Origin of the sequence: Agromyces litoreus, from assembly GCF_040496015.1 — a bacterium.
GTDB lineage: Bacteria > Actinomycetota > Actinomycetes > Actinomycetales > Microbacteriaceae > Agromyces > Agromyces litoreus.
Genome location: NZ_JBEPKA010000024.1, coordinates 1 through 45,722 on the forward strand (window position 1 = coordinate 1; position 45,722 = coordinate 45,722).

Sequence of the window (45,722 nt, forward strand, 5' to 3'; positions counted from 1 at the left end):
CCTGGATGACCCGGACCGGATCGAGTCGATCACGATCCACACCTCGCATCACACGCATTACGTGATCGGGTCGGGGGCGAACGACCCGCAGAAGTACGATCCGGACGCGTCGCGGGAGACGTTGGATCACTCGATCCCGTACATCTTCACGGTCGCGTTGCAGGACGGGGTGTGGCATCACGCGGATTCGTATCGTCCGGAGCGGGCGCATCGGGCGGACACGGTCGCGTTGTGGCGGAAGGTGTCCACGGTCGAGGATCCGGAGTGGACGCGCCGGTACCACTCGTCCGATATCGGGGAGAAGGCGTTCGGGGGTCGGGTCGTGATCCGCCTGGCCGACGGGGGCGAGATCGTGGACGAGATCGCGGTCGCGGACGCGCACCCGCTCGGGGCGCGCCCGTTCGGGCGGGAGCAGTACGTGGCCAAGTTCCGCACCCTGGCCGCGGACGTGCTCGAGGAGGACGAGATCGACCGGTTCCTCGACCTCGCGCAACGCCTGCCCGAGCTCGGCGCGGACGAACTCGGCCAGCTGACCATCACCGCCGCCCCCGGCGTCCTCGCCCACACCGAAACCCCCACCGGCATCTTCTAGGAGGACCCATGCTGTACGCCCAGACCACCCCGGCCGACAAGCGGGCCGCATTCCGCGAGCGTCTCGCGAGTGGGGAACTGCTCCGCTTCCCCGGCGCCTTCAACCCGCTGTCCGCGCGACTCATCGAGCGCAAGGGCTTCGACGGCGTCTACATCTCCGGCGCGGTCCTGTCCGCGGACCTCGGACTGCCGGACATCGGGCTGACGACGCTCACCGAGGTCGCGGGCCGGGCCAAGCAGATCGCACGGATGACGGAGCTGCCGGCGATCGTGGACGCCGACACGGGCTTCGGCGAGCCGATGAACGTCGCGAGAACCGTGCAGGAGATGGAGGACGCCGGTCTCGCGGGCCTGCACATCGAGGACCAGATCAACCCCAAGCGGTGCGGTCACCTCGACGGCAAGCAGGTCGTCGACGAGCACACCGCGCTGCAGCGCATCCGCGCCGCCGTCGACGCCCGCCGCGATCCGAACTTCCTGGTCATGGCCCGCACCGACATCGCGGCGGTGGACGGACTGGACGCGGCGATCGCCCGCGCCAAGGCGCTCGTGGATGCGGGGGCCGACGCGATCTTCCCCGAGGCGATGCGCTCGCTCGAGGAGTTCGCGGCCATGCGCGCCGCGGTCGACGTGCCGCTGCTCGCCAACATGACCGAGTTCGGCAAGAGCGAGCTGTTCACGGTGCAGCAGCTGGCCGACGTCGGGATGAACCTCGTGATCTGGCCCGTCTCGCTCCTGCGCCTGGCGATGGGCGCCGCCGAGCGCGGCCTCGACGAGCTCTCCGAGGCGGGCGCCCTCACCGGGCTGCTCCCGCAGATGCAGCACCGGGCGGAGCTGTACGACCTCATCGACTACGAGGGCTACAACCGCTTCGACACGTCCATCTTCAACTTCACCGTCGCCCGCTGAACGGGCGTCGGGCTGGCGGCAGGTGACGAGCGGCCGCCGGCCCGACGCGTCCGTCAGTCGAAGACGGTCTCGATGAAGCGGTATTCGACCGCCGACGGCCGGTCGTCGTCCGGTGCGTCGAACTCGAGGCCGGCAGCACGGGAATAGACGTAGCGCTTGCCGCCGTCGCCGGAGAAGTCGATCCTCGGCTTCGGGTCGCCGGTGTCCAGGAACCCGGTCGAGACCGTCTTCCCCTCGAGCGGCCCGTCGACGAGCTTCGCAGTGTAGGTGCCCGATGACGTGTCCATGGCGACATTGTCCACCCGTCCTCCGCAGTCGCAAGGGCCGGACGTCCTTGACGGCCGATGTCCGAGGTCGGCATGCTCACGGCCGGTATGTGTATGGTGTGGCTTGTCGGCGGTCACCCAGCCGACCGATAGGCACACCGCTCGGGGGCGCGGCGAGGTTGTGCGTTTCTCGTTCCCGAAATCAAGCAAGAGGAGTCCGGTGTCTGGCGCGAAGAAGCTCGTGATCGTGGAGTCGCCGACGAAGATGAAGTCGATCGCCCAGTACCTCGGCGACGGCTACGAGGTGCTCTCGTCGGTCGGGCACATCCGCGACCTCGTGGAGCCGAAGAACCTTCCGGCCGAACTGAAGAAGGGCTCGCTCGGCAAGTTCTCGGTCGACGTCGAGAACGGCTTCGAGCCCTACTACGTCGTCTCCGACGCGAAGAAGAAGACGGTCGCCGAACTCAAGCGCGCCCTGAAGGACGCCGACGAACTCCTGCTGGCGACGGATGAGGACCGCGAGGGCGAGGCCATCGCCTGGCACCTGCTGCAGGAGCTCAAGCCGAAGGTCCCGGTGCACCGCATGGTCTTCCACGAGATCACGAAGGACGCCATCCTCAAGGCGAAGGACCAGACCCGCGAACTCGACACCGCCCTGGTCGACGCGCAGGAGACCCGACGCATCCTCGACCGCCTCTACGGCTACGAGGTCTCGCCGGTGCTCTGGCGGAAGGTCGGCCCCGGCCTGTCGGCCGGGCGCGTCCAGTCCGCAGCCACCCGGCTCGTCGTCGATCGCGAGCGCGAGCGGCTCGCGTTCGTCGCGGCCTCGTACTGGGACCTCGTCGGGCGGTTCACGAAGGACGCCGCGTCGTTCGAGGCGAAGCTCGTGCGCGTGGGCGGCGATCGGATCGCGACGGGGCGCGACTTCGACGACGCCGGGCGCCTGACCGGCAAGGCGGTCGTGCTCGACGAGCCGACCGCCCGGGCGCTGACGGCCGCGCTGCACGACGACGCGGTGCCGCGCCGCGTGTCGCGCGTGGAGTCGAAGCCGTACTCGCGTCGCCCGGCCGCGCCCTTCACGACGTCGACGCTCCAGCAGGAGTCGGCTCGCAAGCTTCGGCTCTCGGCCCGCGACACCATGCGCGTGGCGCAGTCGCTCTACGAGAACGGCTACATCACCTACATGCGCACCGACTCGGTCTCGCTCTCGCAGCAGGCCGTGCAGGCGGCGCGGACGCAGGCCGTGAAGCTGTACGGGGCCGAGAGCATTCCCGAGAAGCCCCGCGCGTACGCGGGCAAGTCGAAGAACGCCCAGGAGGCCCACGAGGCGATCCGGCCGTCCGGAGAGGTCTTCCGCACCCCGTCGGAGCTCCAGAGCGTGCTCCGCGGCACCGAGTTCAAGCTCTACGACCTCATCTGGAAGCGTACGGTCGCCTCCCAGATGGCCGACGCGAAGGGGCAGACGGCGACGGTCACGATCGAGGTGGGTCCGACCGCCACCGACGCCGCGGCTCCGGAATCGCCGACCACCCCCGTCGCCGGCACGACCGCTGAGTTCACCGCGAGCGGCACCGTCATCACGTTCCGCGGCTTCCTCGCCGCGTACGAGGAGAGCCGCGACGAGGAGCGCAACGCCGACGACGCACCCGGTGAGGCGAAGCTCCCGCAGCTCGCGGAGGGCGAGGTCGTCGGCCTCGCGGAGCTCGAGGCCAAGGGCCACGAGACCAGCCCGCCGCCGCGCTACACCGAGGCGAGCCTCGTGAAGCGCCTCGAGGAACTCGGCATCGGCCGCCCGTCGACGTTCGCCTCGATCATCTCGACCATCCTCGACCGCGGCTACGTCACGCAGCGCGGCCAGGCGCTCGTGCCGAGCTGGGTCGCGTTCTCGGTGGTCCGCCTGCTCGAGGAGCACTTCGGCGACCTCGTCGAGTACGACTTCACGGCGGAGATGGAGGACGACCTCGACCGCATCGCATCCGGCGAGGCCGACCGCGTCGACTGGCTGAACGAGTTCTACTTCGGCAGCGACCGGCACAAGGGCCTGCGCCAGGTCGTCGACAACCTCGGCGACATCGACGCCCGCGAGATCAATTCCATTCCGATCGCCGAGGGCGTCACCCTCCGGATCGGCCGCTACGGACCGTACCTGGAGGTCGTCGAGCCGGACGCCGCGACCGATGCGACGCCGCGTCGCGTCAACCTCCCAGACGGGCTCGCACCCGACGAGCTCACGCGCGAGAAGGCGCAGGAGCTCATCGATGCACCCGTGCAGAGCGATCGGGTGCTGGGTCTGAACCCCGAGAACGGCAAGCAGATCGTGGTGAAGGACGGCCGGTTCGGTCCGTACGTCACGGAGCTCGAGCCGGAGCCCGAGCCCTCGGTCGACGCGGCGACCGGCGAGGTCGTTGAAGCGAAGCCCAAGCGCGGCACCAAGAAGGCCGCGGCTCCGAAGCCGCGCACGGCGTCGCTCTTCAAGAGCATGCAGCCCGAGGAGGTCGACCTCGAGACGGCGCTGAAGCTGCTCGACCTTCCGCGTGTGGTCGGCCTCGACCCGGAATCGGGTGAGGAGGTCACCGCGCAGAACGGGCGGTACGGCCCCTACCTGAAGAAGGGCACCGACACGCGCACGCTTCCGAGCGAGGACGCCATCTTCGACATCGACCTCGCCGGCGCGGAGGAGCTCTTCGCCCAGCCCAAGTACGGCGCGCGCCGGGCATCGAGTGCGCTGAAGGAGTTCGCCGAGGACCCGGTCAGCGGCAAGCCGGTCAAGGTCAAGGACGGCCGCTTCGGCCCGTACGTGACCGACGGCACGACCAACGCGACCATCCCGCGGAGCGAGTCCGTGGAGGACATCACGTTCGAGCGGGCGATCGAGCTGCTGCAGATCAAGCGCGACAAGGGCCCGGCGGCACCGCGCGCCAAGCGGGGCACCGCGAAGTCGGGCGGGTCCGGCGCGAAGCGCACCACGACCCGCTCGACCAAGAAGAACTCGTGAGCCGCGGCCTGTTCGTCACGCTCGAGGGCGGGGACGGATCCGGCAAGTCCACGCAGGCCGAGCTCCTCGAGGAGTGGCTGCAGGCCGACGGGCGCACCGTCGTGCGCACGCGCGAGCCCGGCGGCACCGAGGTCGGGGTCGAGGTGCGGGAGATCGTGCTGCACCACCGCGGCCACGTGGCTCCCCGGGCGGAGGCCCTGCTGTACGCCGCCGACCGCGCCCACCACGTGGCGACGGTCGTACGCCCCGCGCTCGCGCGCGGCGAGGTCGTGGTACAGGACCGCTACGTCGACTCGTCGGTCGCCTACCAGGGCGCGGGCCGCGTGCTCGACGCCGACGAGGTCCGCACGATCTCGGAGTGGGCGACCGAGGGTCTCGCTCCCGACCTGACGATCCTGCTCGACCTTCCGTGGGACGTCGCCCGGCTCCGGCTCGACGGCGCGCGCACGAGGTACGACCGGCTCGAGGCCGAGGCGGGGGAGTTCCACGAGCGCGTCCGCGATGCCTACCTCGCGATCGCCCGTGCCGAGCCCGACCGCGTGATGGTCGTCGATGCGACGCTCCCGGTCGAGGAGATCGCCGCCCGGATCCGCGATCGGGTCCGGGCGATCGGATGAGCGATCCGTCCCTGCGGGGTCGTCGACTCACAGCCGACGTGTCCTCGGCCGAAGGTAGCGTGGAACCGTGAGCGTGTGGAGCGACCTGACCGGGCAGGATGCGGCGATCGACGTCCTGCGCTCGGCCGCGGCGGCCGCGGTCGCCCGTCACGGGCGCACGGCGTCCGACATGACGCACTCCTGGCTGATCACCGGTCCGCCCGGCTCCGGACGATCGAACCTGGCGTACGCGTTCGCCGAGTCGCTCCTCTCGGGCGACCCGGACGGCGATCCGGCGGTGCGCGTCCAGGTCGAGGCGCGCAGCCACCCCGACCTGCACGTCCTCGCGACCGAGGGCGTCATCATCAAGGTCGCCGACGTGCGCAAGATCGTCGAGCGCTCGCACTACGCTCCGTCGGTCGGACACCACCGGGTCGTCGTCGTCGAGGACGCCGACCGGATGACCGAGCAGACGTCGAACGTACTGCTGAAGGAACTCGAGGAGCCGCCTGAGCGGACCGTCTGGATCCTCTGCGCCCCGAGCGAGGCCGACCTGATCCCCACCATCCGCTCCCGCGTGCGCTCGCTGCGACTCCAGGTGCCGGATGTCGCGGCCGTCGCCGACCTCCTCGTGCGACGCGACGGCGTCGAGCGAGCGCTCGCCGAACGCGCCGCCCGCGAGGCCCAGAGCCACATCGGGATGGCGCACCGCCTGGCCACCAGCGCCGAATCCAGGCAGCGTCGCGAGGAGACGCTCCGCCTCGTCCTCCAGGTCCGCTCGACGCCGGGCGCCGTCCTCACCGCGGCGCGCCTGCTCGAGATCGCCGGCGAGGACGCGAAGGCGATCACCGAGCTCCGCGACGCCGAGGAGCGCGAGCACACGCTCCGCTCGCTCGGGGTCGCACCGGGGCAGTCGGTCCCGGCGGCCCTGCGGTCGCAGCTGCGCGCCCTGGAAGAGGACCAGAAGCGGCGCGCGACGCGGAGCCTGCGCGATGGGATCGACCGCATCCTGGTCGACCTCGCGTCGCTGTTCCGCGACATCCTCGTCAGCCAGCTCGGCGCCGGCGTCGAGCTCGTCAACCTCGAGATCGCCGCCGATGTCGCCAGCGCGGCGGCCGCGGCCGAGCCCGCGCAGACGCTGGCCACGCTCGACGCCATCCAGGAGGCCCGCATCCGCATCGACGGCAACGTCCAGCCCGCCCTCGCACTCGAGGCGATGCTCGTCTCGGCGATCCGACGCCCCGACCTCGCGCGAGGAGTCCGCTCGTGACCTCCGGGCGCCGCCTGCTGCGTGCGCTCGCCGTGATCGTCGCGGGCGCCGCCGTCCTGACCGGTTGCGCCATGCCGTCGCTGTTCGGCGCCCCGGTTGAGCGCTCGTCGCCGACGGGGGAGTCCGTCGCCGCCGAGCTCGAGCCGTTCTACTCGCAGGTGCTGGAGTGGGAACGGTGCGACGACCTCCAGTGCGCGACGGCACGCGCGCCGCTCGACTGGAGCGATCCGGCGGCCGGCGAGATCGACCTCTCCCTCGTCCGCCAGCCGGCCACGGGAGAACGCATCGGCTCGCTGCTCGTGAACCCCGGTGGTCCGGGCGGCTCCGGCGTGGAGTTCATCTCCGAGTCGCTCGACTACGCGGTCGGTCCGGCGCTGCAGGAGCGCTTCGACGTCGTCGGATTCGACCCGCGTGGAGTGGGTCGCTCCACTGCGGTGCGATGCGTGGACGACGCCCGGATGGACGAGTTCCTGTACGGCATCGTGCCGGGCGAGCGCGGGAGCGACGAATGGATCGCCGAGGTCACGGCGTCGAGTCGCGAGTTCGGGGAGGCGTGCGGCGACGAGACGGGCGAGCTGCTCGCCAACGTCGACACCGTCAGTGCCGCGCGCGACCTCGACCTGCTGCGCGCCGTGCTGGGCGACGAGGAACTCAACTACCTCGGGTACTCCTACGGCACGTTCCTCGGCGCGACCTATGCCGGCCTGTATCCGCAGAAGGTGGGGCGTCTCGTGCTCGACGGTGCGATCGATCCGGCCGCGAGCAACCAGGAGGTCAACGTCGCGCAGGCCGTCGGGTTCGAGGAGGCGCTCCGCGCCTACCTCGCCGACTGCCTTGCAGGAGACGACTGCCCGTTCTCGGGATCGGTCGACGACGCCGCCGACGAGGTGTCGCGCCTGATCGAGTCCGTCGAGCGCAGCCCGCTGCGAGGGAGCGATGGCCGCTCGGTGGGCGCCGACACGCTCGTGACCGCGATCATCTTCCCGCTGTACAGCGCCGACAGCTGGACGTACCTCTCGGACATGTTCGAGTCGGTGATGTTCGGCGAGGCCGACATCGCGCTCGCGTTCGCCGACCTCTACAACGGTCGCGAGGCCGACGGGACGTACCGCGACAACTCGACCGAGGCGTTCCGAGCGATCAACTGCCTCGACTACCAGTACGACGATGACGTCGCCGCGATGCGCGAACGCGCCGCCGAGCTCGAGGCGTCCGCCCCGATCATCGGCCGCTACTTCGGCTACGGCGACATCGGGTGCGCGCAGTGGCCGGCCGGTGAGCAGGCGGCACGGGCGCCGATCACGGCCGACGGCGCTGCGCCCATCCTCGTCGTCGGCACGACCGGCGACCCGGCGACCCCGTACCAGTGGGCCGTGGCGCTCGCCGACCAGCTCGACTCCGGGGTGCTCGTCAGCTACGACGGCGAGGGGCACACGGCGTACCGCAAGTCGAACGCCTGCGTCGACGATGCCGTCGAGGCCTACCTGCTCGACGGAGTGGTGCCCGTGTCCGATCCGCAGTGCTGACCCACGGCCCGGCCCGTGGTCATGAGCGCTCCGAAAACCCGCTAACATGGTCTCTCGTGCCGTTCGGTGCGAATCGCATCGAGTGCCACGCCGCCTTAGCTCAGTCGGCAGAGCGATTCACTCGTAATGAATAGGTCGTGGGTTCGATTCCCACAGGCGGCTCCATCGGAAGGCCCCCTCCAGTGCGGAGGGGGCCTTCCGCGTCTGCACTGCCGTTCCGCCAGCGCGCCCACGGCGGGAACGCCGGCCGGTCACTCTGCTGAGGGGACGCCCTGCCACGATGCGGTCGGCCCCCACGGCACCCCGCCTCCCACGGCCCTCACCGCCAGGTCGGACCGGTCGGTGCCGTCCGCCGCGATGGTGAACCAGGATCGGTCGTCATGGGCGACCAGGAACCGGCCGTCCGGCGACCACGAGTCGGCGGCGGCGTTCTCGGCGATCCGGAGCGCGTCGGCTCCGTCGAGATCTGCGACCCAGATGTCGGTCAGGATCTCGCCGTCGCCGTTGACTTCGTAGCCGGTGTGATACGCGAGGCGTCGGCCGTCGGGCGAGGCCATCGGGTTCGCTCCGTCGGCGATGACGGTGCGGCGATGTCCCTCGGGGACGGCGATCGCATCGATCGTCGCGGGCTGCCAAGATTCGCCCGGGCCGGGTCCGAAGATCATGCCCGCGTTGAGCAGGACCTCGGATGAGTCCGCCGCCCAGTCGATGCTCATCGCCCACGACGGGGACTCGGCCAAGACGATCCATCCGGCGCGCTCCTCAGGATCGGTGAAGGAGGACTCGTCGAGGTGTCCGGCGGGAACGACCACCAACGATCGACCGGACACTCCCTGCGCATCGGTGAACGCGAGCCACCGCCCGTCGGGCGACCAGCCCAGGACGGAGATCTCCGGCGGGACCTCGACGGTGCGGGCGTGCTCCACATCCACGAGCACGGACCCGACGGAGGCGAGACCGCCGCATCCGCCGATGCCGCACCAGCCCCGGTCGACGATGAGCGACCTGCCGTCCGGTGCCCAGACGATGGAGCTCGGGACCATCGAGTCTCGGAAGCCCTCCTCCCGGATCTGGAGCGGGTGCGCGATGCCGATCGAGAACACCGCGGCGGCCGACGTCCCGTCGACCACGACGAGATCGCACACCTCGAGACACGCCGCCGCATTCGCGAACCGGCCCCGGCGCTCGGGGTCGGGAGGATCCGACCGGATGAACGCGAGCAGGGTGCCGTCCGGCGACCACGACGGCGCGTACTCGTCCAGGTCCGGTGTCGACGTCAGCTGGGCCGGCACCGTGCTGCCGGATGCGAGGAGGTAGATGTCGCTGCGATCGCCCGCGACGGTCGTGCCCACCGTGGCCAGGGTCCCGTTTCCCCAGATCGGTGTCGCCGCGGCGGCGGGTCGTCCGCTCAGGTCGATGGGGCGCTCCGATCCGCCGGAGAGCACCGTCGGGCGGACGAATCCGACCGCGAGCGCGATCGCGCCGATCGACGCGGCCGTCCACACCACCGCGATCAGGATGCGACGGTGCCCGGTACGGCGCCACGCCTCTTCGATCAGGGCACGCGCTCGACTCGCGGGCGAAGGACGCACCGTTCGCGGGTGCGATGCAGCCCCGCGTTCGCTCGGGGGAGGATCGGCGTCGGAGGTCTGCGCTTCGACGTCCGGCGGGTGGGGTGGTGCGGTGATCGACATGTGCGCCTCCTTGGTCGATGATGGCGCTAATGCGATTAGCATCATCGTACTCCTCGCGAACGATGTTCGGAAGCCGCAGACGACGCCCGGCGGGTGCGTGCCGGTGCGGCAGGACGGCCCTCGGCGCACGACGGGGCATCGGCGACGACCCGGCCCGCGGGATCGGCTGGTCAGCCGGAGCGCTCGCCCGGGCGCACCAGCCCGGACTCGTAGGCGAGGATCGCGATCTGGACGCGATCGTGCGCTCCGAGCTTGGCGAGCAGGCGCGACACGTACGTCTTCACCGTCGACTCGCTGAGGAAGAGCGTTGCCCCGATCTCGGCGTTCGACCTGCCCCGGGCGACCAGGCGGACGATCTCGACCTCGCGGTCGGTGAGGTCGAGATCTCGGGGGAGCGCGGTCTCGGGGGACGGGGCCTCCGCGAACCGTTCGAGCAGGCGGGCCGTCGGCGCCGGCGCCAGCATCGCGTCGCCGCGTGCCACGACGCCCACCGCGTGCACGAGGTCGGCGGGCGGCACGTCCTTGAGGAGGAACCCGGACGCCCCTGCGCGGACCGCGGCGAACACGATCTCGTCGAGGTCGAACGTGGTCAGTGCGAGCACGCGGCGGGAGGCATCGGCGTCGAGGATGCGACGGGTCGCCTCGATGCCGTCCATGACTGGCATCCGGATGTCCATCAGGACGACGTCCGGAGCGAGGTCGGATGCCGCGACCACGCCGGCGGCTCCGTCACCGGCCTCCCCCACGACCTGCAGCCCCGCGCGCTCGAGGATGAGCCGGAACCCGACGCGGACGAGCGCCTGGTCGTCGACGAGCAGCACCCTGGTCGGTGCGGCCGCGGTCACGAGCCGGCTCCGGTCGGTAGGGACGCGTGGACGCGCCATCCATGAGGTCCCGGGCCGGCGTCGAGCGCGCCTCCGTACAGCGCGACCCGTTCCCGCATGCCGAGGAGCCCGTGTCCGTCCGGCCGCGACGGGCGGTCGGCGCCGCCTTCGTCGGTCACGGTGATGTCCACGCGGTCTCCGGCACGGTCGATCGCCACCGTGGCCGATTTCGCCTGCGCGTGCCGGCGGACGTTCGTGAGCGCCTCCTGCACGACCCGGTACACCGCGAGCTGGCGGCCCGCCGACAGGTCGCTCGTGTCGTCGGCTCGGAAGTGCACGACGAGCCCCGAGGCGCGGGCCTGGTCCACCAGCTCGGGGAGGCGGGCGATCCCGGGCTGCGGAGCGAGCCCGTCCAGCTCGTCGTCCCGGAGCAACGCGACCACCCGACGCACGTCGGCGAGCGCGTCGCTGCCGGTCGACCGGATGACCTCCAGCGCGCGACGCGCGGAGGCGGGGTCGTCGTCCACGACCTCGGCCGCGGCGCCGGCCTGGACGACCATCACGCTCACCGAGTGGCCGAGGATGTCGTGCAGCTCGCGGGCGATCCTGGCGCGCTCCTCGGACACGGCGCGGACGGCGGCCTCGCGTGCCTCGGCCTCGGCGGCCGCCGCGCGCACTGCGGCATCCACGGCTCGTCGTTCGGAGACGCGCATGCCGATGCCGATGAGGAAGACGGTCAGGAGCACGCCCCAGTGGAAGAATTGCTCGCTGGGCCCCTGCAGTTCCGGAACGAAGAGGTCGGCCAGGATGACGGCGGCGAACACCGAGCCGCAGACCGCCGCCGACGTGGCGACGCTGCCATGCCGCGCGCCGGTGTAGAGCGCGAGCAGGATCGGGAGGAAGCCGCCGAAGAAGAGGACCAGCATCTCACCGGAGGTCGCGATGAAGGCCGCGACCCAGATCAGCGGCACGCCGACCAGCAGGAGCGGGACCCTTCGGCGCATGGCGAGCAGGCCTGCGCAGAGCACGATCGCGATCGACCCGAGCACCGGCGACCCCGAGCCCTGGACGGAGTCGAACGGCACCCAGACCTCGCCGAGCCCGAGCGCCGCGACGAGGGCGGCGACGGCGACGTCCTGCGCGATGTGCCATCGTGTGCGGCGGTCCACGACCGCAGGCTAGCGCTCCGCGAGGCACGGGCGGAATCACCAGGGGGTGATCGGCGCGTCGACCCGGGGTGATCGGGCCGGGCCCGCCGGCCGATGCCCGCGACGTTGCGCCGCGCATAGCGTCGAGCCGATGGCCGCGGGTGAGTCGTGGCCCGACCGGAGAGGAACCGTCCATGTCCACGTCTCGCGCCCTTCCGTCCGTCCGACGCGTGCTCGTCGCCGTCTCGCTCGCCGCGGCGATCGTCCTCGCCGTCGTGGGGATCCTGATGCAGCCGGAGTTCCCCGACGACCCGGGCGAGTACGTCGACCTGCTCGCAAGCTCGGCCACCGCCGCGATCGGCTTGCAGGTGTTCCTGTGGTCGCAGGTGTTCTGGGCGATCGGCCTGGTCGGGCTGGCGCACGCGGCGAGCCACCGCTCGCCCGTGCTCGGCACGCTCGGCGCGGTGCTCAGCGGGCTCGGCGCCTTCGGGCACGTCGCCTACGGCGGAGCGAGCCTCGTGACGCTCGGCATGGCACGCTACGCCGCGAAGTCGGGCGACCTCGACGCGGCGGAGGCCGCGTTCGCCACGACGCAGGGCGGCGCCTTCGTCCCGGTCCTGCTCGCGGGCCTGGCCGGCACCGTGCTCGGCGTAATCCTCGTCGCGGTCGCGATCCTGCGCTCCGCGATCGCGCCGCGCTGGGTGGCGATCGCCCTGCTCGCGTGGACCGTCGTCGAGTTCGTCCTGCCGAACGTCCTCTCCGGTGCGTGGGTGACGTGGACGTCGCTCGTGCTGGGCGTGGTCGCGTTCATCGGCGCGGCGGTGGCGGTGCTGCGCGGCGGGTCGGGCGCCTGGACCACGGCGCTCGAGGCCGGGGCGGCGGAGCGCGGGGAGCCGACGTCGGTCCGCGCCGCGGCGGCAGGCTGACCACTCGGACTCCCGGTGCGACCCGCCCCGATCGGCGCCGGGCCGGGAACGCGGAGGGCCCGGACGGGAGTCCGGGCCCTCCGCGTCGTGTCGCGAGCTCAGGGCAGCGGCACGGCTCGGATGGCGGCCGCGTAGGCGACGTATCCGCTCGGGTTCGGGTGGAATGCGGAGGTGAAGTTCAGCAGCACGTAGTCGGTGATCCACGGGCTGGAGCTGCCGATGCCGTGGCCGGCGAAGTCGTCCTCGACATCGACGAACACCGCTCCGCTGGACTCGGCGGCCGCCTGGATCACGTCGTTGAGTACGACCGTCTCGTCGTTGACCTCGTCGGCGTACGCGTACTTCGGGTTCACCCCGGAACTGTTCTCCCAGAACAGGAGCGGGTAGCCCGTGACGATGACCGTGGCTCCCGGCGCTTGCGCCCGCAGCGTCTCGACGACCGACACGATGCTTTGCGTGAACCCGGGTGATGCGGCGATCGCCGCCCCGGCATCGATCGAGGCTTGGCACGACGTGTTCCTCAAGACGAAGCAGTCCTGCATCACGTCGGCGAAGCCGACGTCGTTTCCGCCGACCGTGACCGTGATGAGCTTCGCCGTGGCCGGAACCGCCGCCGCCTGGGCGATCACGTCCGACGTGTCCGCGCCGGAGCACGCGGGGAAGGCGACGAGGGACTTGTCGGCATCGCCGTCGAGGAGCATCGGGTAGCTCTTCGAGCTGCGGTCGCACGTCGTGTCGAGGTAGCTCCCCCCGCCGGCGCCGGCGGCGAACGAATCGCCGACCGCGGCGTACTGGAGCGCGGTCGTGCCGCCGCCGTTGCCGCCGCCCTTACCGCCGCCCTTGCCCCCGCCGTTGCCGCCGCCCCCACCGCCGGGCTTGTCGGGCTTGGCGGCCGGGACGGCCGCGCTCGCGGCATCCGTCGGACCGACCAGTGACGAGCCCAGGATGAGCGCGAGGGCCGCGAGGAGGGCGGCGAACAGCAGCGCGACGCGGGGGCTCGGGTCGCGGACGCCGCTCGCGGATGAATCGACCCCGTCAGCTCGGAACATGACGTTGCCGTGCCCTACCGCGCCGCGTCGACGACCTGGGCATAGACCGACTGCCCGAAGGCGGTCGGGTGCAGGAACGTCAGCGTGTTCGTCGGATCCTGACCCAGCCACGGGTCGGCCGAGAAGGCTCCGTGTCCGAGGAAGGCGGGAACGACGCTCGCCAGGCCGACGTCGACGCCTGCGCCGGCGGCCGTGCCGACCGCCGAGGCGATCTGCGCGTCCAGCTCCAAGGTGGCCGCATCGATCGTCGCCAGCAGCGGATCCGGGTCGGGCGAGAGCTCGAACGGGATCGGGTAGTCCGTCACGACGATCCGCGCATTGGGCGCTCGTTCAGCGATGGCCAGCAGCAGGTCGACCAGGTCGGCCTCGATCACCTGGGATGCCAGGAGCGACTGCGCCTCGCCGACCGCCAGGGCGCAGGCGACCGAGGTCGGGTCGGGCGCGCAGACGGCGAAGACCGCGCCGGCGCCCAGGTCGTTGCCGCCGACCGTGAGGGTGACGAGCGTCGTCCCGCGGTTCACCTGCGAGAGTTGCGTCGCCATGACATCGTCGATCGTCGCGCCGCTGCAGGCGGCCTGCCGCAGGAGGTTGACGCGTGGCACCGCGTCGAGGAGCACCGGGTAGGCCGCCTCGGATCGCAGGCACTGGTCGAGTGGGGCGGCGGCGCCCTGCCCGGCGGCGTACGAGTCGCCGAGCGAGACGTACTTCGCGACCGGGTCGGAGGGGACGGCGATGGCGGATGGTGCGGCGCCGAAGAGCACGGCGACGAGGGCGACGATGGCCCCGGCGGTCGAGCCGACGATGCGGCTCCTTCGGTTCGAACGTGCCGACATGGCCGAAAGATAGCGGGAAGCGGTCGGCGCCGCAGCGCCCCGAACGGGTCACATCTGGACAGCGTCGTCCGGATCGTGGTGGCAACCGGCCCGCACCGTCCGGAGCGCAAGTGTCGGGCCGCCGCGCGGAGGAGTCCGGTCCCCACTAGGCTGGCGCGCATGACGGCACGACTGCGGTGGGGCATCCTCGCCACGGGCGGCATCGCCCGCCAGTTCACCTCCGACCTGCTGCGCAACGGCTTCGACGTGCGGGCCGTGGGCTCGCGCTCGGACGAGTCGGCGCAGGCGTTCGCCGAGCAGTTCGACCTCGCGACCGCGCACGGCAGCTACGAGGCGCTCTTCGACGACCCCGAGGTCGACGTCATCTACATCGCGACGCCGCATCCGTGGCACGCGGGTGCGGCGCTCGCCGCGCTCGCCGCCGGCAAGCACGTGCTCATCGAGAAGCCGTTCACCCTGAACCAAGCCGAGGCGCGGGTGGTGGCCGACGCGGCGCGCGACCACGGCCGCCTCGCGCTCGAGGCCATGTGGACGCGGTACCTGCCGCACATGGTCCGGATCCGCGAGATCATCGACGCCGGGACCCTCGGAGACCTGCGCGCGCTGGTCGCCGACCACACGCAGAAGCTCTCGGACGACCCCGGCCACCGCCTGAACGCGCTCGAGCTCGGCGGCGGTGCCCTGCTCGACCTCGGCATCTACCCGATCTCGTTCGCCTGGGACCTCTTCGGCGAGCCGGTGGTCATCCAGTCGACGGCCGTGTTCAAGGAGACCGGTGCCGACGCCGAGATCGCGGTGCAACTCGGCTACGCCGATGGGCGCATGGCCTCGACCTTCTCGGCGAGCGACGCGCGCGGCCCGAACCGCGCCCTCGTGCTCGGCACCGACGCGCGGATCGAGATCGACGGCGTCTGGTATACGCCGACGAGCTTCCGGGTGGTCGGACCCGACGAGGAGGTGCTCGAGGAGTTCCACTCGGAGGTCGACGGCCGGGGCATGCACTTCCAGGCGGAGGCGCTCGAGCGGCTCGTCGCCGACGGGCGACTCGACGGGGGCGACGTCCTCTCGACCGAGCAGTCGGTCGCGATCATGGGCACGCTCGACCGCATCCGCCGCGAGATCGGGCTGCGCTACCCCGGCGAGGACTGAGCCGGACGACCGCGGATGGCGGCGGAGACCCCGGTCGTGACGCTCGCGCGCCGGCTGGTGGCGGTGGACGCGACCAACCCGTCGCTGGTGCCGGGCGGAGCGGGGGAGCGCGAGATCGCCGGGGTCGTCGCCGACTGGCTCGCGTCCCGCGGACTCGAGGTGCGCATCGTCGGTGCGGACCCCGCGAGGCCCAGCGTCCTCGCGCGGCGTCCCGGCGCCGGCGGTGGCCGGACCCTGCTCCTGGCCGGACACCTCGACACGGTCGGCGGCCCCGGCATGGCGCCCGTCGCGCCGACGGGTGGCGACCCGCAGGCGCCCGAGCCGATCGAGGGGCGCGGTGCGTACGACATGGCCGGCGGGCTGGCCGCGGCGATGGTCGCCGTCACGCGAGCACCCGCCGGACTCGCGGGCGATGTCGTCCTCGCGTTCGCGGCCGACGAGGAGTTCGGCTCGATCGGGATGGAGGAACTGCTGGTCGAGCTCGACCGGGACGGCGTCCGCCCGCACGGCGCCGTCGTGCTCGAGCCGACCGACCTGCAGGTCACGCTCGCCCATCGCGGCTTCGCCTGGTTCCGTGTCGAGTACGACGGCCTCGCCGCGCACGGCTCGCAGCCGGAGCTCGGCGTCGATGCGATCGCCCGCGCCATCGACGGCCTCCTCGCCCTGCGCTCGCTCGGCGAGCGGCTCGAGTCCGGGCCCCGGCATCCGCTGCTCGGCACCGGCAGCGTGCGGGTGGCGACCATCGAGGGCGGGTCGGATGCCGCGACCGTCGCGGACCGCTGCGTGCTCGTCGTCGAGCGCCGCACCCTTCCCGGCGAGGTCGACCCCGGCGCCGAGCTCGCGCGGGTGCTGGCCCCGTCGGGACCCGCGCGGATCGTCCCGCTCGTGACGCGTCCGGCGATGGAGTCGGGAGCGGACGCCTTGGTGGCCGATGCCGTCGTCGCGGCGGTGGAGGAGGTGACCGGCGAGCCCGCCGTGGTGCGAGGGGACCCGTGGTGGACCGACGCCGGCCTGATCGCGGGCGCGGGCATCCCGGCCGTCCTCGTCGGTCCGCGCGGTGGCGGGGCGCACGCGGACCACGAATGGGTGGACGCCGGATCGCTCGAGACGCTCACCGCGGTCATCGGCCGGGTCATCCGGGACGTCTGCGGCCCCGCGCGCGGCGGAGGCACGGCGTCCTGAGCCGACCCGACCTGCCGGCGGCACCGGTGCCCGGGCGCCGTCCGGCTCCCCTTCGTACAATGCCCCGGTGAGCGATGAGACGGATGACGGGGCCGCGGCACGCGAGGCCGCACAGCTCGCGCCCTCCGCCGACCCGTCCGGCACCGGGCCGCGCGAGCGTCGCGGCATCCGCGTCCTGATCGCGGAGCACCGGGTGCTCGCCGCCGTCGCGGGCGTCGTCGCCGTGGCGGTGCTCGGCTCCGCGGTCGCGTTCGCCGCCACCTCGACCGGCGCGACTCCGGCCCCGACGACGCCCGCCGCCGCGCCGACCCCGACGCCGAGCCCGACACCGACGCCGACCCCGACGCCGACCCCGACGCCGGAGCCGATCGCGAAGGAGCGGACGTGCGCGGTCGGCGCCGCCGCCGCCGACCCGCGCCTGGCGAACCTGCAGGCGCAGGTGATGAACGCCGCGACGGGGGAGATCCTCTACGACCGCGGCGGGCTGACCGCCTCCCGCACGGCGAGCGTCATGAAGGTGCTCACGGCGGCGGCCGCGCTCGCGGTCTTCGAGCCCGACGACCGCTTCGCCACGACGGTCGTGCGCGGTGCCGAGCCGGGCACGGTCGTGCTCGTCGGCGGGGGCGACCTCACGCTCTCCCGGACCCCGAGCGGCAGCGAGACCGTGTACCCGGGCGCCGCGCACCTCGACGACCTGGCCCGCCAGGTCCGCGACGCATGGAACGCCGACCCGTCGAACCCGCCGCTGACCCGCCTGGTCCTCGACGCGTCGTACTTCGGCGGCGAGGATTGGCACGCGAGCTGGGCGCCCACCGAGCGCGACCTCGGCTACATGCCGGAGATCACGGCGCTCATGGTCGACGGCGACCGCGCCGACCCGTATGCCAACACCTCCGCCAGGGGGTACGACGCCGTCGGGCGCGCTGGCGAGGCCTTCGCGGCCGAGCTCGGCGGCATCGCGGTCATCGAGCGCGGGACGGCGCCGGCCGGCGCGGCCGAGCTCGGCCGCGTCTGGTCGCCGACCGTGGCCCAGCTGATCGACAAGGCGCTCATCGTGTCGGACAACACGGTGGCCGAGATGCTCGCCCGCCAGGTCGCCGTCGCGGTCGGCACGGGCAACGACTTCGCCGCGATCGACCCCGCCATCCGGAAGGCCCTCGCGTCGTACGGCATCGCGCGGGGCGGCATCCGCGTCATCGACGGGTCGGGACTCTCACCCGACAACGCGGTGCCGCCGGCGTACCTCACTCGACTGTTCGCGAAGGTCGAGGCGCGCGAGGGCCACCTCGGCGTCATCCTCGACGGCCTGCCCGTCGCGGGCGCGCGCGGTTCGCTCTCGTACGCCGATCGCTTCGCCGGCGACAACGCCGCCGCCGCAGGTGCGGTGTTCGCGAAGACCGGATGGATCGACACCGGCTACACGCTCGCGGGCATCATCCACGCCCAGGACGGCACGACGCTCACGTTCGCCGTGTACGCGCTCGGACAGGTCACCGAGGGAGCGAAGCAGGCGATCGACACGCTCACCACGGCGTTCTACCGCTGCGGCGACGACCTCTCGAACGAATGACGGAGGGCCCGCCCGCCGGGTCCGGATCCGCGACAGAATGGGTGGCGGCGCCCGGTGACGGCGCGCCGCAGACCCGAGAGCGAAGGAGCCGGTCATGAGTCGGGCCCTGTTCATCATCGACGTGCAGAACGACTTCACCGAGGGCGGTGCGCTCGGCGTCGAGGGCGGCGCGGCGGTGGCCGCGGGCATCACCGCGTACCTCGCGGAGCACGCCGACCGCTACGACCTCGTCGTGGCCTCGCGCGACTGGCACAACGCCGACGACGACAACGGCGGGCACTTCGCCACCGACGCCGAGCCCGACTTCGCCACGACCTGGCCGCAGCACTGCATGGCCGGCACGGCCGGGGCCGAGTACCATCCCGCGCTCGACACCGCGCACGTCGACGTGCACATCCGGAAAGGCCAGGGCGTGCCGGCGTACTCGATCTTCGAGGGCACGGATGACGCGGGCGACCCGGTCGCCGAGGTGCTCGACCGCCACGGCGTCACCGAGGTCGACGTGGTGGGCATCGCCACGGACTACTGCGTGCGCGCGAGCGCGCTCGACGCCATCGAGCACGGCCGACACGTCCGGGTGCTCGAGGACCTCGTGGCGGGGGTCGCTCCCGAGAGCTCCGAGGCGGCGATCGCCGAACTGGGCCACGCGGGCGCGTCGATCGTCGACTCGTCGGAGCTGCCGCCCGGCGAGGTCGTCGACTCCGGGGCGGGGGCCGCTGACGCCGCCGCCTCCGATGACGCCGCCGACCGGTCGGGTCGCGCGTGATCCCCGCGGAGTCGCCGGCGCCGGTCCTGCACGCCGAAGCACCCGACGGCGTCCTCATCGCCTACCGCGTGCACGGCGACGACGCCGAGCCCGGGCGTCCGCCGGTCCTGCTCGTGCACGGATTCGCGTCGGACTCGACGGTCACCTGGGAGGGCACCGGATGGGTGCGTGCCCTCGTCGACTCCGGTCGTCGGGTCGTCACGGTCGACCTGCGCGGTCACGGTGACAGCGACAAGCCGGTCGAGCCGGACGCGTACGCGCCCGACCGGCTCGGGGCCGACCTCGTCGCCGTGCTCGATTCGGCCGGAGCCGCCCGATGCGATGCGGTGGGCTACTCGATGGGCAATCGCGTCATCTCGGCGCTGTGCGAGGTCGCGCCCGGCCGGGTCCGCCGCGTGGTCGTCGGCGGCGCCGGACCGACCGAGCTCTTCGCGACGTGGGAACTTGACGAGGTGCGTGCCTACCTCGTCGACGACGTGCCGCCGACGAACCCCGTCATCGCCCAGGTGCTCGGGCCGGCGCTTCGCGCGGGCGCCGATCGCGAGGCGCTCCTCGCGGTGGTCGGCGGCGTCTCGGGAGCCCCGCTCGCGATCCCGGGCGGCGTTCCGGTGCTGTTCGTGGCGGGCGAGCAGGACCCGGTGCCGGTCGGCGTGCAGCAGCTCGCGCTCGACTGGGGGAGCGACCTCGTCACGATCCCGGGGCGCGACCACGTGTCGACGCTCACGTCGCGGACGTTCAAGGACGCGGCGATCGACTTCCTCCTCTGACCGCGCTGCGGTCACGACCGGCGGTCGTCACGGCGTGGCGGACCGCGACCGCAACGCCGATGGCGCCTCGAGCGTGACCATGCCTCGCCGTGCGGGCACCGACGCCGCCGCGGGCGGCGGCCGGCGGACCGCATCCACGAGATAATGAGGCATGACCTCCTCCGTCGAAGTCCGCTCGAATCCGGCGGCGTGGGCCGCATTCTGGATCGCCCTGGCCGGCCTGCTGCTCATGCCCATCCCCCTGTTCATCGGGTTGATCCTCGGCGGCGGCCTCTCGGTCATCGCCGCGATCCTCGCCGTGATCGCGCTCTTCAAGGGCCTCGCGCGCAGCGGCAAGGGCATCGCGCCCGTCGTCTTCGCCGCGATCTTCATCGCGCTCACCTGGGGCGGGATCTCGATCGGCGGCGGCACCATCTGGTAGGTGCCGGCGGGATGTCGAGACCGATCGACCCATCGAGCCCGAACCCGCCGCGCGTGGTCTTCATGTGCGGGCCCGCGGGCGCCGGGAAGACGACCGTGGCCCGACGGCTCGAACGAGGCGGGATGGTGCGCCTCTCGTTCGACGAGGTGGCGCGGGCCAGGGGAATCCGCTCCATGCCGCTGCCGGATGAGGTGCGCGCCGACATCGAACGGGAACTCCGAGCGCGGCTGCTCCGGCTCGTGACCGGCGGGACGGACGTCGTGCTCGACTTCTCGTTCTGGTCGCGTCGTATGCGAGGGGAGTACCGGGCCCTGTTGAGGCCGTTCGGGATCGAGCCTGAGACGATCTACCTGGCCACGCCGAGGGAGACGGCCCTGGCCCGGGTGCGTGCCCGCCGGCTCGAGCACGGCGACGACTTCACCCTGTCGGAGGAGGACGCAGTCGCGTACTTCGACCACTTCGAGCGGCCGACCGCCGACGAGGGACCGCTCGAGGTCATCGCGTCCGACGCGGTCGACGAGGGGCCCTTCTACCACGGCACGAAGGCGGACCTCGCGGTCGGGGACCTCCTCACGGCGGGATTCCGCTCAAACTATCGCCCCGAGGTGGTGATGAACCACGTCTACTTCACCGCCCTGCAGGACGGCGCGGGCCTCAGCGCCGAACTCGCTCCGGGCGACGCGGAGCCGCGCGTGTACGTCGTCGAGCCGACCGGCTCGTTCGAGGACGACCCGAATGTCACGGACAAGAAGTTCCCGGGGAACCCGACCCGCTCCTACCGGAGCGCCGACCCGTTGCGGATCGTCGGCGAGGTCGCGGACTGGACGCGTCTCGCGCCCGAGGCGCTGCAGGAGTGGCGCGACCGGCTCGCGGCGATCCTCGCCGACGAACGGGGCGAGATCATCAACTGACCCGCGAGCCCGGACGCGGTGCAGCGCCTCCGCTCAGACCGCGGCCGCAGCCGACGCGTCGATGCAGACCACCCCCGTGTTGCCGTCCTGGTCGGCGATCACGGTCAGCGACGGTGCCTCGCCGTCGTCGACGACCGTCCCGCCCGCGGCCACCGCCGCGGCGATCCGTCGCTCGGCCGCCTCGGGCGCCACGTACACCTCGACGTGGAAGCGCTGGCTCGCACGGGCGGGTTCGTCGGCCTCCCCGAACCACAGGTTCGGCACCCGGCCCGTGGCATCCCGGATCTCGTCGCTGGGGGAGCCGTGTCCCTGGGACTCGGTGTTCCCCGTCAGCAGGGCGGCCCAGACCGGGGCGATCGTCGCGGAGCCCGCAGTGTCGAGTCCCAACTCGATGACGCTCACCGAACCGGGGTCGGGCTCGAGCCCGTGCTCGGCGGCGATCTCGGTGATCCGTCTCGCGAGGTCGACGTCCTGCCGGGTCACCCACTCGACGCGGTGCTCGGTGCCCTCGTCGTCGCGGTAGATCGCGTCGGCGCTGATGAGCTTGAGGTCGACGTGCCGGTCGCCCATCGAGACGCTCGGATGGTGCCCGAGGGCATCCCCGGCCTCGCCCACGGCGGTGAGGAACCGAACGCCGTCGGCGAAGCCGTCGACGAGGTACCGGGCGTGCAGTCCCTGCGCGAGCTTCCGCCAGTCGGCCAGGCGGGCCTCGGCGATCTCGTGGCCGCGGAGCATGTCCATGTTCATCCCTCGAACGACTGCCCGTCGGCCTGCGCGAAGTCCCGCTCCGCCGGTGCTCGGCCGGCGTCGCACCCGAACCGCACCTCGACCTCGCCGGCAGCCTGATCGTTCACCATGACCTCCTCGTCAGCGGACGGCTACGCGTAGTGTCCCACCGCGTCGTGCCGGTCGCCAGAGCCACTCGACGACGACTGCGCCGCCGGTCGAGCATTCGCCCGGACGCACGACGCCGCCCGGCACGGAATCCGTGCCGGGCGGCGAACGGCCTCCCCCGAGGCCGTGGACGGGTCCGCGCGAGCGGACCCGGTGGGACCGGTCAGACCCTGCGGCTGCCCGTCAGCATCCGGACGAGCCAGACGATGACCGCGATGACCAGCAGGATGATGCCGACCCAGAGCAGGAAGTTGAGCGACTCCACGAAGCCGCCCGTGAAGAGCAGGATGATGGCGATGATGCCGACGATGATGAGCAGGATGTTCACGGAGATGCCTTTCTGATCGGCCACGACGCCGTGGGTACACGACGCCTCGGGAACGTTCGGGCCCCGGAGGGCGTGAACCCCCCGGGGACTGTCCCCCCGGTCGTGATCGCCCGCGAAGCGGTCGTTCCCTGTTCCGCGATCACGTACCAAGCATCCCGGCCCGCGGCGATCCGCGCCAGCCATTCCGGTCGCGCCCCGGATGGGCTATTGTTCGCGTGCGCTCGTGCGCACCTGCACAGCCGTCGGCGCAGATGCAGGCGCCGACGACGTGCGTCCGGGCGGGTCAGAGCTGGTGGCCGAGCTTGTACTCGCCCTGCTTCCAGGTCGGCATCTCCTCGTCCTCGTCCTTGCGCGTGTACGAGAACCCGTCGGCGCCGATCGTGACCGCCATCTCGGAGTCGTCGGTGCGCGCGACGACCGGCCGCGGGTTGCCGTCGAGGTCGAGCACGAGCGAGGCCTCGGTGTACCACGACGGCACGACCGGGTTGCCCCACCAGTCGCGGCGCTGGTTGTCGTGCACGTCCCAGGTGACGACCGGGTTGTCGGGGTCGCCGGTGTAGTAGTCCTGCGTGTAGATCTCGACGCGGTGGCCGTCGGGGTCGCGCAGGTAGAGGTAGAACGCGTTCGAGACGCCGTGACGGCCCGGCCCGCGCTCGATGCGGTCCGACATGCGGAGCGCTCCGAGCTTGTCGCAGATGGCGAGGATGTTGTGCTTCTCGTGCGTGGCGAAGGCGACGTGGTGCATGCGCGGGCCGTCCCCACCGGTCATGGCGGTGTCGTGCACGGTCGGCTTGCGGCGCATCCAGGCGGCGTACACGGTTCCGGCGTCGTCCTGGATGTCCTCGGTGACGCGGAAGCCCAGGTCCTGCATGAACTTCACCGCGCGAGGCACGTCGGGCGTGACCTGGTTGAAGTGGTCGAGTCGCACGAGCGCACCGGGCGTGTAGAGGTCGTAGCGCCAGGCGAGGCGCTCGACGTGCTCGACCTCGTGGAAGAACTCGTACGGGAACCCGAGCGGGTCCTCGACGCGAACCGACTCGCCGATGCCCTTCGTCCAGCCCTCGGCGCGGCGCTCGACGCGGCATCCGAGCTCGGAGTAGAAGGCGACCGCCTTGTCCAGGTCCCCGGGCGTGCGCACCCGGTACGAGAACGCGGCGACCGCCGCGACGTCGCCCTTGCGCAGCACGAGGTTGTGGTGGATGAACTCCTCCATCGAACGCAGGTAGACCGTCTCGTCGTCCTCCTCGGTGACGACGAGGTCGAGCACGTCGACGTAGAACTTGCGCGAGGCCTCGAGGTCGGTGACGACGAGTTCCATGTAGGCGCAGCGCAGGATGTCGGGCGGCGCGGCCGCCGGCGTCGCGATCGGGTTCGCGGCGTGGATCGGGGCCTCCTGCGAGACGTGGAAGCCCGATGAGGTGAGGGTCTTGTCGTCGTGGGTCATGTCAGCGTCCTTGCGTGAGATGGGTCGGTGGGATGGCGCGGTCAGCGCGGGTCCGGGTCGTCGAGGTCGGTCTCGTCGTGGTGCTCCTGCTTGCCGAACGTGGGGTTGTGCACGGCGCCGAGCGTGATGTGCACCGCCTGCTGGTCGGTGTAGAAGTCGATCGAGCGGTAGCCGCCCTCGTGGCCGAGGCCCGAGGCCTTCACGCCGCCGAACGGGGTGCGGAGGTCGCGCACGTTGTTCGAGTTGAGCCACACCATGCCGGCCTCGACGCCCTGCGCGAAGGTGTGGGCCCGCTTCAGGTCGTTGGTCCAGATGTAGGCGGCCAGGCCGTACTTCACGCCGTTCGCGAGCTCGAGCGCCTCCGCCTCGCCGTCGAACGGGGTGATCGCCACGACCGGACCGAAGATCTCCTCCTGGAAGATCCGCGCGTCCTTCGGCACGTCGGCGAAGACGGTGGGCGCGACGTAGTTGCCGGTCGGGAAGCCCTCCGGGCGTCCGCCGCCGGCGACGAGCCGGCCTTCGTCCTTCCCGAGCTCGACGTACGACATGACCTTGTCGTAGTGCTCGGGGTGCACGAGCGCGCCGACCTCGGTCGCCGGGTCGTGCGGGTCGCCGACGACGACGCGCTTCGCCTGCGCGGCGTACTTCTCGACGAACTCGTCGTAGACGGCGCGCTCGACGAGGATGCGGCTGCCGGCGGTGCAGCGCTCGCCGTTCAGCGAGAAGACGCCGAAGATCGTCGCGTCGACCGCGGCATCGAGGTCGGCGTCGGCGAAGACCACGGCCGGGCTCTTGCCGCCCAGCTCCATCGAGAGGCCCTTGAGGAAGGGCGCGGCGTTGCCGAAGATGATCTGCCCGGTACGGCTCTCGCCGGTGAAGGAGATGAGCGGGACGTCGGGGTGCTTCACGAGTGCGTCGCCCGCCTCCTCGCCGAGCCCGTTGACGAGGTTGAACACGCCCTGCGGCAGCCCGGCCTCCTCGAAGATCTCGGCCCAGAGGCTCGCCGAGAGCGGCGTGAACTCGGCCGGCTTCAGCACCACGGTGTTGCCCGTCGCGATCGCGGGGGCGAGCTTCCACGACTCGAGCATGAACGGCGTGTTCCACGGGGTGATGAGCCCGGCGACGCCGATCGGCTTGCGGTTGACGTAGTTCACCTGGCGACCGGGCACCTTGTACGTGTCGTCGGCCTGCGCGACGATCAGGTCGGCGAAGAACCGGAAGTTCTCGGCTGCGCGACGCGCCTGGCCGAGCGCCTGGGTGATCGGCAGGCCGGTGTCGAAGGTCTCGAGCTCCGCCAGGCGCGCGTCGCGCGACTCGACGAGGTCGGCGATGCGGTGCAGCACGCGCGAGCGCTCGCGCGGCAGCATCCGCGGCCACGGGCCCTCCGTGAACGCGCGGCGCGCGGCGGCGACCGCACGATCGATGTCGGCCTGCTGGCCGGCGGCCGCCTGCACGTACGTCTCGTTCGAGACCGGATCGAGCACGTCGAAGGTCTCCCCGCCGACCGAGTCGACGAACTCCCCGTCGATGTAGTGGCGGATGCGGTCGGGCAGGCCCTCGGGGATGTGGTGGGTCATGGCGGAGATCCTTCCGGTGGTCGTGGGCGGGCGGCGCGTCGGCGGTCGCCTCGGTCAGGTGGTCTGGGCGGATGCCGGTGCGGCGGACTTCTGCGTCGCCTGGTAGGCGAGGACCGCGTCGAGCGTCGCGGTGCGGTGGCTGCGGGCCGCGAGCTCGAGCTCGCGCGCGTCGGCGCCCTGCTCGATCAGGTCGACGAGGCGCTCGTGCTCCTCGACCGAGGCCCTGGCGCGGCCGGGCACGAAGCTGAACGACGAGTCGCGGAGGACGCGCATGCGGTTCCAGCCGCGGTGGACGAGGTCGAGCACGTGCGGATTGGGGCACCCCTCGAACAGCACCGAATGGAACTCGAGGTTCAGCTCGGTGAAGCGGTGCGGGTCGAAGTCGTCGAGCGTGCGGCGCATCTCGGCGTTGACGGCCCGGGCCCGCTCGAGGTGCTCTGGAGTCAGGTGGGGCGCGGTGATCGCCGTCGCGAACCCCTCGACGAGCGCGAGCGTCTGCATGGTGTGCAGGTACTCGGTCTCCTTGATGAGCGCGACCTGCGCACCGACGTTGCGTTCGAACGTGACGAAGCCCTCGGCCTCGAGTCGGCGGATCGCCTCGCGGACCGGCACGACGGAGACGTCGAGCTCGGCGGCGATCTGCGCGAGCACGAGCCGGTAGCCGGGCACGTAGCGCCCGTCGTCGATGCGCTCGCGGATGAAGCGATAGGCGCGCTCCGACTTGCTCTCGGCGCTCATTCCTCCTCCTCCTCGGCGTCGTCCTCGACGCCGGCGACCGCGTCGTCGTCCGCATCGCCGGTCGCCGCCCGCTCGCGCTCGTACCGCTCGCGCCGAACGCGATCCATCGGGAAGAGGCCGTCGACCGGCTCGCCCTCGGCGACGCGCTCGGCGACCCAGGCGTCCGCGGCATCCTGCGCGGCCGCCTCGGCGACCACCTCGGCGACGAGGTGCGGCGGGATCACGATCACGCCATCGCCGTCGCCGACGATCACGTCGCCCGGCTGCACGGCGGCACCGCCGCAGGCGATCGTGACGTCCGTCTCCCACGGCACGTGCCGACGTCCGAGCACGCTGGGGTGCGGGCCCTGCGAGAACACGGGGATGCCGATCTCGGCGACCGCGTCGAAGTCGCGGACGCCGCCGTCGGTCACGATGCCGGCGGCGCCCCGCACCTTCGCGCGGAGCGCGAGGACATCGCCCACCGTGCCGGTGCCGCGCTCGCCGCGGGCGTCGACGACGAGCACCTCGCCCGCGCCGACCGTGTCGAAGGCGCGCTTCTGGGCGTTGTAGCCGCCGCCGTGCGCGGCGAAGAGGTCGGGCCGGGCCGGGATGAACCGGAGGGTGCGGGCGCGCCCGACGATGCGGTCGCCCGGGTGGTTCGCGAAGACGCCCTCGATGAAGACGTCGTGGTAGCCCCGCTTGCGGAGCGCCACCGAGAGCGTCGCCACGGCGACCGAGGAGAGCTCCGCGCGGAGGTCGTCGGTGAGTTCGAAGGGCCGCTCCGCGGGATCCGCGCCCGCGCCGTCGAGCGGAGTCGCCCGGCCCGCGGCCACCGCGGCGGCGTGCGCCTCCTCGGACCCCCAGGCCTCGATCCGCTGGACGTCGTCGACGACGGGTCGGGAGCCGAAATCGCCGAACTCGAACTCGCCCTGCGTGACGGTGGTCACGAGGCGCCCGGTCGAGGGGGCGCCGGGTGCGCTCGGAGCGTCGACCTCGACCTCGATCACGTCACCCGGCACGACGACGGTCGACCCGGCGGGCGTGCCCGTGAGGATCACGTCGCCCGTGTCGAGCGTGACGTGCTGCGAGAGGTCGGCGACGAGCCGGCCGAAGTCGAAGAGGAGCGTGTCCGAGGTGTCCTCCTGCACGAGTTCGCCGTTCACCCAGGTGCGCACGCGCCAGTCGCCCTGGCCCACGCCGTCGACCGGGATCGCGACGGGGCCGAGCGGGGTGTAGCCGTCGCCGCCCTTGGATCGCAGGTTCGAGCCCTTGTCGGCCTTCCGCAGGTCGTAGAGGCCGAGGTCGTTCGCCGCGGTCACCGCGGCGACGTGCGCCCACCCGTCGGCGGGGGAGACGTGCCGGGCCGGCTCTCCGATGATCAGCGCGATCTCGCCCTCGAAGGCGAGCAGCTCGGTTCCGGCCGGCCGCTCGACGGTGCCGCCCGTCTCGCCGATCGAGCTGCCCGCCTTCAGGAAGTAGCTCGGCTGCGCCGGGGTGCGGCCCCGCTCGGCGGCGCGCGACGGGTAGTTGAGGTGCACGGCGATGATCTTGCCGGGCGTGGCGATGGCGGTCATGGACTCCCTCGTCTCAGTATCTGAAATCATATACGATCATGCGATGGTCGACAAGGCCGGCGCTCGGCGCCCCGAGCCGAGGCTCAGTAGCTCGACCGCTCCGGGCCGTTCGGAGCGGCCGTCCCCGTGTCCGCGGCGCCCGACGGCCCGATGAACCGGTCGGCGAGGGCCTCCGATGCGCGCGCGAGGAGGGCGACGTCCGCCCCGACCGCGACGAACGAGGCGCCGGCGTCGAGGTAGCGCTCCGCATCGGCGGGCACGAACGCGTTCACGCCCACGGGCACGCCGGCCGCGACGCCGGCTCGGATGGCGGTGAGCACCGCCTCGACCACGTCGGGATGCGACTGCTGCCCCAGGTGCCCCATCGAGGCGGCGAGGTCCGCCGGCCCGACGAACAGGGCGTCCACGCCCGGCGTCGCGGCGATCGCCTCGACCGCGTCGATCGCCGCCGCCGACTCGATCTGCACGATGAGGCTGATCGTCGACGAGGCGTCGGCGAGGTAGTCCTCCACGCGGTTCCAGCGCGACGCCCGGGCCAGGGACGACCCGACGCCGCGGATCCCGGCAGGCGGGTACCGCACGGCCCGTACCAGCTCGGCGGCCTGCTCGGCCGAGTCGACCATCGGCACGAGGAGGTTCTGGACGCCGAGGTCGAGCACCTGCTTGATGACGACCGGGTCGCCGAACGGCACCCGGACCACCGGGGACACGGGGTGCGCCGCCAGGACCTGGAGCTGGGCGAGGATCGATTCGAGGCCGTTCGGCGAGTGCTCCCCGTCGATCAGCACCCAGTCGAGGCCGCTGCCGGCCGCGATCTCGGCGATGAGCGCGCTGCCCGAGCACACCCACATCCCGACCTGCGGGCGGTCGGCCTCGTCGATCCGGGCGGCGAAGGTCGGCGGCAGGGTCAGGCGAACCGGCATGAGATGCTCCCGAGGTCGTGGTAGTCGGCGTGGACGGTGTCGCCGCGCTCGACCCACATGGGCCGCGTGAAGCTGCCGGCGAGGATGATCTCCCCGGCCCCGAGGGACTGGCCGTGCTGCGCGAGTTTGTTCGCGAGCCATGCGACGCCCATCGCGGGGTGGCCGAGCACCGCGCCGGCGACGCCGGACTCCTCGATGGTCTCGTTGCGCGAGAGCAGTGCGCCGACCCAGCGCAGGTCGACGGCGTCGACCTTCACGGGCCGGCCGCCGATGACCATCGCCCCCATCGCGGCGTTGTCGCTGATGGTGTCGACGATCGTGCGGCCCTCGAGCTCGATGTGGGAGTTCAGCACCTCGAGCGCCGGCACCACGTAGTCGGTCGCGCGCAGCACGTCGAAGATCGTGACCCCCGGGCCCTCGAGGGGCGCGCCCAGCACGAACGCGAGCTCGACCTCGATCCGGACGTTCGAGAACCGGTCGAACTCGATCGTCGAGCCGGACTCGTAGACCATGTCGTCGAGGATGACGCCGTAGTCGGGCTCGCTGATGCCCGTGGCGACCTGCATGACCTTGGAGGTCAGGCCGATCTTGCGGCCGACGAGCTTCGCCCCGGCGGCGAGGCGCCGCTCCGTCCACTCGTGCTGCACCGCGTAGGCGTCCTCCACGGTCAGGTCGGGTTCCCGGGCGGTCAGGAGCGGGACCGTGGTGCGGTCGCGGTCGGCGGCGACGAGCTCGTCGGCGATCTCGCGGATGCGTGACTGGTCTGGCACTGGGCCTCCACTTCGTCGTGAGCGTCCTCCGTGATCGTACCGGGACGCGGAGCGCTGTCGTATCCGCGATCATATACGATCGGACCCGGCAGGGCGGGGCGATCAGTCGATCGCCGGCGAGTTCACGCGCAGGATCTCCTCCTGGTACGGCGCCGCGATCGAGTTCGAGACGCGGCAGTCGAGCAGGAGGAAGCGGCGCTCGTCGACGGGCTCGGCACTCCAGCTCGCAAGGCGCTCCAGGTCGGCGATCTCGCGCACCACGATGCCCTCCGCGCCGAGCGCCGACGCGAGCCCGGCGAAGTCCGCCTCCGGGATGCGCATGGGGCCTTCGGCCAGGCCCATCCGCCCGTACACGTGCACCTCCGCGCCGTACACGGCGTCGTTCCACACCACGGCGACGCCCCGGCCGCCGGCGGTCCGCACCGCCGTCTCGAGGTCGGCGATCGCCATCAGGCCGCCGCCGTCGCCTGTCGTCAGCACGATCGTCGCATCGGGTCGCGCCGCCGCGGCGCCGGCGACGCTGGGGAACCCGAGCCCGATCGACTGGAAGGCGGTGCCGACCATCACCATGCGCTCGGGAGACGCGACCGGCCAGTACATGTTCGCCCAGCCGATGAAGTGACCGCCGTCGGAGACGACGACGCGGTCCTCCGGCAGCAGTTCCGCGAGGCGGGTGGCGACGCTGCGCGGGTCGAGGCGGCCGTCGGCGGCCACGGTGCCGACGCCCGGCTCGTGCGCGCACCGGGCGGCGACGTCGACCGACTCGCGCCACCCCGAGGGCGCCGCACCGAGTGCGGACCACGCGTCCACGAGCGCCCGCGCCACGAGTGCCGCGTCGCCGCGCACGAAGGCCCCGACCTGCGGATGCGTCGCGGCGGCCGCCACGTCGACCTGCGCGATGCGCGTCCCGGGTGAGAAGAGCGCGCCGAAGCGCATCGTGAACTGGTTCAGCGACGCACCGAAGACGACGACCACGTCGGCCTCGCGGACGGCCGCCATGGCGCCCTCCGCACCGAAGCCGCCCGTCACGCCGAGGTCGTACCGTGCGTCCGGGAAGAGCCCGCGCCCGAGCGCCGTCGTCGCGGTCAGTGCGCCGGTGGCGTCGGCGAGTTCGCCGAGCACCGGTCCTGCGCCCGCGAGCCAGGCGCCGCGACCGGCGATCAGGAGCGGTCGTTCGGCGGAGGCGAGGTCCGCCGCGATGCCCCGGATCGTCTCGGCGGCGAACGGGCCCTGCGGCTCGACGGCGGCCGGCAGGGCCGGGCCGGGCGCGTCGGGGACGGGTCCGGCCTCGAGCGATGCGACGTCGTACGGGATGGCGAGCACGGTGGGCACGCGGTAGGCCAGGGCGTGTTCGATCGCGATGTTCATCGTGGCCGCGGCATCCGTGCGCCCGACCGTGTACGTGCGGGCGCCGACCGCCGAGGCGAGCGCGATCTGGTCGACGCCCCACGGCCGCGGCCCCGACGTCGGCTCGTCGCCGACGACGAGCACGAGCGGCACCTTCGCCTGCACCGCCTCGGCCAGCCCGGTCAGCGTGTTTGTGAAGCCGGCGCCGTAGGTGGCCGTGGCGGCGGCGAGCCGGCCCGAGGCGCGGAAGTGCGCGTCGGCGGCGACGACGCCGCCGACCTCGTGCCGGACCGCGGTGAAGGTCGCGCCGGTCGTGCGCTCGAGCGCGTCGAGGAACCAGGCGTTGCCGTTGCCCATGACGCCGAAGACGTGGTCGACGTGGGCGGCGAGCGTGCGGGCGACGTGCGCGGAGACGGTGGGCATGCGGAAGCCTTTCGAGACGGTGACGGATGGCAGGTTCCGTATGTGCCTCGCGGGGCCCGCCGTGGGCGGGTCGCTTCGCGCCCATTTTCCGAGCGCCGGCGCCGGTGCGCGACGTCGGGGATCGCGGCGCCTGGACGGAGCGAGTATAGCCCGCCCCGACGGCGTCATCCTCGACGGGCATGCGGCAGGATGGCTCGGGTGAAGACGATCCAGCTGCGCCGGTACACGCTCGTCGAGGGGGAGTACGACGCCTTCCTCGCCTGGTGGAGCGAGTGGATGCCGCGCGTGCGACCCGAGGCCGGGTTCACGATCGAGTTCGCCTACGGGCTGCGTGAGGCGAACCAGTTCGTCTGGGCCGTGAGCGCGCCGGGCGACGCGGAGGCCTTCGCCGAGCTCGAGGCCGCCTACGTCGCCTCCGACGCCCGGGCCGAGGCGTTCGACGGCGTGCCCCAGCGCATCGCGATCTACGACATCGCGCTCGTGGACGACCTCGCCGCCTGACACGCGGCTCGACGTCGCGGCCTGCGCACACCGCGTCACGCGACGCCGTGTACAGGGGCCATCCACCTCGGCCGGCGATATCATCGGGGCATCCCCTTGGACACCCCCGTGGTCGACGCTGCCCACCCGCGCGCGTGACCCGAACCAGGCCGACGTGGTCCGCCCCGCGGCTGAGAGGAAGAGTCGTGAGCCACGAGTTCGACGCCCGCCGTGAGGACTGGATCGCCCGAGAGGAGCTCGCCGAGCGCATGATCCCGCTCATCGGCGGGCTGTACCGCCGGCACGGGGTCGTGACCTCGATCCACGGCCGGCGGCTCATCAACCGCTCCGCCGTCGAGCTGCTGAAGGCGCACCGCTTCGCGCGCCAGGCCGGCGACGTCGAGCTCGACCTCGAGGACACCATGCGCGTGCTCGAGGCGCTCGCCGAGATCGCCCCCGGCCCGGCGTCGATCGACGTCGCGCGCCTCGTCTCCCGCTTCCACGCGGCGCCCGAGGGCACCGACCTCGTCGACTTCCTGCGCGCCGAGCTCGCGCCCGTCCTCGTCGACGCCGGCGAGCCCGCCGCAGAGGGCACCGACGTCGTCCTCTACGGCTTCGGCCGCATCGGCCGCCTCCTCGCGCGCATCCTCATCGCCCACGCGGGCGGCGGGCAGGGCCTGCGCCTGCGCGCCATCGTCGTCCGGAAGGGCAGCGAGAACGACCTCGCCAAGCGCGCCAGCCTCCTCCGCCGCGACTCCGTGCACGGCCCCTTCCAGGGCACGATCACGATCGACGAGGAGGCCGGCACCATCCTCGCCAACGGCACCCTGATCCAGGTCATCTACTCGGACGACCCGGGCACCATCGACTACACCGCCTACGGCATCCGGGACGCGATCGTCGTGGACAACACCGGCCGCTGGCGTGACGAGGCCGGCCTCAGCCGCCACCTCGAGTCCACCGGCGTCGACCGCGTGCTGCTCACCGCCCCGGGCAAGGGCGCGATCAAGAACATCGTGCACGGCATCAACCACGGCGACATCGAGGCGGGCGACCGCATCCTCTCGGCCGCGTCGTGCACCACGAACGCGATCACGCCCGTGCTCGCGGCGATCGACGAGGCCTACGGCGTCTCCCGCGGCCACGTCGAGACCGTGCACTCCTTCACGAACGACCAGAACCTCATCGACAACTTCCACAAGGGCGACCGTCGCGGCCGCTCCGCGGTGCTCAACATGGTCATCGCCGAGACCGGCGCCGCGAAGGCGGTGTCGAAGGCCCTCCCGCAGCTCGAGGGCAAGCTCACCGGCAGCGCCATCCGCGTGCCCACGCCCGACGTGAGCCTCGCCATCCTGAACCTCCAGCTCGAGCGCCCGACCGACAAGGCGACGCTGAACGCCTACCTGCGCAAGGTCTCGCTCACCTCGCCGCTGCGTCAGCAGGTCGACTACATCGAGTCGGCCGAGGTCGTCTCGACGGACTTCGTCGGCAACCACCGCGCCGGCATCGTCGACGGCCTGGCCACGATCGCCGACGGCACCGACGTCGTGCTCTACGTCTGGTACGACAACGAGTACGGCTACTCGTGCCAGGTCGTGCGCGTCATCGAGGCGATGGCCGGCACGCACCCGCTCGTGCTGCCCGAGCGCGAGCCCGTGCGCATCGAGCAGGTCGCCCCGGCGGCCGTGCCCGAGGTCGCCGAGGTCGGCTGACCGCCCGTCATCCTGCGCACGGCCGGCCCGCGGCGATCCGACTCGACCGACGGATGCCGCGGGCCGGCCGCTCGCATTCCACCGCCGTGCCGTCGGCCGCGCGCGCGGACCTAGGCTGGGGGCATGAGCACCGAAGCCGTCATCGTCGACGTCGTCCGCACCCCCGTCGGGCGGGGCAAGCCCGGGGGCATGCTGAGCGCGGTCCATCCCGTGGACCTGCTGGCCGGCGTGCTCACCGCGATCGTCGACCGCAACGACCTCGACCCCGCCATCATCGACGACGTGATCGGCGGATGCGTCAGCCAGATCGGCGAGCAGTCGTACAACGTCACCCGCAACGCCGTGCTCGCGGCCGGGTTCCCCGAGCACGTGCCCGGCACCAGCATCGACCGGCAGTGCGGCTCGAGCCAGCAGGCCGCGACCTTCGCCGCCCAGGCGATCCTCGCCGGGCAGGCCGACATCATCGTCGCGTGCGGGGTCGAGTCGATGAGCCGCGTGCCGCTCGGTTCGAGCGCCGCCGGCGCCGACCCGTTCGGCACGCGCGTGCACGCCAGGTACCCGGAGGGACTGGTCAGCCAGGGCGTCTCCGCCGAGCTCATCGCGCAGAAGTGGGGCTTCTCGCGTGACGAGCTCGACACGTTCGCGACGCGTTCCCACGCCCTCGCGACGGCGGCTGGGGAGTCGGGCGCCTTCGCGACCGAGCTCGTGCCGGTCGCGGGCGTCGACCGACTGGTCGACGAGACCGTGCGGCCGGGCACCTCGGTCGAGTCGCTCGCGGGCCTGAACCCGGCGTTCCGCACCGACCGCCTGGCGGAACGCTTCCCCGACGTCGAGTGGCGGGTCACGCCCGGCAACTCGTCGCCGCTGTCCGACGGCGCCTCGGCCGCGCTGATCATGAGCGCCGATGCCGCCGAGAAGCTCGGACTCGAGCCGCGCGCCAGGTTCCGCGCGTTCACCGTGGTCGGCAGCGACCCGCTCTTCATGCTCACCGGGGTCATCCCGGCGACCGCGAAGGTGCTCGAACGTGCCGGGCTCGCGCACGACGACATCGACGCCTACGAGGTGAACGAGGCGTTCGCCTCCGTCCCGCTCGCGTGGCTCGCCGAGACCGGCGCCGACCCCGAGAAGATGAACCCGCGCGGCGGCGCGATCGCGCTCGGGCACGCGCTCGGGTCGAGCGGCACCCGGCTGCTCACGACGCTCGTGAACCACCTCGAGGCGACCGGCGGGCGGTACGGCCTGCAGACGATGTGCGAGGGCGGCGGCATGGCGAACGCCTACGTCGTCGAGCGCGTCTGACGAGTCCCGGCCGCGTGCCGGGTCGGCGCGCGCGACGCCGCCGTGGATGCCGCGGTGCCGCACGCCAACCGAACCGAACCGAACGGACCGAAGGAAGGAACCACATGGAACTCAGCGCAGCATCGGCGATCGTCACCGGAGGCGCGTCCGGGCTGGGGCGGGCGACGGCGCAGGCCCTCGCCGAGGGCGGCGCGCAGGTCGTGCTCGTCGACCTGCCCGGCCCGCGCGGCGAGCAGGCGGCGGCCGAGCTCGGCGACCAGGCGCGGTTCGTGCCGGCCGACGTCGCCGACGAGGCGCAGGTCGCCGAGGCGGTCGCCGCGGCGTCCGCCCTCGCCCCGCTGCGGGTCGCGGTGAACTGCGCGGGGATCGTGACGGCGAACCGCACGGTCGGCCGTGAGGGCCCGGCCCCGCTCGACGCGTTCGAGCGCACCATCCGGGTGAACCTCATCGGCACGTTCAACGTGCTCCGGCTCGCCGCGGCCGCGATGGCGTCGACCGAGCCGGTCTCCGCCGGCGTGGCCGGCGGCCCGGCGACCCTCGAGCGCGGGGTCATCGTGAACACCGCGTCCGTCGCAGCCTTCGACGGGCAGGTCGGCCAGGCGGCCTACTCGGCGTCGAAGGCGGGGGTGGCCGGCATGACCCTGCCGATCGCGCGCGACCTGTCCAAGCTCCTGATCCGCGTCGTGACGATCGCACCCGGCATCTTCGAGACGCCGATGATGGCCGGCATGCCCGACGACGTGCGCGCCTCGCTCGAGCAGCAGGTGCCGCATCCGTCGCGCCTCGGGCACCCCGCGGAGTACGCCGCGCTCGTCCGGTCGATCATCGGGAACCCGATGCTGAACGGCGAGACGATCCGTCTCGACGGCGCGATCCGCATGCAGCCGAAGTAGGCGCCGCGCGACGCTCAGAGGCGGCCGATCGCGAGCGCGGAACCGCCGCGCCCCTTCACGGTCTTGACCACGCCGTCGATGACGTCCCACACCGCGATCGCGACGAACACGATGACGATGATCGTCGTGACCGTGTCTCCGGCGTCGCCCCACGGCCAGCCGATCTCGGCGAGGTACTCGGGGTTCACCAGCCGGCCGGTTGCGAAGAGCCAGAGCGCCGGCACCGCGAACGCGAGGTTCAGCAGCAGGTTCGCGAAGGCGAGCCACCAGTTCCAGCCCCAGGCGTAGATCGCGACGGCGAAGAGCACCTCGAGCGCGAGCACCACGAGGAACCAGGGGATCCAGAACGACCAGAGGTCGGGGTCCAGGAAGGGGATCGGGTCGCCCGCGGCGTCGACGAACGGCGACGCCGTCTGCTGCGAGACGATGAGGCCGGCGAAGATCGCGAGGAACACGGCCGAGGCGATGAGGTCGCCGAGGCGACCGGCTCGGGCCTGGTCCCGCACCTGCGGCAGGTGGTCGGGATTCCACGTCGGCGCGGGCGCCGGTCGTGGCGAGCGCTCGACCAGGGCGAAGACGAGCGTCGGCCAGAAGGCGAGCTGGATGGCGAGCGGGACGGCGGTGCCCAGCACGCTCGCGAGGATCTGCCCGACGTCGGCGCCCGCGAGTGCCTGCGCGAGGACGATCGCGGCCAGCGCGATCGGCAGCACGATCGCGAACAGCATGGTCACGAGCCGCTTCCAGGCGAGGTAGTAGCGGGGGCCGATGAGCTGGAGCGGGCGGTCGACGTAGCCGGCCGCGAGCGCGGCCGGGTCGCCGAGCTCGACGAGCGCGGCGTGCTCGGCGTCGGCGTGCTCGGCGCCGGCGGCATGGCGCGCGTCGATGTCGTCGCCGATGCGTTCGCGCAGCTCGCGCGCGAACTCCTCGCGCTGCGACTCCGGGATCGTGCGGGCGGCGGCCCAGACGTAGCGGTCGGTGAGGGTGGGCGTCGTGGTCATCGTTCGTCTCCCGAGGTGAGCCGGGCGAGGGCCCGGTCGATGTTCTTCCAGTCGGCGGTGAGGACGCCGGCGAGCTCGTCGCCGGCCGGACTCGTTCGGTAGAACTTGCGCGGCCGCGCCTCGTCGGTGTTCCAGGTGCTCGTGAGCAGCCCCTGCTTCTCGAGGCGTCGCAGGAGGGGGTAGAGCGTGTTCGCGTCGACGGTGATGCCGATCCGGTTGAGCGCCTCGAGCAGGGCGTAGCCGTAGTCGGGCTCGCGCAGCCGCACGAGGCAGCCCAGCACGACCGTGCCGCGCCGCAGTTCCTGCAGGTGGCCCGCCGTCGTGTCATCCGTGCCCATGCATCGCACTGTACTGTGCGTCACACATTATTGCAATGGCCCCCGACCGACGAGGAGCCGTCGCCCTACTCGCCGGCGTGGGCCTCGAGGAACTCGTAGACCTCGGCGTCGTCCACACCGGGGAAGGTTCCCGACGGCAGTGGCGAGAGCACGTGCGCGTGCAGCCGCGCGCTCGGCCAGGCCAGGCCCGACCATCGCTCGGCGAGCCCGTCCGGCGCCCGGCGGCAGCACGACTCGTCCGGGCAGCGCGACTCCGATCGCACCGACGTCTCGCGCCCCCGGAACCACTTCGCCTGGTTGAACGGCACCCCGACCGTGATCGAGAACTCCGTGGCATCCGTCCGGCCGGTCTGCGTGGCGCACCAGAACGTGCCCACGGGCGTGTCGGTGTACTGGTAGTTCTCGGTCGTGCGGTTCGTCTGCTCGAACGCCGTGCGCGCGCTCCACTTCTTGCAGACCCACTGGCCCTCGATGGATCCCGTCACGTCCTTCGGCAGCGGCAGCTCGTCGTTCTCGTAGCCCTTGAGCAGCGCGCCGTCGCCGTTCACGCGGAGGAAGTGCACCGTCATGTCGAGCTGGCTCGTCGCGAGGTTCGTGAAGCGCAGCGCCGCCGCCTCGTGCGTGACGCCGAACGCATCGCGGAAGTCCTCGATGGCGAGGCGCTTGTCCTTCTTGGCGTCCTGGAGGAAGGCGACGGATGCCTCCTGCGGCATGAGGCACGCGGCGGCGAAGTAGTTGATCTCGAGCCGCTGCCAGAGGAACTCGACGTAGCTCGCGGGGGGCTCGTGCCCGAGGAGGCGGTGCGCCATCGCCTGGAGGGCCATCGAGCGGAGGCCGTGCCCGCCCGGGATCGACGCCGGGGGCAGGTAGATCCGCCCGTTCGCGAGGTCGGTGATCGAGCGGGTCGAATCGGGGAGGTCGCTGACGTAGATGAGCTGGAACCCCAGGCGCTCGGCCATCACGCTGACCTCGCGATGGGTCAGGGCGCCCTGGCGGTGGCCGGAGGCGCGGACCTGCTCCTCGGCCAGCTGCTCGATCTCCGGGAGGTAGTTGCTGCGGGCGCGCATGCGCTCGCGCAGCTCCGTGTTGGCGCGGCGCGCCTCCTCGGGTGTCGCGATCGCCTCGCTCGCCCGGCGCTGCAGTTCGTGGTGCAGGCCGACGATCGCCTCGAGCGACTCGTCGCCCATCCCGCGCGTGGGCTTGATGCTCGGCAGGCCGAGGGCGGCGTACAGCGGGCTCGCCTGGGCCCGGCCGAGCTCGAGCTCGAGTGCGGCGCGTCGGCTCGGGGCCTCGCGCGCGAGCAGGTCGGAGAGGTCGACGTCGAGTGCCGCGGCGATGGCGTCGAGCGTCGAGAGCTTCGGCTCGCGCCGGCCGTTCTCGATGAGCGAGAGCTGGCTGCCGGCGAGCCCCACGCGATCGCCGAGCTGGTCGAGCGTGAGGCCGAGCTCCGTCCGGAAGTGGCGGATGCGGTGGCCGAGGGTCGCGAGGTCGGGGCTGCCGAGCTTCATGGCTTCAGAATATCGAAAGATCGCCCATTCTTAACGCTCGGATCGGCCGCATGGTCGTCAGGTCTTCACTCAGACTGGAATCACGCCACCGGATCACGGTGCCGGTCGACTCCACGAAAGGAAGACGATGACCATCTCCGACTTCTCGGTCAACGCCTCCGGACCCGCCGCGGACGCGGTGGACCGCCCCCGCGGAACCACCGACCCCGCGCTGCGCGCCTGGGTCGCCGAAGTGGCCGCGCTGACCCAGCCCGACGAGATCGTCTGGTGCGACGGCTCCCAGCACGAGGCCGACGTCCTCACCCGTCAACTGCTCGCCGAGGGCAAGCTCATCAAGCTGAACCCCGAGTGGCGTCCCAACAGCTACCTCGCCCGCACCGACCCGTCGGACGTCGCGCGCGTCGAGGACCGCACCTTCATCTGCTCCACGTACGAGGAGGATGCGGGGCCCACCAACAACTGGCGCGATCCGCACGCGATGCGCGAGGAGCTCGACGGCGTGTTCGCCGGCTCGATGAAGGGACGCACGATGTACGTCGTGCCGTTCTCGATGGGTCCGCTCGGCGGCGAGATCAGCCAGCTGGGCGTCGAGATCACCGACTCCCCGTACGTCGTGCTCTCGATGGGCATCATGACGCGCATGGGCGAGCAGGTGTACCGCCTCATCGAGACGGGCGAGCCGTGGGTGCGCACCGTGCACTCGCTCGGCTACCCGCTCGTCGACGGGGTCGGACACCGTCGCGACGACGTCGAATGGCCCTGCAACGAGACCAAGTACATCGTCCAGTTCCCCGACTCGCGCGAGATCTGGTCGTACGGCTCCGGCTACGGCGGCAACGCCCTGCTCGCCAAGAAGGCGTTCGCGCTGCGCATCGCGAGCGTCATGGCCCGCGACGAGGGCTGGCTCGCCGAGCACATGCTGCTCATCAAGGTCACCTCGCCCGAGGGCAGGGTCTACCACGTCGCCGCCGCGTTCCCGTCGGCGTGCGGCAAGACCAACCTCGCCATGCTGCGCCCGACCATCCCGGGCTGGAAGGTCGAGACCCTCGGCGACGACATCACCTGGATGCGTCCCGGCGCCGACGGCCGGCTCTACGCGATCAACCCCGAGGCCGGCTTCTTCGGCGTCGCGCCCGGGACGGGCGAGTCGACGAACCCGACCGCGGTGCAGACGCTCTGGGGCAACACGATCTTCACGAACGTCGCGCTCCGGCCCGACGGCGACGTGTGGTGGGAGGGGCTGACCGACACCCCGCCGGCCGAGCTCACCGACTGGCAGGGCGAGCACTGGACGCCGGCCTCCGGTCGTCCGGCCGCGCACCCGAACTCCCGCTTCACGGTCTCCGCGGCCCAGTGCCCGTCGATCTCCGACGACTGGGACGCCCACGACGGCGTGCCCGTCGACGCCATCCTCTTCGGCGGTCGCCGGGCGACGAACGTCCCGCTCGTCGCCGAGGCCCGCTCGTGGAAGCACGGCGTGTTCATGGGCGCGACGATCTCGTCCGAGCAGACCGCCGCCGCCGAGGGCACCGTCGGCGAGCTCCGCCGCGACCCGTTCGCGATGCTCCCGTTCTGCGGCTACAACATGGCCGACTACTGGGGTCACTGGGTCAAGATGGGCCGCGTGCTCGGAGACCGGGCGCCGAAGATCTTCCAGGTCAACTGGTTCCGCAAGGGCCACGACGGCACGTTCCTCTGGCCCGGGTTCGGTGAGAACTCGCGCGTGATCGAGTGGATCGTCGGCCGACTCGAGGGCACGGCCGAGGCCGAGGCCTCCCCGATCGGGCTGCTCCCGGCCGAGGGTGCGCTCGACCTCGACGGCATCGAGATCTCGGACGACGCGCTCGAGCAGCTCTTCGAGGTCGACCCCTCGACGTGGCTGGCGGAGTGCGAGCTCACCGAGGAGTACTTCGCGAAGTTCGGCGACCGCGTGCCGGCGGCGCTCCGCGCCGAGCTCGCAAGCCTCCGCTACCACCTGAACCAGCAGGTGTCGTAGCGATCCGACCGCCGGTCGTCGCCCAGGGGTGGGTGACGACCGGCGTTCGCGCGCCGGGGGCGCGCAACGGGGACGGATGCCGCGGGCGGCGGTCGCACGGGAAGGCGACCGCGTCCGCGGCATCCGCATGCCTCGGTCCGCACCCGGGGCGGTCAGCCGATCTGGCCGCGGATCTCACCGCTGGCGAGGTCGCCGGGGCCGGTGTTGGGCTCGCCGACGCCGTCGTTGGTGTGCACGTTGACGTAGGCTCCGCCGGACTCGATCGCCTCCACCAGCGCGCTCAGCGGCTCGCCGGCGAGCATCCCGATGAGGTCGTCGGCGGTGATCGTGCCGGTCGCCAGCACCCCGCTCGTGCGCCCGGAGCCCGGCACCGCCGGGCCGTAGAGGAAGGTCACGACCGGACCGTTGGCGCCCGCGGACTCCAGGTGGATGTGCGACGCGATCGGATTCTCGAGATTGGCGACGATCAGCCGGTACTCCAGTTCGCTGCCGTCGGCGGAGAGCCGGAACACCGCCGTTCCGCGGGCGATCGAGGCGTTCGCGGGGACTTCGTTCGCGGCGCTCAGCTGCGCCGTGTAGGTGCTGCCGGCGGCCTGTGCGGCGACCGGGGCGAGCGACGCGGCGACCGCGAGCGCTGCGGCGGAGACGATCGGGATGAGACGCATGGTGGACCTCCGGATCTGCTGTCCAGCCCGTGGGGGCTGCGCCTGACCGCCTCGTCAGGCGTCAGCCGGATTCTCCTCCGGGCGCGCCGATGCCGTCAGCCCCCGTTGCAGGGCCGCGGCGTCGGTCGGTCCCGCGCCACGCGCGTCGCGATCCGGTGGTGCCCGCCGGCCCCGGACTACCGTGGGCGCCGGGAGGCGACATGGACTTCGGGCCCTTCATCACCGGTGCCGGCGAGGTGATCGACGTGCTCGGGGTGATCGCGATCGTGGTCGGCGTCCTCGTGGCGTCGGTCGATGCCGCGGTGCGCCGCCTGCGACGGGCGGGACCCGTCTACGCACGGTTCCGCCGCGTGCTCGGCCGGGGCATCCTGATCGGCCTCGAACTGCTCGTCGCCGCCGACATCATCCGCACCGTCGCCGTCGAGCCGACGCTCGAGTCGGTGGGCGTGCTCGCGCTCATCGTCCTCATCCGCACGTTCCTCAGCTGGTCGCTCGAAGTCGAGATCTCCGGGCGCTGGCCGTGGCGCAAGGGCGCGGACGGCGGCGCCGTCGCGGCCGAGACCGGTACGGCCGTGGTCGGCGCCGGACGCCCCGGGCCCGCCTGATCCGCCGGCCGGCTCAGCCGTCGTCGCGGAGGTGCCAGGTCGCGGCGACCGAACGATGTGCGCGCCCCTCGGGCGGGCGGAGGTCGACGAGCGCGACCTGGTCGAGGCGGACGGTGCGGCCGGGCGGCACCGAACCGTGCACCCCGTCGGTGACGTGGGGCCGGAAGTCCAGTCGCGCGCGGGCGACGTCGACGTCGGCCTCCCGGAGGGCCCGGAGGAGGAGCGTGCGCATGGCGCCCAGGGGGCCGTCGTCGCGCAGCAGCGTGACCGGCACGTCGTGGCGGCGGCCGAACCGCGCGCGATCCACCGCACGGGCATCGATCGAGCCGCGACCCCGGAGCACCGGCCCGATGAGCTCCGCGATCGCCGCGGCGGCGAGCGGCGTCTCGAACGGCTCGACCACGGTCACGTGCAGCGGCCACGCCGAGACGGGGAAGCGGTCACCGGTCGCGAGCGGCTCGATCGGCAGCACCACGGCGAAGCGTCCCATGCGGCGAGCGTACGCCGCCGCGCCGCGCGCGAGGTCGCCGCGGTGCGGCCGTGCGCCCCGGCCTCAGCCGCCGAAGAGCTCCAGCAGCGCGTCCGGCGCGAAGCGCACCTCGATCGACCCCGTCGGACCGCTTCCGGGTGCTCCGGCCCACAGGCTCGACCCCTCGTGCAGCCGCATCCACCCGTCGCGGAACACGACGTCGGCGCCCAGCACGATGCCGACGACCGGCGACATCCCGGCGCGCACGGCGACCGAGCCCTCGAACTCGTGCTCGGCGCGCGCGTCGACGTCCTCGCCGGCGGCGACCCCGACGAGCGGGCGCACGACCGGGACGATGAACTCCGGGGCGTCGAAGGGGCCGGCCGCGCCGACGTCGGGGGAGACCCCGACATGCACGCGGGTCGAGGCGAGCGCGGTGTCGGCGCGGCCGTCGAGCACGAGGCGGCCGCCTGCGCGGAACCGGTAGAAGAGCCGGCCGTCGGCCGGGGCCGGCGGCAGCACGGCCGCCGTGGCCCAGTCGCGGGTCCAGGCGAGGGCCTCTCCGCCACGGCTCGGCGGGTCGTACAGGCTCGCCGAGAGGCGCACGGATCCGTCTGCGCGCGTCGGCGCGGCGCGGAGCGAACTGTGCCGTTCACCGGCCGGGGCGACCGAGCGCGCCGGCTCGAAGGCGGGCAGTCGCTGCGTGTCCCATTCGCGGACCCAGGCCTGGATGCGCGCGCGGAGCGCGTCGAAGTCGGGGCCCGGCGGCGGCGCGTCGATCGAGTCGTGGTCCGGCGCACCGAGTACGCCGGCGAGGTCGCGCAGGGGAGTCGCGCCGCGGGTGCGGCTCCTGGGGGTGTCGAGCATGGTCATGGTGATCCTCCGTCGGGATGGTGCGCCCGCCGGACGGCGTGGTGCGCACGATGGAGGTGACGCTACGAACGGCCGGCACCCGCGGCATCCGCGCCCGCACCGACCGCGCGTCGGGGCGCGCCCTGACCACCGCACCGCGGAGCGGCGCTCCGCTCCCACCAGGGCGGGTCAGACCAGCAGCTGGTGCTCCGCGAGCTCGCGGTACAGCGGCACCGTCTCCACGAGCTGCCCGTGCGTGCCCTCGCCGATCACGCGGCCCTCATCGAGCACGACGATCCGGTCGGAGTCGACGACGGTCGAGAGCCGGTGCGCGATCACGATGAGCGTGCGGCCGGCGGCCACCGCGTCGATGGCCTCCCGCATCATCCGCTCGTTCACGCCGTCCAGTGAGGAGGTCGACTCGTCGAGCAGCAGGATCGGCGGCGCCGCGAGGAGAGCGCGGGCGATCGCGAGGCGCTGGCGCTCACCGCCCGAGAGCATGATGCCGTTCTCGCCGACCTGGGCGTCGAGCCCCGCGGGGTCGCGCTCGAGCACCGACCCGAGGTTGACCGCCTGGAGCACGTGCACGCACTCGGCGTCGGTCGCGTCCGGGCTGCCGAGGCGCAGGTTGTCGCGGATCGTTCCCGCGAGCACCGGCGCGTCCTGCTCGACGTAGCCCACCTGGGCGCGCAGCTCGACGCGGTCGAGCGAGCGCAGGTCGAGCCCGCCCATGCGGACGCTGCCGACGCTCGGGTCGTAGAAGCGCTCGATGAGCGAGAGGATCGTCGACTTGCCCGCGCCGGAGGGACCGACGAGCGCGATGCGCTGCCCGCGGGGGACGCGGAACGAGACGCCGCGGAGGACGGGTCCACGATCGCGTGCGACGGCCGGCGCGGTGGCGTCCCGCTCGCCGTCCACGTCGCCCTCCGTCGCGTCGACGGGTCGGGCGGGCGCATAGGCGAAGTGCACGTCGTCGAACTCGATCGCGGGCGCCTGCGGGAGCAGTCCCTCGTTGGCGGGACCGACCATCACGGCCCGTGCGGCGAGCTCGCGGTCGCGGGCGTCCTCGTCGGGGAGGTCGAGGATCTCCTGGATGCGGCCGAGTGCGCCGAGCGCCTGGTTCACCGAGGTCACGGCGCCGAACGCCTGCCCGAGCGGCAGGATCATCAGGAACAGGAACAGGATGAACGCCACGAGGTTCGCGATGGTGATCGCGCCCGACGCGACGCGGAACCCGCCGACGCCGAGCACGACGAGGAACGAGACCTGCATCGCGATGCCCGCGATGGGCACGATCAGGGCCGAGATGCGGGCGACCTTGACGCCCATCGACCACGCGCCCTCGGCCTCGCGCTCGACGTCGCGGACCTCGCGCTCCGTGGCGCCCGCGGCTCGGATGGTGCGCACCGACGTGATGGCCCGCTCGACCGACGCCGCGACGTCGCCGACCTTGGCCTGGGCGGCATGCGAGGCGTCGCGGACGCGCGAGGACAGCAGGGTCACGACGGTGATCGCGACGGTGATGACCAGCACCGTGAGCCCGAGCAGCACCGGGTCGAGGATCAGCATGGCGATCAGCGCGCCGATGAACGTGACGCTGCCGCCGATGGCCTCGACGAGGCCCTGGGTGAGCACCGCGCGAAGCATGGTCGTGTCGCTGCCGACGCGCGACACGAGGTCGCCCGTGCGGCGCGCGTCGAACTCGCTGATGGGCAGGTGCAGGATCTTCGCGATGAGCCGTCGGCGGCTCGAGAGCACGACGCCCTCGCCCGTCCGCTGCAGCAGGTAGTGCTGGTAGCCGGTGATGATCGCGCTGACGACGACGAGCGCGATGAGGGCCCAGACGAGGCCGTTGAGCGGGTCCTCCGCCTCGACCAGCGTGATGACCCGACTGACGAGCAGGGGCTGGGCGAGCGTGGCCAGCGCGCCCACGATCGAGAGCACGACGACGAGCGCGAGCACGGGGCGGTGCTCGAAGATGAACGGCAGCAGCTGCCGGAACGTCGCGCGCGGGCCGACCGGCGTCTCACCGCGTCGGCCGAACGGGCTGCGGCGCGCCGGGCGGTCGTGGTCGGCGGAGCCGTGGTCGCGAGCGGGGGCGTCGGGGCGCGGGGTGGTCGGGATGCCGCCGGTGCGGGCGGCGCGCTCGGCCGCTCGCTCGGCGGCACGTGCGGCGGCGCGGGGGCCGGGCGTGGTCTGGGTGTCGCTCATGTCGTCTTCCTGTCGCAGCGCGCGCAGCGGCGTCATCCGTCGCCGGAGTTCGCGGGCCGCCTTGCAGCATACGTGGATGCGCTGGGAGTTCGGGCACGCGCGGTGCGGCTGTGGACGGCGCCTCGTACCGCGCCACCGGCTCAACCGCGGGTGCCGACGTCTCCGCCCGGCGAGGAGATGACGGATGCCGCGAGGGCGTGCCCCGCGACGCAGGCCGCCGTGGCATCCGCCCCGCCGATCCTGGCCGCGAGCCAACCCGCCGCGAACGCGTCGCCCGCACCGGTGAGGTCGCGGACCCCCGCG

General features: G+C 72.4%; 43 protein-coding genes, 1 tRNA gene and 1 pseudogene. 22 read left to right on the top strand and 23 right to left on the bottom strand.

Features of this window, described 5'->3' with window-relative positions; translation table 11 throughout:
* The coding region (locus ABME01_RS14850) for an MmgE/PrpD family protein (RefSeq protein WP_495532345.1) at window positions 1-592 on the top strand (592 nt) is incomplete at its 5' end.
* An 8-nt stretch (window positions 593-600) separates the two neighbouring features.
* Window positions 601-1,500, top strand: coding sequence for a methylisocitrate lyase (prpB, locus tag ABME01_RS14855; RefSeq protein ID WP_353829204.1), 900 nt, complete (start codon window positions 601-603; stop codon window positions 1,498-1,500).
* 53 nt (window positions 1,501-1,553) lie between these two features.
* Here prpB and ABME01_RS14860 read toward each other — a convergent pair whose 3' ends face one another.
* Entirely contained in the window at window positions 1,554-1,787 is a 234-nt protein-coding gene (locus tag ABME01_RS14860) for a hypothetical protein (RefSeq protein ID WP_353829205.1), read from the bottom strand.
* Between the two features lie 199 nt (window positions 1,788-1,986).
* Here ABME01_RS14860 and topA point away from each other — a divergent pair, with 199 nt between their 5' ends.
* The 5 genes from topA to ABME01_RS14885 all read left to right on the top strand — a co-directional run bounded on the left by topA (window position 1,987) and on the right by ABME01_RS14885 (window position 8,318).
* A complete protein-coding gene (gene topA, locus ABME01_RS14865; protein WP_353829206.1) occupies window positions 1,987-4,761 on the top strand; it encodes a type I DNA topoisomerase in 2,775 nt (924 codons plus the stop codon).
* On the top strand, window positions 4,758-5,378 hold the full coding sequence (gene tmk / locus ABME01_RS14870; protein WP_353829207.1) for a dTMP kinase: 621 nt from the start codon (window positions 4,758-4,760) through the stop codon (window positions 5,376-5,378). The genes topA and tmk overlap by 4 nt, the downstream gene beginning before the upstream one ends.
* 67 nt (window positions 5,379-5,445) lie before the next feature.
* Window positions 5,446-6,627 (top strand): DNA polymerase III subunit delta', encoded by a 1,182-nt coding sequence (locus ABME01_RS14875; RefSeq protein WP_353829208.1) that lies wholly within the window; start codon window positions 5,446-5,448, stop codon window positions 6,625-6,627.
* Window positions 6,624-8,153 carry an alpha/beta hydrolase gene (locus ABME01_RS14880; protein ID WP_353829209.1) on the top strand — a complete coding sequence of 510 codons (1,530 nt, stop codon included), beginning with the start codon at window positions 6,624-6,626 and terminating at the stop codon, window positions 8,151-8,153. The genes ABME01_RS14875 and ABME01_RS14880 overlap by 4 nt, the downstream gene beginning before the upstream one ends.
* A gap of 89 nt (window positions 8,154-8,242) precedes the next feature.
* A tRNA-Thr gene (locus ABME01_RS14885) sits at window positions 8,243-8,318 on the top strand.
* 86 nt (window positions 8,319-8,404) lie between these two features.
* Here the strand turns inward: ABME01_RS14885 and ABME01_RS14890 are convergent.
* From ABME01_RS14890 to ABME01_RS14900, 3 genes are all read right to left on the bottom strand, one after another.
* Entirely contained in the window at window positions 8,405-9,661 is a 1,257-nt protein-coding gene (locus ABME01_RS14890) for a hypothetical protein (protein WP_353829210.1), read from the bottom strand.
* A 356-nt stretch (window positions 9,662-10,017) separates the two neighbouring features.
* A complete protein-coding gene (locus tag ABME01_RS14895) occupies window positions 10,018-10,692 on the bottom strand; it encodes a response regulator (RefSeq protein ID WP_353829211.1) in 675 nt (224 codons plus the stop codon).
* Entirely contained in the window at window positions 10,689-11,840 is a 1,152-nt protein-coding gene (locus ABME01_RS14900; protein ID WP_353829212.1) for a sensor histidine kinase, read from the bottom strand. Before ABME01_RS14900 ends, ABME01_RS14895 begins: the two co-directional genes overlap by 4 nt.
* A gap of 173 nt (window positions 11,841-12,013) precedes the next feature.
* Between ABME01_RS14900 and ABME01_RS14905 the strand changes: the two genes are divergently transcribed.
* Complete coding sequence (locus ABME01_RS14905) at window positions 12,014-12,745, top strand: hypothetical protein (protein WP_353829213.1); 732 nt, start codon at window positions 12,014-12,016, stop codon at window positions 12,743-12,745.
* A 98-nt stretch (window positions 12,746-12,843) separates the two neighbouring features.
* Here ABME01_RS14905 and ABME01_RS14910 read toward each other — a convergent pair whose 3' ends face one another.
* Entirely contained in the window at window positions 12,844-13,794 is a 951-nt protein-coding gene (locus ABME01_RS14910; RefSeq protein ID WP_353829214.1) for an SGNH/GDSL hydrolase family protein, read from the bottom strand.
* A gap of 14 nt (window positions 13,795-13,808) precedes the next feature.
* The gene (locus tag ABME01_RS14915) at window positions 13,809-14,627 is read right to left on the bottom strand and encodes an SGNH/GDSL hydrolase family protein (RefSeq protein ID WP_353829215.1); all 819 of its coding nucleotides are present in this window, start codon (window positions 14,625-14,627) and stop codon (window positions 13,809-13,811) included.
* A 159-nt stretch (window positions 14,628-14,786) separates the two neighbouring features.
* Here ABME01_RS14915 and ABME01_RS14920 point away from each other — a divergent pair, with 159 nt between their 5' ends.
* The 8 genes and pseudogenes from ABME01_RS14920 (at window position 14,787) to arr (ending at window position 21,393) form a co-directional block, all read left to right on the top strand.
* Window positions 14,787-15,776, top strand: a complete 990-nt coding sequence (locus tag ABME01_RS14920) for a Gfo/Idh/MocA family protein (protein WP_353829216.1) — start codon at window positions 14,787-14,789, stop codon at window positions 15,774-15,776.
* 15 nt (window positions 15,777-15,791) lie between these two features.
* Entirely contained in the window at window positions 15,792-16,958 is a 1,167-nt protein-coding gene (locus tag ABME01_RS14925) for a M20/M25/M40 family metallo-hydrolase (protein WP_353829217.1), read from the top strand.
* A 67-nt stretch (window positions 16,959-17,025) separates the two neighbouring features.
* Entirely contained in the window at window positions 17,026-18,528 is a 1,503-nt protein-coding gene (locus ABME01_RS14930) for a D-alanyl-D-alanine carboxypeptidase/D-alanyl-D-alanine-endopeptidase (RefSeq protein WP_353829218.1), read from the top strand.
* Window positions 18,529-18,622: 94 nt separating this feature from the next.
* On the top strand, window positions 18,623-19,294 hold the full coding sequence (locus ABME01_RS14935) for an isochorismatase family protein (RefSeq protein WP_353829219.1): 672 nt from the start codon (window positions 18,623-18,625) through the stop codon (window positions 19,292-19,294).
* Window positions 19,291-20,061 (top strand): alpha/beta fold hydrolase, encoded by a 771-nt coding sequence (locus tag ABME01_RS14940; RefSeq protein WP_353829220.1) that lies wholly within the window; start codon window positions 19,291-19,293, stop codon window positions 20,059-20,061. The genes ABME01_RS14935 and ABME01_RS14940 overlap by 4 nt, the downstream gene beginning before the upstream one ends.
* Before the next feature lie 151 nt (window positions 20,062-20,212).
* The gene (locus tag ABME01_RS14945; RefSeq protein ID WP_353829221.1) at window positions 20,213-20,482 is read left to right on the top strand and encodes a hypothetical protein; all 270 of its coding nucleotides are present in this window, start codon (window positions 20,213-20,215) and stop codon (window positions 20,480-20,482) included.
* An 11-nt stretch (window positions 20,483-20,493) separates the two neighbouring features.
* A pseudogene (locus tag ABME01_RS14950) lies at window positions 20,494-20,940 on the top strand (P-loop nucleotide/nucleoside kinase family protein); the annotation flags it as partial.
* Between the two features lie 39 nt (window positions 20,941-20,979).
* Complete coding sequence (gene arr, locus ABME01_RS14955) at window positions 20,980-21,393, top strand: NAD(+)--rifampin ADP-ribosyltransferase (RefSeq protein WP_353829243.1); 414 nt, start codon at window positions 20,980-20,982, stop codon at window positions 21,391-21,393.
* A gap of 33 nt (window positions 21,394-21,426) precedes the next feature.
* Here arr and ABME01_RS14960 read toward each other — a convergent pair whose 3' ends face one another.
* The 9 genes from ABME01_RS14960 to ABME01_RS15000 all read right to left on the bottom strand — a co-directional run bounded on the left by ABME01_RS14960 (window position 21,427) and on the right by ABME01_RS15000 (window position 31,393).
* Window positions 21,427-22,134: a VOC family protein gene (locus ABME01_RS14960; protein ID WP_353829222.1), complete on the bottom strand. Its 708-nt coding sequence runs from the start codon at window positions 22,132-22,134 to the stop codon at window positions 21,427-21,429.
* A gap of 316 nt (window positions 22,135-22,450) precedes the next feature.
* Window positions 22,451-22,639, bottom strand: coding sequence for a hypothetical protein (locus tag ABME01_RS14965; protein ID WP_353829245.1), 189 nt, complete (start codon window positions 22,637-22,639; stop codon window positions 22,451-22,453).
* 259 nt (window positions 22,640-22,898) lie between these two features.
* On the bottom strand, window positions 22,899-24,059 hold the full coding sequence (gene hpaD / locus ABME01_RS14970; protein WP_353829223.1) for a 3,4-dihydroxyphenylacetate 2,3-dioxygenase: 1,161 nt from the start codon (window positions 24,057-24,059) through the stop codon (window positions 22,899-22,901).
* A gap of 41 nt (window positions 24,060-24,100) precedes the next feature.
* On the bottom strand, window positions 24,101-25,636 hold the full coding sequence (hpaE, locus tag ABME01_RS14975; protein ID WP_353829224.1) for a 5-carboxymethyl-2-hydroxymuconate semialdehyde dehydrogenase: 1,536 nt from the start codon (window positions 25,634-25,636) through the stop codon (window positions 24,101-24,103).
* Between the two features lie 54 nt (window positions 25,637-25,690).
* Window positions 25,691-26,374 (bottom strand): GntR family transcriptional regulator, encoded by a 684-nt coding sequence (locus ABME01_RS14980; RefSeq protein WP_353829225.1) that lies wholly within the window; start codon window positions 26,372-26,374, stop codon window positions 25,691-25,693.
* Window positions 26,371-27,930 (bottom strand): fumarylacetoacetate hydrolase family protein, encoded by a 1,560-nt coding sequence (locus ABME01_RS14985; protein WP_353829226.1) that lies wholly within the window; start codon window positions 27,928-27,930, stop codon window positions 26,371-26,373. The genes ABME01_RS14980 and ABME01_RS14985 overlap by 4 nt, the downstream gene beginning before the upstream one ends.
* Before the next feature lie 83 nt (window positions 27,931-28,013).
* Window positions 28,014-28,853, bottom strand: a complete 840-nt coding sequence (locus tag ABME01_RS14990) for an HpcH/HpaI aldolase family protein (RefSeq protein ID WP_353829227.1) — start codon at window positions 28,851-28,853, stop codon at window positions 28,014-28,016.
* Complete coding sequence (gene hpaH / locus ABME01_RS14995; RefSeq protein WP_353829228.1) at window positions 28,838-29,623, bottom strand: 2-oxo-hept-4-ene-1,7-dioate hydratase; 786 nt, start codon at window positions 29,621-29,623, stop codon at window positions 28,838-28,840. Before hpaH ends, ABME01_RS14990 begins: the two co-directional genes overlap by 16 nt.
* Window positions 29,624-29,725: 102 nt before the next feature.
* Entirely contained in the window at window positions 29,726-31,393 is a 1,668-nt protein-coding gene (locus ABME01_RS15000) for a thiamine pyrophosphate-binding protein (RefSeq protein WP_353829229.1), read from the bottom strand.
* A gap of 198 nt (window positions 31,394-31,591) precedes the next feature.
* Here ABME01_RS15000 and ABME01_RS15005 point away from each other — a divergent pair, with 198 nt between their 5' ends.
* The 4 genes from ABME01_RS15005 to ABME01_RS15020 all read left to right on the top strand — a co-directional run bounded on the left by ABME01_RS15005 (window position 31,592) and on the right by ABME01_RS15020 (window position 35,777).
* Window positions 31,592-31,894, top strand: coding sequence for a hypothetical protein (locus ABME01_RS15005; RefSeq protein WP_353829230.1), 303 nt, complete (start codon window positions 31,592-31,594; stop codon window positions 31,892-31,894).
* A gap of 185 nt (window positions 31,895-32,079) precedes the next feature.
* Window positions 32,080-33,585, top strand: coding sequence for a glyceraldehyde-3-phosphate dehydrogenase (locus ABME01_RS15010; RefSeq protein ID WP_353829231.1), 1,506 nt, complete (start codon window positions 32,080-32,082; stop codon window positions 33,583-33,585).
* 123 nt (window positions 33,586-33,708) lie between these two features.
* Entirely contained in the window at window positions 33,709-34,884 is a 1,176-nt protein-coding gene (locus ABME01_RS15015) for a thiolase family protein (protein ID WP_353829232.1), read from the top strand.
* A gap of 104 nt (window positions 34,885-34,988) precedes the next feature.
* A complete protein-coding gene (locus tag ABME01_RS15020; protein ID WP_353829233.1) occupies window positions 34,989-35,777 on the top strand; it encodes an SDR family NAD(P)-dependent oxidoreductase in 789 nt (262 codons plus the stop codon).
* 14 nt (window positions 35,778-35,791) lie between these two features.
* Here ABME01_RS15020 and ABME01_RS15025 read toward each other — a convergent pair whose 3' ends face one another.
* The 3 genes from ABME01_RS15025 to ABME01_RS15035 all read right to left on the bottom strand — a co-directional run bounded on the left by ABME01_RS15025 (window position 35,792) and on the right by ABME01_RS15035 (window position 38,621).
* Window positions 35,792-36,775, bottom strand: coding sequence for a hypothetical protein (locus tag ABME01_RS15025; RefSeq protein WP_353829234.1), 984 nt, complete (start codon window positions 36,773-36,775; stop codon window positions 35,792-35,794).
* Window positions 36,772-37,113, bottom strand: a complete 342-nt coding sequence (locus ABME01_RS15030; RefSeq protein ID WP_353829235.1) for a PadR family transcriptional regulator — start codon at window positions 37,111-37,113, stop codon at window positions 36,772-36,774. Before ABME01_RS15030 ends, ABME01_RS15025 begins: the two co-directional genes overlap by 4 nt.
* 65 nt (window positions 37,114-37,178) lie before the next feature.
* A complete protein-coding gene (locus tag ABME01_RS15035; RefSeq protein WP_353829236.1) occupies window positions 37,179-38,621 on the bottom strand; it encodes a helix-turn-helix domain-containing protein in 1,443 nt (480 codons plus the stop codon).
* 127 nt (window positions 38,622-38,748) lie between these two features.
* On the opposite strand from ABME01_RS15035, the gene ABME01_RS15040 reads away from it, so the two are divergent.
* Complete coding sequence (locus ABME01_RS15040; RefSeq protein ID WP_353829237.1) at window positions 38,749-40,617, top strand: phosphoenolpyruvate carboxykinase (GTP); 1,869 nt, start codon at window positions 38,749-38,751, stop codon at window positions 40,615-40,617.
* Window positions 40,618-40,769: 152 nt separating this feature from the next.
* Here the strand turns inward: ABME01_RS15040 and ABME01_RS15045 are convergent, their stop codons facing one another.
* Window positions 40,770-41,282 (bottom strand): CHRD domain-containing protein, encoded by a 513-nt coding sequence (locus ABME01_RS15045; protein ID WP_353829238.1) that lies wholly within the window; start codon window positions 41,280-41,282, stop codon window positions 40,770-40,772.
* 200 nt (window positions 41,283-41,482) lie between these two features.
* Between ABME01_RS15045 and ABME01_RS15050 the strand changes: the two genes are divergently transcribed.
* Entirely contained in the window at window positions 41,483-41,887 is a 405-nt protein-coding gene (locus ABME01_RS15050) for a DUF1622 domain-containing protein (RefSeq protein WP_353829239.1), read from the top strand.
* A gap of 13 nt (window positions 41,888-41,900) precedes the next feature.
* Here ABME01_RS15050 and ABME01_RS15055 read toward each other — a convergent pair whose 3' ends face one another.
* From ABME01_RS15055 to ABME01_RS15070, 4 genes are all read right to left on the bottom strand, one after another.
* Entirely contained in the window at window positions 41,901-42,377 is a 477-nt protein-coding gene (locus ABME01_RS15055) for a 2'-5' RNA ligase family protein (RefSeq protein WP_353829240.1), read from the bottom strand.
* A 63-nt stretch (window positions 42,378-42,440) separates the two neighbouring features.
* Window positions 42,441-43,229 carry a hypothetical protein gene (locus ABME01_RS15060; protein WP_353829241.1) on the bottom strand — a complete coding sequence of 263 codons (789 nt, stop codon included), beginning with the start codon at window positions 43,227-43,229 and terminating at the stop codon, window positions 42,441-42,443.
* A 168-nt stretch (window positions 43,230-43,397) separates the two neighbouring features.
* Window positions 43,398-45,419, bottom strand: a complete 2,022-nt coding sequence (locus ABME01_RS15065) for an ABC transporter ATP-binding protein (protein ID WP_353829242.1) — start codon at window positions 45,417-45,419, stop codon at window positions 43,398-43,400.
* A 140-nt stretch (window positions 45,420-45,559) separates the two neighbouring features.
* On the bottom strand, window positions 45,560-45,722 hold a 163-nt coding region (locus tag ABME01_RS15070; RefSeq protein WP_353829244.1), incomplete at its 5' end, for a PfkB family carbohydrate kinase.

Bases quoted from the DNA above. Each gene is read 5' to 3' on its own strand.
- ABME01_RS15040 (WP_353829237.1), top strand. From the start codon at position 38,749: ATGACCATCTCCGACTTCTCGGTCAACGCCTCCGGACCCGCCGCGGAC.
- ABME01_RS14860 (WP_353829205.1), bottom strand. From the start codon at position 1,787: ATGGACACGTCATCGGGCACCTACACTGCGAAGCTCGTCGACGGGCCG.
- ABME01_RS15015 (WP_353829232.1), top strand. From the start codon at position 33,709: ATGAGCACCGAAGCCGTCATCGTCGACGTCGTCCGCACCCCCGTCGGG.
- ABME01_RS14960 (WP_353829222.1), bottom strand. From the start codon at position 22,134: ATGGACATGCTCCGCGGCCACGAGATCGCCGAGGCCCGCCTGGCCGAC.
- ABME01_RS14905 (WP_353829213.1), top strand. From the start codon at position 12,014: ATGTCCACGTCTCGCGCCCTTCCGTCCGTCCGACGCGTGCTCGTCGCC.
- ABME01_RS14910 (WP_353829214.1), bottom strand. From the start codon at position 13,794: ATGTTCCGAGCTGACGGGGTCGATTCATCCGCGAGCGGCGTCCGCGAC.
- ABME01_RS14990 (WP_353829227.1), bottom strand. From the start codon at position 28,853: ATGCCGGTTCGCCTGACCCTGCCGCCGACCTTCGCCGCCCGGATCGAC.
- ABME01_RS14935 (WP_353829219.1), top strand. From the start codon at position 18,623: ATGAGTCGGGCCCTGTTCATCATCGACGTGCAGAACGACTTCACCGAG.
- ABME01_RS15065 (WP_353829242.1), bottom strand. From the start codon at position 45,419: ATGAGCGACACCCAGACCACGCCCGGCCCCCGCGCCGCCGCACGTGCC.
- prpB (WP_353829204.1), top strand. From the start codon at position 601: ATGCTGTACGCCCAGACCACCCCGGCCGACAAGCGGGCCGCATTCCGC.
- hpaD (WP_353829223.1), bottom strand. From the start codon at position 24,059: ATGACCCACGACGACAAGACCCTCACCTCATCGGGCTTCCACGTCTCG.
- ABME01_RS14945 (WP_353829221.1), top strand. From the start codon at position 20,213: ATGACCTCCTCCGTCGAAGTCCGCTCGAATCCGGCGGCGTGGGCCGCA.
- ABME01_RS14980 (WP_353829225.1), bottom strand. From the start codon at position 26,374: ATGAGCGCCGAGAGCAAGTCGGAGCGCGCCTATCGCTTCATCCGCGAG.
- ABME01_RS14925 (WP_353829217.1), top strand. From the start codon at position 15,792: ATGGCGGCGGAGACCCCGGTCGTGACGCTCGCGCGCCGGCTGGTGGCG.
- ABME01_RS15045 (WP_353829238.1), bottom strand. From the start codon at position 41,282: ATGCGTCTCATCCCGATCGTCTCCGCCGCAGCGCTCGCGGTCGCCGCG.
- ABME01_RS14920 (WP_353829216.1), top strand. From the start codon at position 14,787: ATGACGGCACGACTGCGGTGGGGCATCCTCGCCACGGGCGGCATCGCC.
- ABME01_RS15055 (WP_353829240.1), bottom strand. From the start codon at position 42,377: ATGGGACGCTTCGCCGTGGTGCTGCCGATCGAGCCGCTCGCGACCGGT.
- ABME01_RS14915 (WP_353829215.1), bottom strand. From the start codon at position 14,627: ATGTCGGCACGTTCGAACCGAAGGAGCCGCATCGTCGGCTCGACCGCC.
- ABME01_RS15050 (WP_353829239.1), top strand. From the start codon at position 41,483: ATGGACTTCGGGCCCTTCATCACCGGTGCCGGCGAGGTGATCGACGTG.
- ABME01_RS15020 (WP_353829233.1), top strand. From the start codon at position 34,989: ATGGAACTCAGCGCAGCATCGGCGATCGTCACCGGAGGCGCGTCCGGG.
- ABME01_RS15000 (WP_353829229.1), bottom strand. From the start codon at position 31,393: ATGCCCACCGTCTCCGCGCACGTCGCCCGCACGCTCGCCGCCCACGTC.
- hpaE (WP_353829224.1), bottom strand. From the start codon at position 25,636: ATGACCCACCACATCCCCGAGGGCCTGCCCGACCGCATCCGCCACTAC.
- ABME01_RS14985 (WP_353829226.1), bottom strand. From the start codon at position 27,930: ATGACCGCCATCGCCACGCCCGGCAAGATCATCGCCGTGCACCTCAAC.
- ABME01_RS15035 (WP_353829236.1), bottom strand. From the start codon at position 38,621: ATGAAGCTCGGCAGCCCCGACCTCGCGACCCTCGGCCACCGCATCCGC.
- ABME01_RS15060 (WP_353829241.1), bottom strand. From the start codon at position 43,229: ATGACCATGCTCGACACCCCCAGGAGCCGCACCCGCGGCGCGACTCCC.
- ABME01_RS15025 (WP_353829234.1), bottom strand. From the start codon at position 36,775: ATGACCACGACGCCCACCCTCACCGACCGCTACGTCTGGGCCGCCGCC.
- ABME01_RS15030 (WP_353829235.1), bottom strand. From the start codon at position 37,113: ATGGGCACGGATGACACGACGGCGGGCCACCTGCAGGAACTGCGGCGC.